The organism is Rhizobium sullae (genome assembly GCF_025200715.1).
Lineage (GTDB): Bacteria > Pseudomonadota > Alphaproteobacteria > Rhizobiales > Rhizobiaceae > Rhizobium > Rhizobium sullae.
Window position 1 is genome coordinate 1 of record NZ_CP104144.1, and the last position, 54,977, is coordinate 54,977.

56 protein-coding genes, 2 pseudogenes and 1 riboswitch (1 of these 59 running past the window's edge) are annotated in these 54,977 nt (G+C 59.0%); of the genes and pseudogenes, 34 read left to right on the plus strand and 24 right to left on the minus strand.

Features of this window, described 5'->3' with window-relative positions:
* The 3 genes from repA (at position 1) to repC (ending at position 3,722) form a co-directional block, all read left to right on the plus strand.
* On the plus strand, positions 1-1,215 hold the full coding sequence (gene repA, locus N2599_RS20555) for a plasmid partitioning protein RepA (RefSeq protein WP_027511562.1): 1,215 nt from the start codon (positions 1-3) through the stop codon (positions 1,213-1,215).
* Positions 1,216-1,266: 51 nt separating this feature from the next.
* Positions 1,267-2,313, plus strand: coding sequence for a plasmid partitioning protein RepB (repB, locus tag N2599_RS20560; RefSeq protein ID WP_027511563.1), 1,047 nt, complete (start codon positions 1,267-1,269; stop codon positions 2,311-2,313).
* 149 nt (positions 2,314-2,462) lie between these two features.
* Positions 2,463-3,722 (plus strand): plasmid replication protein RepC, encoded by a 1,260-nt coding sequence (gene repC, locus N2599_RS20565; RefSeq protein ID WP_027511564.1) that lies wholly within the window; start codon positions 2,463-2,465, stop codon positions 3,720-3,722.
* A 672-nt stretch (positions 3,723-4,394) separates the two neighbouring features.
* Here the strand turns inward: repC and N2599_RS20570 are convergent.
* From N2599_RS20570 to N2599_RS20585, 4 genes are all read right to left on the minus strand, one after another.
* Entirely contained in the window at positions 4,395-5,159 is a 765-nt protein-coding gene (locus tag N2599_RS20570) for an ABC transporter ATP-binding protein (protein ID WP_027511565.1), read from the minus strand.
* On the minus strand, positions 5,156-6,181 hold the full coding sequence (locus tag N2599_RS20575; RefSeq protein WP_027511566.1) for a FecCD family ABC transporter permease: 1,026 nt from the start codon (positions 6,179-6,181) through the stop codon (positions 5,156-5,158). Before N2599_RS20575 ends, N2599_RS20570 begins: the two co-directional genes overlap by 4 nt.
* 11 nt (positions 6,182-6,192) lie before the next feature.
* On the minus strand, positions 6,193-7,233 hold the full coding sequence (locus tag N2599_RS20580; protein ID WP_037142719.1) for an ABC transporter substrate-binding protein: 1,041 nt from the start codon (positions 7,231-7,233) through the stop codon (positions 6,193-6,195).
* A gap of 249 nt (positions 7,234-7,482) precedes the next feature.
* Positions 7,483-7,716, minus strand: a riboswitch (cobalamin riboswitch).
* Positions 7,717-7,757: 41 nt separating this feature from the next.
* Complete coding sequence (locus tag N2599_RS20585; protein ID WP_027511568.1) at positions 7,758-8,975, minus strand: metallochaperone AztD; 1,218 nt, start codon at positions 8,973-8,975, stop codon at positions 7,758-7,760.
* Positions 8,976-9,209: 234 nt separating this feature from the next.
* On the opposite strand from N2599_RS20585, the gene N2599_RS20590 reads away from it, so the two are divergent.
* Entirely contained in the window at positions 9,210-10,154 is a 945-nt protein-coding gene (locus N2599_RS20590) for an MYG1 family protein (protein WP_027511569.1), read from the plus strand.
* A gap of 148 nt (positions 10,155-10,302) precedes the next feature.
* The gene (greA, locus tag N2599_RS20595; RefSeq protein ID WP_027511570.1) at positions 10,303-10,785 is read left to right on the plus strand and encodes a transcription elongation factor GreA; all 483 of its coding nucleotides are present in this window, start codon (positions 10,303-10,305) and stop codon (positions 10,783-10,785) included.
* Positions 10,786-11,512: 727 nt separating this feature from the next.
* On the opposite strand, the gene N2599_RS20600 is transcribed toward greA, so the two are convergent.
* Positions 11,513-11,983 (minus strand): NUDIX hydrolase, encoded by a 471-nt coding sequence (locus N2599_RS20600; RefSeq protein ID WP_027511571.1) that lies wholly within the window; start codon positions 11,981-11,983, stop codon positions 11,513-11,515.
* Positions 11,984-12,303: 320 nt separating this feature from the next.
* On the opposite strand from N2599_RS20600, the gene N2599_RS20605 reads away from it, so the two are divergent.
* The 3 genes from N2599_RS20605 to N2599_RS20615 all read left to right on the plus strand — a co-directional run bounded on the left by N2599_RS20605 (position 12,304) and on the right by N2599_RS20615 (position 14,312).
* Positions 12,304-12,528, plus strand: coding sequence for a hypothetical protein (locus N2599_RS20605; protein WP_027511572.1), 225 nt, complete (start codon positions 12,304-12,306; stop codon positions 12,526-12,528).
* A gap of 223 nt (positions 12,529-12,751) precedes the next feature.
* On the plus strand, positions 12,752-13,192 hold the full coding sequence (locus N2599_RS20610; RefSeq protein ID WP_051336689.1) for a helix-turn-helix domain-containing protein: 441 nt from the start codon (positions 12,752-12,754) through the stop codon (positions 13,190-13,192).
* A 913-nt stretch (positions 13,193-14,105) separates the two neighbouring features.
* On the plus strand, positions 14,106-14,312 hold the full coding sequence (locus tag N2599_RS20615; RefSeq protein WP_027511051.1) for a cold-shock protein: 207 nt from the start codon (positions 14,106-14,108) through the stop codon (positions 14,310-14,312).
* Positions 14,313-14,780: 468 nt separating this feature from the next.
* On the opposite strand, the gene N2599_RS20625 is transcribed toward N2599_RS20615, so the two are convergent.
* Positions 14,781-15,764: an MBL fold metallo-hydrolase gene (locus N2599_RS20625; protein ID WP_037144454.1), complete on the minus strand. Its 984-nt coding sequence runs from the start codon at positions 15,762-15,764 to the stop codon at positions 14,781-14,783.
* 532 nt (positions 15,765-16,296) lie between these two features.
* Between N2599_RS20625 and N2599_RS20630 the strand changes: the two genes are divergently transcribed.
* Both N2599_RS20630 and N2599_RS20635 read left to right on the plus strand, forming a co-directional pair.
* Complete coding sequence (locus tag N2599_RS20630) at positions 16,297-16,767, plus strand: YciE/YciF ferroxidase family protein (protein ID WP_244914705.1); 471 nt, start codon at positions 16,297-16,299, stop codon at positions 16,765-16,767.
* Positions 16,767-17,120, plus strand: a pseudogene (locus tag N2599_RS20635) (SPW repeat protein). Before N2599_RS20630 ends, N2599_RS20635 begins: the two are co-directional and overlap by 1 nt.
* 119 nt (positions 17,121-17,239) lie before the next feature.
* On the opposite strand, the gene N2599_RS20640 reads toward N2599_RS20635, so the two are convergent.
* Both N2599_RS20640 and N2599_RS20645 read right to left on the minus strand, forming a co-directional pair.
* A complete protein-coding gene (locus N2599_RS20640; protein ID WP_027513887.1) occupies positions 17,240-17,449 on the minus strand; it encodes a cold-shock protein in 210 nt (69 codons plus the stop codon).
* Between the two features lie 257 nt (positions 17,450-17,706).
* Positions 17,707-17,946, minus strand: coding sequence for a hypothetical protein (locus tag N2599_RS20645; RefSeq protein ID WP_027513886.1), 240 nt, complete (start codon positions 17,944-17,946; stop codon positions 17,707-17,709).
* Between the two features lie 1,066 nt (positions 17,947-19,012).
* Between N2599_RS20645 and N2599_RS20650 the strand changes: the two genes are divergently transcribed.
* Positions 19,013-19,906, plus strand: coding sequence for a hypothetical protein (locus N2599_RS20650; protein WP_260308535.1), 894 nt, complete (start codon positions 19,013-19,015; stop codon positions 19,904-19,906).
* 51 nt (positions 19,907-19,957) lie between these two features.
* Positions 19,958-20,458: a DUF4334 domain-containing protein gene (locus N2599_RS20655; protein ID WP_037144352.1), complete on the plus strand. Its 501-nt coding sequence runs from the start codon at positions 19,958-19,960 to the stop codon at positions 20,456-20,458.
* A 308-nt stretch (positions 20,459-20,766) separates the two neighbouring features.
* Here N2599_RS20655 and N2599_RS20660 read toward each other — a convergent pair whose 3' ends face one another.
* A complete protein-coding gene (locus N2599_RS20660) occupies positions 20,767-21,420 on the minus strand; it encodes a TetR/AcrR family transcriptional regulator (protein WP_027513833.1) in 654 nt (217 codons plus the stop codon).
* 285 nt (positions 21,421-21,705) lie between these two features.
* Between N2599_RS20660 and N2599_RS20665 the strand changes: the two genes are divergently transcribed.
* The 5 genes from N2599_RS20665 (at position 21,706) to N2599_RS20685 (ending at position 27,503) form a co-directional block, all read left to right on the plus strand.
* Positions 21,706-22,269: a TRAP transporter small permease gene (locus N2599_RS20665; protein ID WP_027513834.1), complete on the plus strand. Its 564-nt coding sequence runs from the start codon at positions 21,706-21,708 to the stop codon at positions 22,267-22,269.
* A 10-nt stretch (positions 22,270-22,279) separates the two neighbouring features.
* A complete protein-coding gene (locus N2599_RS20670) occupies positions 22,280-23,560 on the plus strand; it encodes a TRAP transporter large permease (protein WP_027513835.1) in 1,281 nt (426 codons plus the stop codon).
* Positions 23,561-23,637: 77 nt separating this feature from the next.
* A complete protein-coding gene (locus N2599_RS20675; protein ID WP_027513836.1) occupies positions 23,638-24,654 on the plus strand; it encodes a TRAP transporter substrate-binding protein in 1,017 nt (338 codons plus the stop codon).
* A gap of 67 nt (positions 24,655-24,721) precedes the next feature.
* Positions 24,722-25,582, plus strand: coding sequence for a shikimate dehydrogenase (locus N2599_RS20680; RefSeq protein ID WP_027513837.1), 861 nt, complete (start codon positions 24,722-24,724; stop codon positions 25,580-25,582).
* A 31-nt stretch (positions 25,583-25,613) separates the two neighbouring features.
* Positions 25,614-27,503: a bifunctional sugar phosphate isomerase/epimerase/4-hydroxyphenylpyruvate dioxygenase family protein gene (locus tag N2599_RS20685; RefSeq protein ID WP_027513838.1), complete on the plus strand. Its 1,890-nt coding sequence runs from the start codon at positions 25,614-25,616 to the stop codon at positions 27,501-27,503.
* A gap of 99 nt (positions 27,504-27,602) precedes the next feature.
* Here N2599_RS20685 and N2599_RS20690 read toward each other — a convergent pair whose 3' ends face one another.
* Genes N2599_RS20690 through N2599_RS20700 form a run of 3 tightly spaced genes read right to left on the minus strand, consistent with a single transcriptional unit; the run spans position 27,603 to position 28,413 of the window.
* Complete coding sequence (locus N2599_RS20690; RefSeq protein WP_027513965.1) at positions 27,603-27,785, minus strand: hypothetical protein; 183 nt, start codon at positions 27,783-27,785, stop codon at positions 27,603-27,605.
* Positions 27,782-28,117, minus strand: coding sequence for a type II toxin-antitoxin system PemK/MazF family toxin (locus N2599_RS20695; protein ID WP_027513964.1), 336 nt, complete (start codon positions 28,115-28,117; stop codon positions 27,782-27,784). The genes N2599_RS20690 and N2599_RS20695 overlap by 4 nt, the downstream gene beginning before the upstream one ends.
* Positions 28,114-28,413 carry a CopG family ribbon-helix-helix protein gene (locus N2599_RS20700; RefSeq protein ID WP_027513963.1) on the minus strand — a complete coding sequence of 100 codons (300 nt, stop codon included), beginning with the start codon at positions 28,411-28,413 and terminating at the stop codon, positions 28,114-28,116. Before N2599_RS20700 ends, N2599_RS20695 begins: the two co-directional genes overlap by 4 nt.
* Before the next feature lie 118 nt (positions 28,414-28,531).
* Here N2599_RS20700 and N2599_RS20705 point away from each other — a divergent pair.
* The 4 genes and pseudogenes from N2599_RS20705 to N2599_RS20720 all read left to right on the plus strand — a co-directional run.
* Positions 28,532-28,851 (plus strand): annotated as a pseudogene (locus N2599_RS20705) (3-keto-5-aminohexanoate cleavage protein); the annotation flags it as partial.
* Between the two features lie 118 nt (positions 28,852-28,969).
* Positions 28,970-29,215 (plus strand): type II toxin-antitoxin system VapB family antitoxin, encoded by a 246-nt coding sequence (locus N2599_RS20710; RefSeq protein ID WP_027513785.1) that lies wholly within the window; start codon positions 28,970-28,972, stop codon positions 29,213-29,215.
* Positions 29,212-29,643 (plus strand): type II toxin-antitoxin system VapC family toxin, encoded by a 432-nt coding sequence (locus N2599_RS20715; protein WP_027513784.1) that lies wholly within the window; start codon positions 29,212-29,214, stop codon positions 29,641-29,643. Before N2599_RS20710 ends, N2599_RS20715 begins: the two co-directional genes overlap by 4 nt.
* Positions 29,644-30,179: 536 nt before the next feature.
* Positions 30,180-30,365, plus strand: coding sequence for a hypothetical protein (locus tag N2599_RS20720; RefSeq protein WP_027513783.1), 186 nt, complete (start codon positions 30,180-30,182; stop codon positions 30,363-30,365).
* Between the two features lie 80 nt (positions 30,366-30,445).
* Here the strand turns inward: N2599_RS20720 and queE are convergent, their stop codons facing one another.
* The 3 genes from queE to queC are packed head-to-tail and all read right to left on the minus strand — an operon-like array spanning position 30,446 to position 32,246.
* The gene (queE, locus tag N2599_RS20725; protein WP_027513782.1) at positions 30,446-31,183 is read right to left on the minus strand and encodes a 7-carboxy-7-deazaguanine synthase QueE; all 738 of its coding nucleotides are present in this window, start codon (positions 31,181-31,183) and stop codon (positions 30,446-30,448) included.
* On the minus strand, positions 31,180-31,536 hold the full coding sequence (queD, locus tag N2599_RS20730) for a 6-carboxytetrahydropterin synthase QueD (protein ID WP_027513781.1): 357 nt from the start codon (positions 31,534-31,536) through the stop codon (positions 31,180-31,182). The genes queE and queD overlap by 4 nt, the downstream gene beginning before the upstream one ends.
* Positions 31,536-32,246: a 7-cyano-7-deazaguanine synthase QueC gene (gene queC / locus N2599_RS20735; protein WP_027513780.1), complete on the minus strand. Its 711-nt coding sequence runs from the start codon at positions 32,244-32,246 to the stop codon at positions 31,536-31,538. The genes queD and queC overlap by 1 nt, the downstream gene beginning before the upstream one ends.
* A gap of 184 nt (positions 32,247-32,430) precedes the next feature.
* Here queC and N2599_RS20740 point away from each other — a divergent pair, with 184 nt between their 5' ends.
* Positions 32,431-33,873: an FAD-binding oxidoreductase gene (locus N2599_RS20740; protein ID WP_027513779.1), complete on the plus strand. Its 1,443-nt coding sequence runs from the start codon at positions 32,431-32,433 to the stop codon at positions 33,871-33,873.
* Between the two features lie 350 nt (positions 33,874-34,223).
* On the opposite strand, the gene N2599_RS20745 is transcribed toward N2599_RS20740, so the two are convergent.
* Positions 34,224-35,000, minus strand: coding sequence for a phosphodiester glycosidase family protein (locus tag N2599_RS20745; RefSeq protein WP_027513778.1), 777 nt, complete (start codon positions 34,998-35,000; stop codon positions 34,224-34,226).
* 589 nt (positions 35,001-35,589) lie between these two features.
* On the opposite strand from N2599_RS20745, the gene N2599_RS20750 reads away from it, so the two are divergent.
* Complete coding sequence (locus N2599_RS20750) at positions 35,590-35,820, plus strand: hypothetical protein (RefSeq protein WP_027513777.1); 231 nt, start codon at positions 35,590-35,592, stop codon at positions 35,818-35,820.
* Between the two features lie 83 nt (positions 35,821-35,903).
* Here the strand turns inward: N2599_RS20750 and N2599_RS20755 are convergent, their stop codons facing one another.
* Genes N2599_RS20755 through N2599_RS20765 form a run of 3 tightly spaced genes read right to left on the minus strand, consistent with a single transcriptional unit; the run spans position 35,904 to position 39,900 of the window.
* Entirely contained in the window at positions 35,904-36,974 is a 1,071-nt protein-coding gene (locus N2599_RS20755) for an alcohol dehydrogenase family protein (protein ID WP_037144299.1), read from the minus strand.
* Between the two features lie 16 nt (positions 36,975-36,990).
* Complete coding sequence (locus N2599_RS20760) at positions 36,991-38,370, minus strand: aspartate aminotransferase family protein (RefSeq protein WP_027513775.1); 1,380 nt, start codon at positions 38,368-38,370, stop codon at positions 36,991-36,993.
* Positions 38,371-38,403: 33 nt separating this feature from the next.
* Positions 38,404-39,900 carry an NAD-dependent succinate-semialdehyde dehydrogenase gene (locus N2599_RS20765; RefSeq protein ID WP_027513774.1) on the minus strand — a complete coding sequence of 499 codons (1,497 nt, stop codon included), beginning with the start codon at positions 39,898-39,900 and terminating at the stop codon, positions 38,404-38,406.
* 411 nt (positions 39,901-40,311) lie between these two features.
* On the opposite strand from N2599_RS20765, the gene N2599_RS20770 reads away from it, so the two are divergent.
* Positions 40,312-41,250 (plus strand): nucleotidyltransferase and HEPN domain-containing protein, encoded by a 939-nt coding sequence (locus N2599_RS20770; protein ID WP_100770415.1) that lies wholly within the window; start codon positions 40,312-40,314, stop codon positions 41,248-41,250.
* Between the two features lie 514 nt (positions 41,251-41,764).
* On the opposite strand, the gene N2599_RS20775 is transcribed toward N2599_RS20770, so the two are convergent.
* The 4 genes from N2599_RS20775 to N2599_RS20790 all read right to left on the minus strand — a co-directional run bounded on the left by N2599_RS20775 (position 41,765) and on the right by N2599_RS20790 (position 44,236).
* A complete protein-coding gene (locus tag N2599_RS20775) occupies positions 41,765-41,899 on the minus strand; it encodes a hypothetical protein (protein ID WP_260308537.1) in 135 nt (44 codons plus the stop codon).
* Positions 41,900-42,778: 879 nt separating this feature from the next.
* On the minus strand, positions 42,779-42,988 hold the full coding sequence (locus N2599_RS20780) for a hypothetical protein (protein ID WP_027513663.1): 210 nt from the start codon (positions 42,986-42,988) through the stop codon (positions 42,779-42,781).
* Positions 42,989-43,170: 182 nt separating this feature from the next.
* On the minus strand, positions 43,171-43,398 hold the full coding sequence (locus tag N2599_RS20785; protein ID WP_027513662.1) for a hypothetical protein: 228 nt from the start codon (positions 43,396-43,398) through the stop codon (positions 43,171-43,173).
* 358 nt (positions 43,399-43,756) lie between these two features.
* Complete coding sequence (locus tag N2599_RS20790; RefSeq protein ID WP_027513661.1) at positions 43,757-44,236, minus strand: Lrp/AsnC family transcriptional regulator; 480 nt, start codon at positions 44,234-44,236, stop codon at positions 43,757-43,759.
* 101 nt (positions 44,237-44,337) lie between these two features.
* On the opposite strand from N2599_RS20790, the gene ehuR reads away from it, so the two are divergent.
* The 10 genes from ehuR (at position 44,338) to doeB (ending at position 53,911) form a co-directional block, all read left to right on the plus strand.
* A complete protein-coding gene (gene ehuR / locus N2599_RS20795) occupies positions 44,338-45,723 on the plus strand; it encodes a MocR-like ectoine utilization transcription factor EhuR (protein WP_027513660.1) in 1,386 nt (461 codons plus the stop codon).
* Positions 45,724-45,844: 121 nt separating this feature from the next.
* Entirely contained in the window at positions 45,845-46,630 is a 786-nt protein-coding gene (ehuA, locus tag N2599_RS20800) for an ectoine/hydroxyectoine ABC transporter ATP-binding protein EhuA (protein ID WP_027513659.1), read from the plus strand.
* Positions 46,631-46,680: 50 nt separating this feature from the next.
* Positions 46,681-47,520: an ectoine/hydroxyectoine ABC transporter substrate-binding protein EhuB gene (ehuB, locus tag N2599_RS20805; protein WP_027513658.1), complete on the plus strand. Its 840-nt coding sequence runs from the start codon at positions 46,681-46,683 to the stop codon at positions 47,518-47,520.
* 71 nt (positions 47,521-47,591) lie between these two features.
* Positions 47,592-48,251 carry an ectoine/hydroxyectoine ABC transporter permease subunit EhuC gene (gene ehuC / locus N2599_RS20810; protein WP_027513657.1) on the plus strand — a complete coding sequence of 220 codons (660 nt, stop codon included), beginning with the start codon at positions 47,592-47,594 and terminating at the stop codon, positions 48,249-48,251.
* A 4-nt stretch (positions 48,252-48,255) separates the two neighbouring features.
* Entirely contained in the window at positions 48,256-48,915 is a 660-nt protein-coding gene (gene ehuD, locus N2599_RS20815) for an ectoine/hydroxyectoine ABC transporter permease subunit EhuD (RefSeq protein ID WP_027513656.1), read from the plus strand.
* Between the two features lies 1 nt (position 48,916).
* Positions 48,917-49,696, plus strand: coding sequence for an ectoine utilization protein EutA (gene eutA / locus N2599_RS20820; protein ID WP_027513655.1), 780 nt, complete (start codon positions 48,917-48,919; stop codon positions 49,694-49,696).
* Positions 49,697-49,700: 4 nt separating this feature from the next.
* The gene (gene eutB / locus N2599_RS20825; protein ID WP_027513654.1) at positions 49,701-50,702 is read left to right on the plus strand and encodes a hydroxyectoine utilization dehydratase EutB; all 1,002 of its coding nucleotides are present in this window, start codon (positions 49,701-49,703) and stop codon (positions 50,700-50,702) included.
* Positions 50,699-51,691, plus strand: coding sequence for an ectoine utilization protein EutC (gene eutC / locus N2599_RS20830; RefSeq protein WP_027513653.1), 993 nt, complete (start codon positions 50,699-50,701; stop codon positions 51,689-51,691). Before eutB ends, eutC begins: the two co-directional genes overlap by 4 nt.
* A gap of 32 nt (positions 51,692-51,723) precedes the next feature.
* Entirely contained in the window at positions 51,724-52,905 is a 1,182-nt protein-coding gene (doeA, locus tag N2599_RS20835) for an ectoine hydrolase DoeA (protein ID WP_027513652.1), read from the plus strand.
* A gap of 4 nt (positions 52,906-52,909) precedes the next feature.
* Positions 52,910-53,911 carry a N(2)-acetyl-L-2,4-diaminobutanoate deacetylase DoeB gene (gene doeB, locus N2599_RS20840; protein WP_037144135.1) on the plus strand — a complete coding sequence of 334 codons (1,002 nt, stop codon included), beginning with the start codon at positions 52,910-52,912 and terminating at the stop codon, positions 53,909-53,911.
* Positions 53,912-54,034: 123 nt separating this feature from the next.
* Here doeB and N2599_RS20845 read toward each other — a convergent pair whose 3' ends face one another.
* Positions 54,035-54,977, minus strand: partial view of a class I SAM-dependent methyltransferase gene (locus N2599_RS20845; RefSeq protein WP_027513650.1) — the 3' portion only. It continues 95 nt past the right edge of the window; the window shows 943 of its 1,038 coding nt (coding positions 96-1,038); the start codon falls outside the window, past its right edge; its stop codon occupies positions 54,035-54,037.

The window sequence follows — 54,977 nt, forward strand, 5'->3', positions numbered from 1 at the left end:
ATGAATATGGCACCTACAATTGGTAAAGCAATTTCTGATGTCGATCAGCTGATCATCGGCCAGGCACAGGAACTGTCCGACAAACTAAAGCAGCATCGCCTGGAAATGTTTCCGCCCCGCTCTATGAAGAGTCTGCGCGAATTCCAACTTGCAGAAGTCGGGCGTTTCCTTGGTGTTACAAGTGGCTATCTTCGCAATCTCTCGCTGGAGGGCAAGGGCCCCCTGCCTCAAGTGACGCCATCGGGACGCAGGTCCTACACGGCGAGGCAGATGGATGAAATGCGACTGTTTTTGGATCAGAATGCCAGAGGCAGCACACGCTACGTCCCGCACCGCACGGGCAATGAACACCTGCAGGTCATCGCCGTCGTGAATTTCAAAGGCGGCAGTGGCAAGACCACGAGTGCGGCCCATCTTGCCCAGCATCTGGCGCTGACCGGCCACCGCGTTCTCGCCGTCGACCTCGATCCACAGGCCTCGCTTTCGGCAATCCACGGCTTCCAGCCGGAGTTCGACGTCGACGAGAACGAGACGCTTTACGCGGCGATCCGCTATGACGACGAGCGGCGGCCGCTGAAGGAAATCATCCGCAAGACCAATTTCCCCAATCTCGATCTCGTACCCGGCAACCTGGAACTCATGGAGTTCGAGCACGATACGCCGCGCGTTCTTGCCCAAGGCAAAGCGAGCGACTACGGCCGCATTTTCTTTGCCCGCCTTGACGAGGCGCTGTCTTCCGTCGCCGACGATTATGACGTGGTTGTCATCGACTGCCCTCCTCAGCTCGGCTTCCTGACGATGAGCGCCATCTGTAGCGCAACCGCCGTGCTCATCACTGTTCACCCGCAAATGCTCGACGTGATGTCCATGTGCCAGTTCCTGCAGATGCTGGGAGAGGTACTGAACACGCTGAAAGGCGCAGGCGGTAACATGAATCTCGACTGGCTGCGTTATCTCGTCACCCGTTACGACCCGCAGGACGGCCCGCAGACGCAAATGGTCGCCTTCATGCGCTCCATGTTCCGCAACCACGTGCTCACCAATCCTATGCTTCGAAGCGTGGCGATTTCGGATGCGGCAATGACCAACCAGACCCTCTACGAGGTGGAGCGCAATCAGTTTACCCGCGCGACCTATGACCGCGCCATGGAGGCCATGAGTGCCGTGAACGGTGAAATCACCGAACTGATCCACAGGGCATGGGGGCGCAGATGAAGGCGCACCGATTGATCGCGATGAACCGCTCAGCCGCCAGGAGGAGAAAGAATGGCACGTAAGAATATCCTCTCGGGCCTGATGGATGATTCCAAGAAGTTTACCGCCGTAAACAGCGAGCCTGCGAGCGACGGTGACAGACAGCCGATCAGTTTCAAGGGTATTGGCGCGCTAGGTGCAGTTACCCGCAGCATAGATGCCCTTGCTTCAAGGGCCGATGCTGCGCGCGCGATCGAAGAGAAGCTGGCTCACGGCGAAACCGTGATTGATCTCGACACCGCGCTCATCGAAGATTCCTTCGTCAGCGACCGCCTCGCGCACAACGACGAGCAGTTTCAGGAATTGGTAGAAGCTATCCGCCTGCGAGGGCAGGATTCGCCCATTCTCGTCCGTCCGCATCCGGAAAAGGACGGAAAATATCAGATCGCTTTCGGCCATCGGCGGGCGCGCGCCGCCAAGGAGCTTGGACGGCCGGTGCGCGCCGTCGTCAAGAAGCTTGCCGATCGCGACCATGTGATTGCCCAGGGTCAAGAAAACTCCGCACGCGCGGATCTCTCCTTTATCGAGCGTACGATGTTTGCCGACAAACTCGACAAGCTCGGCTTCGATCGGGAGACGATCATGGCAGCACTCAGCGCCGACAAGACGACGATCTCCAAGATGCTGTCCGTCACCCGGCGTATCCCTGAAGGAGTTCTTTCGGCCATCGGAGCAGCACGCGCAACCGGCCGCGACCGTTGGCACGATCTTTCGGTGAAATTCGAAGAAGAGAACGCCACTGAGCGGGCGACGCTGTTCATCGAGACACCGGCCTTCGAAGCCGCCGAGCCGGATGCCCGCTTCGAGATGCTCGTCGCTTTCTTCAGCAAGAAGCCGGCCTCAACTGCCCAGACCACAATGCCCACCTCGGCAGTGAGCCAGTGGCAGCTGAGAGATGGCTCCGTAAAGGCGAAGATCAAGGACGACGGAAAACAATTCACTATCGCGCTGAGGGCAGGGAAGGCATCGGCCTTCGGCACCTATATCGCGGACAACCTGGATCGTCTCTACGAGGCGTTCGAGAACAGCAGGAATATCGGAAAGAACGGAGATCAATAGCAAAAGAAAAGGCCCCCGAACGTTGCCGTAGCGGAAGCCCTCTCTGATCTAGACACCCAGAGAATCACATTTCCGCGCAACATAGTCAAGAGTCTCCGGCACCTATTTTCGGTGAGCTGATATCTTTTGCCTTGAAGAAGGCGAAGAAAATGGAAAGCGGAAGTGTGACGACGCCTTTTGGGCGGCGGCCGATGACACTTGGCATGCTCGCAAGTCAAGTCAACAGCCAAAAAATCGAGGCAGGCGCCTCAACCGATAAATGGAAAATCTATCGCGCGCTTTGTGAAGCCAAGCCCCTGCTCGATATATCCGACAGGGCCCTTACGGTATTGAACGCGCTTTTGAGCTTCTACCCAAAAAGCGAGCTTGCTGCGGGTGAAAATCTCGTCGTGTTCCCCTCCAACGCGCAGCTTTCGCTCCGCTGCCACGGGATGGCCGAGCAGACGATCCGCCGGCATATGGCGGCACTCGTCGCTGCCGGTCTCGTGATCCGCAAGGACAGTCCCAACGGAAAGCGCTACGCTCGCAAGACCCGCAATGGCGAGATCAACGACGCTTACGGATTCTCGCTCGCGCCCCTGCTTGCCCGCGCCGCAGAAATCGAACGCCTGGCAGCAAAAGTCGCCGCCGACCGTCTCTACGTCCAAACACTCAAGGAACGGCTCACGCTCACCCGCCGCGACATCTCAAAGCTTGTCCACGCAGCGATCAGCGAAGAGCTTCCGGGAGACTGGCAAGCGTTCAACGGCCGCTTTCACGATATCCTGAACCAATTACCCCGTGCCGCGGCCCCCCATGCGATTGCATCCACCTTGCATCTTCTGGAAACGTTGCGGGATGAAATCCTCAAGCGACTGGAATTGCAGATTAAAACTCAAACTTTGAGCGGCAATGACTCACAAAATGAGCGGCACATACAGATAACAGAATCTGAATCTAATCTTGATTCTGAAGCTTCTGTCGAAACAAACGTCCCTGAGTTGACCGCAGTAAACTCGCCGTTGGCCAACTCCGTAAACGTCAGCGGCACTGAACTCACCCGCTACGCAACAGGAACCAACGCGGCATCCACGATATTTCCACTCTCCCTCGTCCTGCAGGCATGCCCGGAGGTGCGCAATTACGGTCCTGCCGGAACTGTCGGATCCTGGCAGGACCTCATTGCCGCGGGAACTGTCGTCAGCTCAATGTTGCAGATCAGTCCTTCAGCCTACAAGAGCGCCTACCGCGTCATGGGCCCGCAAATAGCGTCGGCCGTTCTCGCCTGTATTTTGGAACGGGCTGGGACGATCAATTCAGCCGGGGGCTACTTACGCGACCTTACACGGCGTGCCCAACGTGGCGAGTTTGCGATCGGATCGATGTTATTGGCCCTGGCAAGGGCAAGGGAACATGATGCCCCGCACTGAGTTGACTGCAGTAAACTCGCCACTAGCCAGCCCCCGAAACATTAACGGTACAGCATTCCTAGGCCACCCGCCACGAACCGGCCGATTGTCAAACCCCGGCAAGACATCGTTGTCTGGAGGAACTATGGCCGGTTCAATGGAACAGATCAGCCCCCCGACATACGCGGACGCTTGCTGTGTCATGGGTTTTTTGTGACTCACATCGCGTGCGTACCGCGAGCGCTCAAGATCGGATCGAGGTTAGTGGCTTTGGTAAGCAAGGAACCCTCAGGACGCGCATCACCGGTTCAATGCCGCGATATGCTACCTTACGCGGCCTGTAAACGACCCATCTGCAGTGACTGAAAGGAAGAGGGAGATTATTTCCGTTAGACGTCGAATGGTCTATGATAACAAACTGTTAGAGATCCGATAAATTTGATCTGACCTCCCAGAAATCATGTCATCATGATAGAGAAACAGGGGCTTTTGGTCAAGGAAAGGTCTCGTTGAATTGCGGAGAACCGCAAAACAGCAACGTGTCGACACGCTTCCGGCAAAACCTGAGAGGGGACGCGGCAGCACTAGCCTGGCGAGTGCCCCGAGTCTTCCGGCTCGTTGCCATAAATCGACCCAACGGCTTCTCTTCGCGCGGCCACTACTCGCTGATGTCTGATTTGAAGTCAGACGTTCCTAACCGACAAAATACTGAATGTGATGCCGGCCGTGCACCGCGGACTTTTCAATGCGAGCCCGAACTCCGAATACATCGCGAACAAGCGTCTCAGTGAGAACCGTCTCGGGCGGACCCACGGCGACCACACGACCACCCTGCAGGACGGCCAGGCTGTCGCAGAACATTGCCGCCAGATTGAGATCATGCAATGCGATGACGCTTGTGACCGGCAGTCTCGTGACGAGATCCAGCAGCTCCAACTGATGCTGGATATCGAGATGATTGGTCGGTTCGTCGAGTAGCAGTTCCGTCGGCGTTTGCGCAAGCGCGCGAGCGATGTGCGTGCGCTGGCGCTCGCCACCTGACAGCGTCCGCCATAGCTGTGTGGCCTTGCTGGTCATGCCGACCTGTCCCAGTGCAGCATTGACGGCGGCCTCGTCCCTCGCATCCCACGGGGAGAGGGCCCCCCGATGCGGCGTTCGCCCTAAGCGGACAGCATCCTTCACCGTGATTTCCGCATCGGTTGTCGCTTGCTGTTCGACCAGCGCGAGACGCCGAGCAATCTCGGGACGCGCCATCGTGCTGATATCGCTCTCGCCAAGTTTGATCACGCCGCTTTTGACCTGCCGCAGCCGGCAGATGAGACGCAACAGGCTTGACTTGCCTGAGCCATTGGGCCCGAGCAGACCAAGCGTCTTGCCTGCCGCGACATTAAGGCTCACACCGTCGACGATCATTGTGTCGCCGGCGGACCAGCAGACATTCTGGATCGATATGCTCATACCGGCCTCCTTGCCTTGTAGAGGATGAAGGCGAAGGCAGGAGCACCGAAAAGCGCAGTGACTACGCCGATCGGAAGCACCTGCTGCGGGATGATCGTGCGCGAGACGATATCGGCAAGCACCATGAAGATCGCGCCGATCAACGCTGTTGCCGGCAGTATCCGCCGGTGCGCGGGGCCGACCAGAAACCGGGCCGCGTGCGGAATGACGAGGCCGACGAAGCCGATTGAGCCGACGATGCTGACAACGGCAGCGGTCATCACGGCCGTCAGCCCAACGAGGATGAGGCGCACGCGATTGACCGGAATGCCGAGCGCTGCGGCAGAATCCGTTCCGAAAGTGAAAGCGTCGAGCGCACGCGCATGAAACATGCAGATGAGAAAGCCGCCGCCGGCGACGGGGGCCACGAGAAAAACGTCCGGCCAGCGCACGCCGCCGAGACTGCCGAGCAGCCAGAACATCACACCCCTTGCCTGCTCGGCGTTGGCCGAGGTCGTGACAATGTAGGATGTCAGCGCATTGAAGAGCTGCGAACCGGCTACACCTGCCAGGATGATCCGATCGGTGCCGCCTCCTGCGCCTGCGGCCAAAAGGGAGACGAGACTGAAGGCTGCCACTGCACCTAGAAAGGCACCGGCCGAAAGCGTCAGTACGCCTGAGCCGAGGTTGAGGATCATAACGGCGACCGCGCCGGTCGAGGCACCCGCCGAAATGCCAAGCACATAAGGTTCGGCAAGCGGATTGCGGAGCAGGGCCTGCAGAATGGCGCCCGTTACGGCAAGAGCCGCGCCGGAACTTGCAGCGACCAGGGCACGGCTCAGTCGATAGTCCCAGATGACACCTTCATGAACCGGCTTGATCGCGAAGGAGGCACCGAAGATGCGATTGGCAATCGCTTCCGCAATCGTCTGCAACGGAATGACGATTTCGCCGATCGACACGGCGAGGCTTATCGCCAGCATCAGAGCAGCTAGCGATAGCAGGAACAAGGCGGCAAAGCCGCCCCGCCCGTTGCGTTGCATGGCGCCGGTGGTCACTGAACCAGTCCAAACTGCCGAATGGCTTCCGCGAGCGTCTCGATCCCGTCGACAAGGCGGATCGACGGGCTCATTGCTTGCGAGTCCATCACGACGAGGTGCTTTCTTTCAACGGCGTCGATCTTGCTTGCGACAGGATCGGTTTTAAGAAACTCCAGCTTGACGGCCGGATCGTCGGCGGCATAGCGGCGCCGATCCATGCCGGCGATCACGATGATCGCAGGATCGAGGCCTGCGACTGTTTCCCAGCCGACCAACGGCCATTCCTCGTTGGTGGTGATCACATTCTTCGCCCCAAGGGCTTGCATAATATAGGCCGGCGCTCCGTTGCGGCCGGCCATGAAGGCTTCGCCGTTGATTTCTTTGCTGGAGAACCAGAAGATGACGGGAATGTCCTTAACCTTGACACGGGCAACGGAGGCGATCGCTTTTGCCTCGCGTTCCTTCAGCCTTGCGATCAGCGCCTCGCCGCGGTCCTGAACGTTAAAGATCGCGGCCAGCTCGGCGATCTCCCGATAGATCACCTCCGTCTTCAGCATCTCCTTGCGGACGCCATCGCCGCCGGTGGCATTGTCCTTGGCCGCGCAATCGGCCGGCGCGACATAGCTGTTGATTCCAACCTTCGAGAACTGGTCGTAGGTTCCGACGGAACCGTTCGGGCCGACATGCCACTCGAACTCGGCAGTAACAAGTTCAGGATCGGTTTCGACCACCGACTCAAAGCTCGGATCATTGTCGGCAAGACGCTTGATCTTGTTGTTTTCGGCTTCGAACGGCTTCAGCACGGGGCTGAACCAGACCGCCGTGCCGGTGATGCGATCCGCAAGGCCGAGCGATAACAGGATTTCGGTCATCGCTTGCCCGACCGATACCACTCTCTCCGGTGCTTTCTCAAAAGTGACGGATCGTCCGCAATTTGTAATCGTCAAAGGGTAGGCGGTGGGCGCGGCGAAAGCGGACGCAGAAATACCGCAGACCGCCAGTGCCGCGAAAGCGAAGTGCAGTAGATATCGCCGAAAGTCTAAATTGTTTGACATGGAAATGCTCACGAAGAATTGGGGAGGCGTCGGCGCGGTGCCGCGATCGCTCCGATGCTGATGGGAAACGCGTAGGTGTTCACCGGCCATGTCGGCGGGCGTGCCGCCGGAATGACTGGTGTCCGTCTTAGCGATTGCGTTGTATTGAAAAGAGCGATCCGTTCCGTCTTGTGCGGAAGGGCCTGCGCCTGATGGCGGCGTCAAAAGAAATCATCTCGTCTCCTGTTCCGGGCAACCCCGCCCGTTCAATTGGATCTCTCTTTGACGGCAGGTCTCCTGGCTCGCGGATATGCGCCGGACCATCTGCCTTCCCGTGGGAACGAGCCCACAGTGGCATGGCGCTTGGCGCCACGAGGATGATCGGCAATCCGCTTACAGTTGCGGGGGCAGCCACGGTCTTGGTCCCTTCTGGGTCGTCCGCACCGTGTTCCCTATTAATCCCCTTGGAGTCTTCCTCGGGGAACCGTCCCGCTCAGTTATGCCGAGCGCGACGGCCGCGTCAAGCTGCGCCAAGGCAAAAGCGATTAATGGACGGCGCCCGATCCGCCGACGGCGACGACGCTGAATGGCTGACCCTCAACCGGAATGGCTCGAACCTTTTTCATGGTCGCAATATCGATGATCCGGACGAGGCTATGGCGAGGATCAGTGATAGCGATCTGATCGCCAGCTACCGCAAGCCTGGGGCGCGGATCGCGCCAGTGCCCATCCTTGCTGTATGGCTCGGTAACGCTTGTCGATGTCGTGATTTCGCCGCTCAGGATGTCGACGAGATGCAGTTGCCCGTCTTCGGTCAACACATAGGCGTTCTTAACCCGCGCAGGATCGAGCGCGAAATCGATGCGCCGGGTCGGCAGGTCTACTAGGCGGTAGGGTTCGGTGCTGTCTGGATCGATCAGCACAATCTTGTCCTCGCCATAGTTGCCCAGGAAGAATTGCATCGCCTTGCTGCCAAGCAAGGTCGTCACTTTTCCCTTCGGCAGCTTGTCGCCATATTCCAGCATCTTAAGTTGCACGGTCTGCTCTTTGCCGGGACGCGCAATCAGGACACCTTCCTCGCAGCCGAAGGCAACGAGCTTTGCGGAGAAGGCTTCTCCGTGCAGCGCCGTGCAGGGTGCGACGTCGCCGACCTGTGCACCGCTTTCACCCAGAACACGCAATCCCAGCCGTGGCGGCAGTTCATCCGCTTTGGTTTCCTGGGTGGTATCCGGAACCGAGACGAGCATATTCCGCCCCATGGGCACGGCGACACCATGGTGAGGTGCCGTCGCGTCTATGAGCTTTTCGGACGGCTTGCCTTCGAGGATGCCTTCTTCGGAAACGAGCTTGGCTTTGCCTTCGCGGTCGTAGAACAATACCACGTCGTCGCCACGCATGACGGCGTGAACCGGCCGTTTTCCGTCGAGTGCGGTTGGCAGCAGCGCAGCTTCGGACGTTTCCAGATCGCGATGCTCGCCATGATCAGAAAGCGCCACACCGGATTTGATCATTTCGACGGTATCGGCCTCCGATTGGATGGCGAAGATGGTCTGGCCAGAACTGCTGGCTGCAAGTGCCGCATAGCCCTTCAACCGAAACTCGCCGATCTGTTCTCCTGTCATGAGGTCGAATGACCGCGCTATGGGAGCCGTATGATCGGCGACGAACAGGCGCCACGTCTGCTTTTCCTCTTCAGCAAAAGCCGGGTTCATCAGGATACTTGCTACTGCAAACCCTCCGGCCATCGTCAATCTGGGCATCATGGAAAATCTCCGTTGATATGTAATAACATTACGTCAATAGGGATATTTTGAAAACGTGTCCAGCCTCCGAAGCTGAAATCAGGAAGCTCCTGAAGCCAGACGGTCCGATGCGGTTCTCAAATGAACTCATCAACGCATTCAAATGAGCGAATGCGGTTGAGATGGCATCCAACAATGACTATCTGGTGCCAGCTTCAAGCGGACTCTCCAAGCAACAAAAAGGTATATTCCGGCATGATCCCAGGTTTCCTCGTCACCCATTCCGGTGGCTTCCATGCCGACGAACTAATGTCCAGCGTCATCCTGACCCGGCTCTTTCCGCAGGCCCGTCTCATCCGCAGCAGGGCGCCGGAATGGGTCACGCCCGGCGTGGACCGCATCATCTACGATGTGGGCGGCGCGTATGACGCAGCAGCGCAGATCTTCGACCACCATCAGCGTGGCGCGCCGGTGCGCGAGGACGGCCGACCGTATAGTTCGTTCGGATTGATCTGGAAGCATTATGGCCGTGACTATCTTAATGCCTCGGGCCTTCCCGAAGCGCATATCGAGACCATACATGCCTCTTTCGATGCCAGCTTCGTGCTGCCGGTCGATCTGGTGGACAATGGCGCGGTTAGTCCATCCGTTGCGGGACCACTGGCAGGGTTGACGCTGCCCGCGTTGCTGGAAACCTTGAAACCCGTTTTCGATGAGACAGACCCGGAGGCGGAAGACCGCGGATTCCACTCCGCGCTGGCCATCGCCCGGAGTTTCGTGGAGGCAAGGATAGCCCAAAGTGCTGCAAAATTGCGGGCAGAGGCGCTTGTCCATCAGGCAATCGAGAATACGGGCCAAGGACGCATTCTGGAACTTCCAATGGGAATGCCCTTCCGTCCCGCGATCATGAAGGCAGGCGCCGATCACCTGCTGTTTGTCGTTCACCCGCGCGAAAAGGATTGGTGCCTGACGGGCATCCGACGCGAGGACGAAGGCTTTGAGCTGCGCGCAAATCTGCCTGCAGCCTGGGCTGGGCTGACGAACGGTGATCTGGAGGCGGCTTGCGGCGTCGATGGTGCGAGTTTTTGCCATAACGGCCGCTTCATCGCCGCCGCCAAGACCCGTGAGGCCGCACTCGCCATGGCGGAGTTGGCGGTAAAGGACGCTACCTCCATCGGGCAGAAATCGATAGTCGTCTAAAGCGGAGCCGTTTTAGTCGCTTGGACGCCCGGAAAGCGATGGGTAAGATTGGCGGTCCGATCATTGTCGGTGTATGCTATGTTTCGACCACCGTGGGCAATCGCCCCATGCGCTGCAAGAGCCCATCGCACTTAGACGGAGTTCAAGATTGGCCGTTGCTTTCACCAAGGAAGAGAGTTTCGAAACGGCTTCGGAAACCCTCTTGCCAGACCGTCCGATTTCACCGCATCCGAACCTTGTTACGGAAGCGGGGTTGAGGGCTCTTGAGTTGCAGCTTCAACAAGCTCGCGAGGCCTACGATGGCGCAAGCACGATCGAAGACGTGAATGAACGGCGACGGCAATCAGCCAACCCATTGCGTGATCTGCGCTACTTTTCGGAAAGAGTTCGCACGGCTCAACTTGTCCCCGACCCGGCTTCAACAGATACGGTTGCCTTTGGGAGCACGGTGACCTTCAGCCGTGACGACGGGCGCGTCCAGACCTATCGCATCGTGGGAGAGGACGAAGCGGATCCCAAGGCCGGATCGATGTCTTTCGTATCGCCGGTCGCAGGGACACTCAGGGGCAAAGCGGTTGGGGATATCGTCAGCGTGGGCGATCAAGAACTCGAGATCATTGCGATTTCTTAGAGCGCACATCTCGCCGCTGCGAACGCGACGGCTCTGCAAGCGTTTCTCGAACAGCTTCTGGCCATATGAGATGTCGGGCATCGATCATTCTCTCGTCGCGGAGGCATGCTCGCGTACCTTCTCCAGTCGGCCCAAGGTCGACATTCGATTGGTTGGTGTGCCATGCAATCAGCCAAGGTTGACATGCCACCGGCATTGGAACGCTGGCCGCAGAGAAGTCGTGCTGCCTTGCAATATGCTGCCAGCGAAGCCGTGCTTCTTGGAAGTTTGACGTTCCCGTACTGAGCGGGGCTTCAACGAGAAATTCGAGGAACACGACCTGATGGGGATGTCGCTTATCGCCGCGACGACACCTGGCTATCTGCGTCGCTGGTCGGCCCGGCTTGAAACCGGTTCTGTGCCGGATGATCTGCCAAGCCGGAATTTCGAATTGGGAAGGCCAGCGGCATCGCTTTCCGGATCGGCCGCGGTTGGATCTTGTTCGCGCAGGCACGTGAGGCGATCGCAGCAGATGAAAGGGGGCAATGGGATGAGCTTTCCCTGCTGCACGATCCGTGTCTAGCATTCCAAGAAACGCGATGGTTGCGTCCGAAACCATACAATCCTGAAAAACCAACGGCCTCAGCATACATCATGGCCGCTCATTCGGCTCGTCCGGTCGTGCGGCCTTGGGTCAAGGTAAATTCCACCGCTTCGCCGGGCGCCGTTTGACGGCCGCCGGTGAAAATCATCTTGGATCTGGCCTCAGTGAGAAATCAGTGAGGATAGCCCGCTGGTTTTTGAGTATCTTCTGCTCGGCCTGCGGCAGCGAAAACCAGTTCGCCCTGTCCACTTCCGGAAACGACCTCATGGTTCCCGATCTTGGTGGCCATTCGATGTGGAATGCGTTGCTGGTGATTGTTTTCACATCGATGCAGACGTCGGCCTCGACCGCCCAGGCGATCACGATTTTGCCGCCAGGCTGTTTGTACTCTCCGAGACGAGCGAAGCATCCATCGATGTCCACACCGAGCTCTTCCTTGACCTCGCGCCGAGCTGCCATCAACTCATCTTCTCCCTCATTAATCAGACCCTTCGGTATCGACCAGGCGCCGTCGTCCTTCTTGATCCAGAACGGTCCTCCCGGATGAACCAGCAAGACTTCATGATGGCCATCGACCTGGCGGTATATTAACAAACCGGCACTGCGCTTTGCCATCCTGGCCTCCTAGCTGTGCTGCCGCCTCATCTCCATGGCAACCTCAATCCGATGTTGCCCAACAGGTTCCAATGTGTGCTCCTCCTTTGCGAAAACGGCGGCGATGTTCCCGCTCCGCTTCGTAAGGTCGTCCAACTGGTCTCCTCAGGCAGCCACGATAATGCGCGTGGTCATCTCGTTCCATGGCATCATGAACTTGCCGAAACGCACCGATGATAACATCGGATGCATCGCGCCGCCCGCCTGCGCTTTAACCTTACCGGCTAAGCTTAACGCCACCTTGGGCTTGCAAGATTGATTGGCTGTGACAAGGTGATGCCATGACGAACATCAGGCCTCCTCAATACAGTGTCGAACAGCTCGAACGCTCGCGCGATTGTGATGCGATCTGCTATGAAGCCCTTACCGATGTCGTGCGCTGCGCCGTGGCGGCAGGATGGCGCGAGGAGGAGGTGGCTCTCCATCTCGCTGATGCAGCAGAAAGCTATATTGTTTATCTGGCAACCAAGCCGACACGTCGCTGGATCGCAGCCAATAGCAACTGATGGGAAAGTGGGCCTAGTGGACTAGGATCCGCGTTTGGTGCCAATATGCTGGCTTGGACGACGGTCGTGCTTTATCAGTGCCTCGCGATGCGGTTAACGAATTGGGTACTCTGCGGGGTGTTGGTGTCGCGTTTGCCTTCAGGATTAATCCGGTGTTGCGTGGTTGAGACCGATGTAACGCCGTCCTTTGCAAGCACAGCCCCGAAAGGAACGACGAAGCGATATGGAAAACGTGAATACTGTACATCTGGCCCACAATCCGCGCAGAACAACGGACGTGGATGCGGTGATCGGAGCTCGTCTCAGGCTCGCACGTGCTAATGCGGGCTTGTCTCAGACGATAGTGGCGGAACAGCTCGGGGTGACTTTCCAACAAATCCAAAAATACGAAAAAGGGTCGAACCGGATCAGTGCTGCGACACTGCATAACATCTCGTTGATCTTTGGCCTGCCCATTACTTTTTTCTTCGACGACGTAGGAAAAGCGGACGTCGCGCCAAATCAGGCGCTTGAACGGCAGGTCGATCTCGCGATGACAAAGCGGGGACAGAAGCTTCTTGGCGTTTTCCAGCGCGCGTCGCCAAAGCTTCAAGCCAGCATCGTTGCCTTGTTGCAGGCGGCGGCCGGAAGCGGTGACGATGAGGATCTCGAGCTCGACGAATGACGAGCCGCCCATACCGCCTCGATCGCTCGTGAGGTGATGCTAATTGCCGGCTGCATAGGCACCCGCCAGGCCGCCGTCGCAGCGACAGAGACCCGGCGGCAGCTTCCTGCGGCCGCACCGGGTCTCTTTTGCCGCAGTAGGGGTCCCACGGCCTGACAACGTTGATTGCTGTCGGTGAGTCGCGCCACCTCAATGAAATCGTAAGGATAACGGCCGGTAAATATCCACTGGTGATGTTTCCGCCCGGAACGTTGTCCGTGAGCGTGCTGGTTGCGACATCCGCTTCGAACTGAGGAGGATTGACCAGTGAGAACCTTGCACGTGGAGATCTCGTCGAAACGGGGACCGGCGCGCTAAGCGAGACGTTCGAGCTGTGTCCGGACTGCCAGCATCGGCAATGTGGCTGACCCCGGTAAGTGGCCTCGACGTCGATCTGCCTCGTTGAATTTCATTAGCAAATTTCCGCTGTTACGCGGCTGATGCTGACGGACTCGAGCCGAAGGAATTCTGTTCCCTCCATCCCTGGATATGTTTCGCGCCTGCCTTACCGGCATTTGCGGCAAGACGCCGTCTTCGGTCTATTCAATAACGGCCATGCTCATTTTGGTTGCACGCGCTTTTTCGCTTAGGTTGCACATTCGTGAGACAATTCGGCTATAAACTGCCGGCGGCCATTTGGGGGATCGGACAGCCAAGGCGCGGCGTGGCGCGTTTTCACTTGGACGAATGCTGATGGCGCTGATGCGCCTGAAATGGGAGGAGGCTGGATAAAAAGGGTGTCGTTGGCATTGTCGCTACGCCGCCAGCCGGATTTTGCCTTTGCCTCATATTCAGAAACGTCTATTTATGTCGGCGCAAAATGCGATTTGCCGGACGAAAGTGCGGCAGGGTTAAATGATCAAAGGAAGACGCTATGGCGACCGGTACGGTAAAATGGTTCAATGCAACGAAGGGCTTTGGTTTCATCCAGCCGGACGACGGAAGCGCTGACGTCTTCGTCCACATTTCCGCGGTCGAGCGGGCTGGCATGCGTGGCCTCAACGACGGCCAGAAGATCACCTACGAGCTGGTCAAGGACCGCAAGTCGGGCAAGATGTCGGCGGACAACCTGCAGGCTTGAGCCTGATTTCGATGCGACAGTCGGAAGGCCGGGTTCTCCCGGCCTTTTCCGTTGCCAATGTCTCGGGCGCCGATGCCTTGTTGGTTTCGCTCTGGCAGAGTAACACCTTGCGAACATCGGACATTGCCGAGGAACGCAATACGACGACAGTGGCAACAAGGGACAAGTTCCGAAACCTGTCCGCGATCTGCTGCGACGGACGTAAGGTTGATTTCCGCTCTGCCGCCGACGGCAGCATTGTCGTGGTGCGAGCGGACAAGAAGCAGCCTGTAGGCCGGTTTGCGCAGTTGCGCGGTCATGGGGTAAGGTGCCCGGCACCAACGCCATCATGGCCTTGACACGTGGCGACGCTTGACCCTCATCGATACCAATATCCTCTGAGACGTTGCCACCGATGGCCCGGAGTGGGTGGATTGGTCGATTGCGCGACTTGAAGCGGTGAGAGAGACGGGGAGCGTCCGGGCTCGTTCACTCGCCTCTGGCTGCTGTCTCGAACTCTGCTTGTAGCTCCGCTTCGCGCCCGAGATAACGCGGAGAAAAATGCATCGGGATCCGGCGTGCCGCTTTTGCGGCAGCAGCGATCTGCCCAGCCTGGCGGGCTGTCAAATGCCGTTTGGACTCCGCGAGGCGCATGTCCTGTTCAAGAAAGACGCTTTCGATGAAGAGATAGTCCGCGTTTCTTGCAAGCCTTGCGATTTTATTCACATTCGCCGGTGTGAAGGCAAAGTCGGTGGCATAGACGACCCGCATTCCGGGCGCCGTGACAAGCGCTCCAGAGGCTAGCAAATCTGACAGGATAACTTGCCGTTCGCCGTCAATGGCGATTGCCGTTTGAGGATCAGCGCGCCCACGCACCAGCCGCTTGGCCTCCGTCAGCCATGGCCCGACGGGCAGCCCGCACCTTTCCAGGTCTACCTTATGAACATTGACACGGAGCCGTTCCTGAAACGCGAAGGCAAGAGATGGAATTCCGTGATCTAGACGCGCCGCTTCGACGTGAAAGTTAGGCTCGTCGTAAAGAATGTGCGAGGAGATTGGCAGATCGGAGGGAATGCCGGGCGCGAAACGCCAACGGGACTTGAAGCTTTGCTGTTTGACGGCATTGCCTGCGTTCCACTCGACGGCGCGGATCATGAAATCGGGCGACGTTTCGTCGAGGAGGTTCCAAGTATAGGCCCGAAGCTTGGCTTCGACGGCATCAATGATGCCTAGTGGTCCGAAGATCGTCAAAGCGGCGTCGCGATGCAGAAACAGGCGTAGAAGATGGTCGAAGCCAATAAAATGATCCATGTGCATATGTGAGACGAAGACGTGCTGCACGCGCAAGATTTCTCGAGTTGACAGGCTGGTGAGATCACCGAGATCAAAAAGAAGGGCACGCTTCCCGAAGCTGAAGTCGAGCAGCAGCCCGGGATCGCCGAACACGTCATTCACCAAACGCGGCTGCACCATCAGGACCAACTTCGTAACTTCATCTTGACCTCGTTACTCGCGTGCGTGTCTCCCGCACGCACCTTGCTTGGGCGTTTGCGAACTCGGTAGCCTCGGCGTCGTCTGATTTATGACTTTCGTCTCGACGCTGCCCATGGCTTTGAAACCGGCAACATCGACCCGAAAGGCTCCGACCCCGGCGGACGGACCCAGCAATTCGGAGACGGTACCTGACTTGGTCCGTCACCTCGCGGAGTCCGCTGTCGGTTAGCGGGGCGACAAGGCGGCATTCTCTCGGTGATATCCGTAACCGCATCCATTAAGAAAAGTTCCCTGATGAGATTGCAGGCATGCAGCGGAGCGTTCTCTGAAACGGTTCGCCTCGATCTCAATTTGGGGCCGGGCGAGCTTCCGACTCGACGATGTTGGAGTGCGCGCGTCTGCCTCGGAATTGTATCGGAACCTTCAGCCTCTGATGCGGTTTAAAGGGCTAAGACAATCCAGTCGGGCCGGCGAAAGGATCATTGCGATGCAGATCAGCAATTTCAAGGACATGTATCTTGCCGAACTTCAGGAACTTGTAAGCACCGAAGCGCAGCTCGCCGAATCGCTGCTGCAGATGGCCGAGGTGGCGTCGCATCCGGCCTTGAAGGAGGCGCTCGTCCGCCACCGTGAACAAACAGAGGTCCAGAAAGAACGTCTCGTGTCGCTCCTGCAAAAACATGGAGCTGACCCGACGGCGCATACCGACCAGGCCATGCAGGCGCTGATCGGCGAAACCGGAAAAATGGTCACCATGCTCAAGGGCAACGACCTTCGTGACGCGGGTCTCATCGCCTCGGCCCAGAGACTCGAACATTACGAGATCGCGGCATACGGTACGGCTGCGGCTCTCGCCGGGCAGTTGAACCTGCGCGACGATCAGCAAACGCTGCACACGAGCCTTGAAGAAGAGAAGCAGACGGACCTTCTCCTGACGCAACTGGCCAAACGCGAAATAAACCCGCACGCGGTGGCCGCCTGATCGAAGCGCGCAGCAACCAGTGGACAAACGCCAAGCTCTGCGACGTAGCCAACCTGATCCTTGGAGCGATCCTGTTCGTCTCTCCGTGTATTTCGCCTTTGCGGCAGGCCCGCAATCGCTGAACGCATTTGCCGGCGGCATCGTCATTGTCGTGTTTTCGATCGCCGCGCTTGCGGCATATGCCGTCTGGGAGGAGTGGGTCAATCTCATCGTGGGACTGTGGCTCTCGTCTCTCCCTGGCTGCTCGGCTTTCAAGCGACCACAGCCATGACCGTGCATTGATTATCGGTGTTCTCGTCGCCGTCCTTGCGGCGATGGAACTCTGGTTGATACATCAGAACCAGCCGACATAGTCCGCGTAGCGCGGCTCCGCCCTAGCCGACAACCAAAGACGCTGGCATTCGGCGTCCTGAAATGAAAAGGCCCACTGCGACAGCAGCGGGCCTTTGCGCATCCGGCGGATACCAACTTCTTACTCGGCGAGAAGGTTCTCGGCGGCATTTTTGCCGCTTTTGCTATCGCGCACGATGTCAAAGGTGACCTTCTGGCCTTCCCTTAGATCAGACATGCCGGAGCGCTCTACGGCAGAGATGTGGACGAAAACGTCCGTTGATCCATCGCTTGGCTGAATGAAGCCGAAGCCCTTGGCCGAATTAAAAAATTTAACGATTCCGCTTGTCATAACGATTTCCTTTCAATCGCATAGAACTAGTCGCTCGGCCACATTGCCGACGACGGATGATCGATTTTGAGAGGAAAGATCGCCTTGAACGCAAAGGGCGCCAAAAACAAAGCTCAACAGGCAAGTTCGATATCGTCCACCTATGCGAGAACTGTGTTTGCATAAAGGCCATCATGGAAGCGCTATAGCGGCCCCACCACGGCTGGGCGTGTCCATCTGAAACGAAGAGGTCCGCAGCTCGGGAAGCAACATCACCTCTAAGCAGCGTTTAGCTCGGCTATTTCGCCATACCTTGCAAGCAAGCGGGGCGACGTCATGTCGCCAGTCTCGTCATCGACCATCACGGCATAGGCAGCGACCCCGACGAAGCGAACAGCCATCGAGGCAGCAATCTTCTCAGCCGATTGACCGTTTGAAGCCTGACGCATCTCCCCCGGCACGAGGTTCCCGCGGTTCTTCTTATAAGGCAGGATGATGAACTTCTCTGCAATTGACATGGTTGTGCCTCTCATTTTGTTCTTTAAATGTTCCCATTGGTGAATCGAGTCAAGCGATTCATTTACCGTTTGATCGGAGCGACCTAAATATCTCTGATGCTCTCTGCCTGCGGAGATGATATCCGGCCTCGCTTTCCTTGAGCACGCGAGTCGCCGGCATAGAGCAGTTTTGCCCGCTCGGCGAGATCGTCGATGCGTCCGGACAAATCGATTACCATAAATCTGCTTACTGCTGCTTTTGTGGAAGCGCGTCCGGCGGGATTACGGGTGTGTCGCCGACCGGCGGCGCCGGCTTGACCAGATCGCTATCGCCGGTCAAAGGCGGCTTTAACACGCCGTTGCAATCAGACAATTTTCCCGCATCCGACCTGTTTGCTGATCGCGAATTACCGTCGGTTGGCGCGCGCTCCTGGTTCTGCTGCGGATCCGGCGCTTGACACCGATCCGACTGATCAGGGGACGTTTGGGCAAAAGCCGGTCCACACAGAAGCCCAGCGGCACAAGCTATTGCGCCGATGCGTTTCGCACAATCGGCGACATTTGCTTGAATGGAGAGCATGTACCCTCCCTCGGTTGCTTCTCATGAAACACGTTGGAGTGGGGAATGTTCCAAATGCTTCGGGTACCTGTCGGGCGTGATAGAAGTCCGGAATCGGCCCGAGCACGCCGCGTCAGACAGCGCGGCAGTAGCTAGATTTCTTCCTTGGCGCCGTCAGGCAAAGAAACGGTCCTCGGATGAGACCGTATTTTCAACGAGGAGGTGACCAATAGAGCCTTTCTGGTCACGCTGGCCGACGACCTCGTCACTTGGTCGTGTAGCGGCTCATTGACGGGGATGATATCGATGCCGCTGACTTGGACACAGGTAAAATCAGACCTTGGCCCCAAGCGGTTCACGGTTTGCACACGGCTCCTTGCGAAATACCCGGCGTGGCACGATTTCTGCGATGGCCACCGCCCGCTTGAACTGGCCATCAAAGCATCTCTGAGAATCAAGGCAGGGAGCGTGAATTCTCGGGGACGTGCGGCGAACGAACATGAGCTTGTATTCTTGCGTTATGAGACCATGGAAAAGGAACCGAGCGACACCCCCCGCAAACCGCGTGTCGGCGCCACGGCCGACCTGCCTCACGATCGCATCACGGTGCAGCGTTTTCGCGAGTCTTTCCCACGCGCGCGCTGGAGCGACAGTCTGAAGGCTTGGTTCGTGCCCGGCCGCACCGCCGAAAGGCGCATCGGTCGTTGGCTGGCTGAGATGGAAGCAGAGGCCGACGCTTTTGCCGATGAAAAGGGCAGGGATGCTTTCGCATTCGATCCGATCGAAAGCCGCTATCTCGAAGCAGCGCCTTCGGCCTTTCAGGTCAGGACGCCATACTCGCGCACTGTCGTCAACGAAATTCGAGAGATCCCCTTTGCGCGCTGGGACGCGGATCGCCGACTTTGGACAGTGCCTTATCGAGCGTTCGACGAACTGCGCCGACGGTGGCCAGCGATTGAAGCGGCGGCTGAGCGTAACGAACCCGAGGTGAAGAAAGCGCGCCGTGAGGCAATGAAGGGCACGGATGAAGCGGAGGCATGGAAGGCGAAACTGAGGGAGCGCCGGCGAAAACGGTATCCTGTGCCTGCTGAAGATCTCCCGCCGTTCGAGCGCGCGATAGGCACGCATGCTGGTGTGGTCATCTTCACCGGCACGGACGGCGAGTTGGCAGATCCGGTGACCGTCAGCACGTTCTATTTTCCTGCAGCAGAGCGCGTACAGTATGTCTGGGTATCATCGCGACCGGGTTCGCTGGAAGAGCTGGTGACAACGTGGCCCGCACGAACGCCACCCGGAGATGAGGAGATCGCACGCGGCTGGTGGCTCCCGGACCTGGAGGAATTGCGGACGGCTCGGCGAAAGGCCAGATCAAAACGACGCACCAAGCAGCGCCAGGAAGAGGAGCGCAACGATACAGCGTAGATCGTGCCAAACGTCGCCGGGAGAGGAGCGTCCGGATTGAGTGAGCAGCAAATGCGGAACGCGCTTGATGAATTTCAACGCTTGCCGCCGATCGAGCCGCGCGAGATGATCGGGCTATGGACCGGTCGGGGCATTCCGTCCGACCACCCTTTCGACGGCGTGCTAGAAAATCTCGGCTGGTTCGGCAAGCGGTTCACGCCGGATTTGCGCGCGGATGCGCTTTTGTTTCGCTTCGGGGAGCGGGAGCTGATTCCTATTGATCCGGCAAGGATACCGCTCCGGCTGGCTCTGCGTATCCGCAAAGTGGGGAAAACGCGAGCAGCGCGCAAACTGTTTTCGTGTCTTCAGCGCAAACTTCGTGCCAAAGGCTCGGTGGCTTCCCTGAAAACAATGTCGTTCCAAGGCGTCGCGAGTGCCGCGATGATCTATGACGATCAGCCCATTATCGACCACTTCCGCAAGATGGATGATCGAAAAATCATAGGAGCGATGACAATCCAGGGAGACGATCGGATTTATTTCTTCAAACTCGAGCGGGTTGATGAGCCGTGAGCGCTGACTGGATGGGTAGGGCTTGAATTTCCGACAGGCAATTATCATCTGTTGCCTACTACCCGTTTCGATGACCGCTTTGTCGCAGCAGCTTTTCTGTCGTGCGCGGTTGTCCGGGTGTGATAGGGCGCTCCCCGCAAGGGTCGAGCGCCCTATTTTTGTCTAATGGGAAGCTCGCTCGAGCATATCAAAGACCGCGGCGTTACGGAAAGACACTGTCGCCGCGGCCTGATGGCGAGCAGGTTAACTGTGCCGCTGCCAGCCAGCGCTGCCCATGGACACCCGCGGTATGGCTGCTCTTTCAGAGCCTATGCAGGAGACGGGCAGGACTTGAGGTAGCTGACGACGGCATCCGCGATCATTCCGCGGTGTCGGTCGACCGTTTCGCTTTCGGAGAGATCACGCCTGAAAATCGTGCCGAAGGTATAGCGGTTCGAGACGCGGAAGAAGCAGAAGGCGCTGATCATCATGTGGACGTCGATCGGATCGGCCTTCCGGCGAAAAACGCCCTGTTCGAAACCGCGGTCTAGGATGCCGGCGATCGTCTCTATGACCGAGACGTTGAGGTCGCGGATGGCCTCCGAGCGCAGCATATGCGCCGCGTGGTGAATATTCTCAATACTCACCAGCCGGACGAAATCCGGGTTGGCCTCATCATGATCGAAGGTCGTTGCGATCAGCGTGCGTAGTGCTGCTTCCGGCTCAAGGTTCGAAAGCTGAAGATCGGCTTCCAGCGACCGGATCTTGCGGTAGGACTGCTCCAGCACGGCGAGATAGAGACCCTCCTTGCTGCCGAAATAATAATAGATCATCCGCTTTGAAGTGCGGGTCTTCTCCGCGATCGCGTCGACGCGCGCGCCGGCAAGGCCATGGGTCGCGAACTCCTTCGTCGCGACGACGAGGATATCCGCCTGTGTCCGCTCTGGATCGTTCTTTCGTCCGTTTTCGGCCCGCTCCGCCATCTCTTGCGACTATGCTCCCTAAACCGCTGTTTCAAATAGTCAAAGCGGCAGCTGTGAGCGCGGTTGTGCTATCGCATCCGTGCCCGAGAACCCAAGTCATATTCACCTTGCACGCCGGTTTCAATAGACTGCGGCTTGACATTCGAACTAGTTAGTACATTTTTGTAGCAAGACTACGGACCTGGAGGAGGGACGTCGGCGAGATCTCGTCAGAACATGTTCCGCATGCCTGACGGACGACCAAAAGGGCCACTCGATCGGTGGCTTACGCTTTGGGAGGAGCGAATGACCCGCATCATCGACTTCTATTTTCTCGTGTTGAAGGTGACGATCGCGCTGCTGTTGGCAGGCATGGTCGTGCTCGTCTTCGGCAATGTCGTCCTTCGCTATGCCTTCAATCAGGGCATCACGTCCTCCGAAGAATTGTCGCGGATGTTCTTTGTCTGGCTGACCTTCCTCGGCGCTGTTGTCGCGATGCGCGAGCATGGCCATCTCGGCGTTGACTCAGTGCTTCGGCGTCTGCCTCCCGTCGGCGCCAAGATGGCGGCCCTTGCCGGCCACGCGCTGATGCTGCTGGCAACCTGGCTCTTGATCAGCGGCAGCTGGACGCAAACGCTGATCAATGTGCATGTGGCAGCGCCTGCGACCGGCATTTCCATGGCGTTCTTCTACGGTGCCGGGCTGGCGTTCGGCATTCCGGCATTTCTCATCCTCCTGTGGGATGCTTTCGCGATCGCCACCGGCCGTATCGATATCACGACGGTCGAGCTTGTCCGCGACAGCGAGGAGCAAGTCGCGCTCGAGGATCATGCCGATCCGGCACTTGCCAATCTCGTAACAAAGCATTGAGGGGCGGAGAATGACTGTATCCATCTTCCTCGGCGCGCTTCTTGGACCCATGGCGCTTGGTGTGCCGATCGCCTTTGCCCTCATCATCAGCGGCGTTGCGCTGATGATGTATCTTGGCATGTTCGATCCGCAGATCGTGGCGCAGAATGTGCTCAACGGCGCCGACAGCTTTCCGCTGATGGCGGTACCGTTCTTCATGCTGGCAGGCGAGGTGATGAATGCCGGCGGTCTCTCCCGGCGTATCATCAACCTGGCGATGGTGATGGTCGGCCATATTCGCGGCGGCCTCGGTTTCGTCGCGATCTTCGCCGCCTGCGTCATGGCAAGCCTCTCCGGCTCGGCGGTTGCCGATGCCGCGGCGCTCGGTGCACTGCTTCTGCCGATGATGTTGAAATCCGGCCATGACCCGGCGCGCGCCGGCGGCCTGCTCGCGTCGGCCTCAATCATCGGCCCGATCATTCCGCCGTCGATCGGCTTCATTCTTTACGGTGTCGTGGGCGGCGTCTCGATCACCAAACTCTTCCTCGCAGGCATCTTTCCAGGCCTCATGATCGGCGCAGCGCTCTGCATCACTTGGCTCATCGTTGCGCGCAAGGAGCAGTTCCAGCTTCCGCCGAAAGCAAGCGGCGCAATGCGGATGAAGGCATTCGTCGAGAGCATCTGGGCGCTTATGCTGCCGCTCATCATCATCGTCGGCTTGAAATTCGGCGTCTTCACACCGACTGAAGCGGGCGTTGTCGCTGCCGTCTATTCGCTCTTCGTGTCGATGGTCGTCTACCGCGAGCTGCCGCCTGCAAAGGTCTTCCACGTCTTCGTGTCGGCGGCGAAGATCACCGCGATCGTCATGTTCCTGGTTGCTTGCGCTGCCGTTTCAGCCTGGCTGATCACGGTTGCGGACGTTCCCGGCGACCTTGCCGCCATGGTCGAGCCCTTGATGGATAATCAGACGCTGCTTTTGCTCGCGATCATGGTCCTCGTCGTTGCCGTCGGCACGGCGATGGACATGACACCGACCATCCTCATCATGACGCCGGTGCTCATGCCGATCATCAAACAGGCGGGAATCGATCCTGTTTATTTCGGCGTGCTCTTCATCATCAACAATTCGATCGGCCTGATCACGCCGCCGGTCGGCACCGTGCTCAACGTCATCTGTGGCGTTTCTAAGCTTTCGATGGAGCAGCTGATGAAGGGTGTCATGCCCTTCCTCATCGCGGAACTGATCGTCCTGCTTCTGCTCGTCCTGTTTCCGCAACTGGTGACCGTTCCGGTTTCCTGGTTCGGGCACTGATCTTAGCTTCGCCGGCAACGGCGATGGAATTTCAACGCGGCCGGAGGGAGATGCCGGCCACAACCTGGGAGGAAAACATGCTGAACAAATTGACGAAGCTGGCGTTGGGATTGGCATTGCCGATCGCCCTGCTGGCAACCGGCCCCGCGATCGCCGAAATCCGCGGACACCAGCTGAAATTCGCCTCGGCGAACAACAAGGGCCATCCCCAGGTCATGGGCATGGAGAAGTTTGCCGAGCTCTTGAAGGAGAAGAGCGGCGGCAAGATCGAGGTCAAGCTCTTTCCGGGCGGCGTGCTTGGCGGCGATGTACAGACCGTTTCAGCGCTGCAAGGCGGCGTGATCGAAATGACCGTGCTCAATGCCGGCATTCTCGCAAGCAATGTCAAGCCGTTCGGCGCCGTCGACCTGCCCTTCCTCTTCAATAGCGGCGAGGAAGCAGACAAGGTGATGGACGGACCGTTCGGCTCCGGCCTGATGAAGCTTCTGCCGGATACCGGCCTCGTCGGACTTGCCTATTGGGAGCTCGGTTTCCGCAACCTTACGAACAACCGCCACGCAGTCACCAAGCTCGAGGATATCAAGGGCCTGAAGATCCGCACGATCCAGTCGCCGATCCCGATCGAGCTGTTCAACAGCCTCGGCGCCAATGCCGTGCCCTTGCCTTACACCGAACTCTATACGGCGCTTGAGACGGGCACTGTCGACGGCCAGGAAAATCCAGCCGCGAACATCATCAATGCCAAGTTCTTCGAAGTGCAGAAGTACATGACGGTGACCCGTCACCAGTACAATCCGCAGATCGTCCTCATCAGCAAGAAATTCTGGGACGGATTGAATGACGAGGAGAAGGCCCTCTTCCAATCCGCGGCAACGGAAGCCCGCGACTATCAGCGCAAGGTCTCGCGCGAGATGGACGCCAAGGCGATCGACGAGATCAAGAAGACCGGAATGGAAGTCAGCGAACTGAGCCCTGAGGAAACGCAGAAGCTGCGCGAGGCCGTCAAGCCGTTGATCGACAAATTCAGCGCCCAGATCGGCACAGACACCGTCGCACAGCTCATGAAGGAGCTCCACACCGCGCGCGGACAATAAGCAAGGACCGGGCCCGCCCGAAACAGCGGGTCCGTTCTCCTGTCACTGGAAATCACGGAAAAGACGGATGCCCGAGACACTCATAAAACCACTGAGGGCCGGATTGATCGGTGCCGGGATCCAGGCTTCGCTGACGCCTGCCATGCATATGGAGGAGGGTGCTGCGCAGGGTCTGAACTATGAATACGAACTGATCGACCTCAATCAGATCGGCGCCGCACCAGCCGACCTGCCGAGGCTTCTAGCCGAAGCCGAAGCACAGGGTTTTGCAGGCCTCAACATCACCCATCCCTGCAAGCAGGTCATCATCCCCTATCTCGACGAGCTATCGGCCGAGGCGCGAGCGCTCGGGGCCGTCAATACGGTCGTCTTCAAAGACGGACGGCGATATGGCCACAACACCGATTGGTGGGGCTTTGCCGAAAGCTTTCGCCGCGGCTTGCCGGACGCCGATCTCTCTTCGGCCGTTCAGCTTGGTGCTGGCGGCGCAGGCGTTGCGACCGCCTATGCGATGCTCTCGCTCGGCATACAGAGATTGACAGTCTTCGATCGAGAACCGGAACGTGCCGTCACCCTGACCGAAGCGATGTCGCAGCGCTTTCCCGCTGCTGCCATCACGGCCGGAATGGACCTGGCATCGGCGATGCGGCAGGCATCCGGCCTCACACACGCAACGCCAACTGGGATGGCGAAATATCCGGGCATGCCTTTGCCGCCGGAACTGCTTGAGGAACGGCATTGGGTCGCCGAGATCGTCTACTTCCCATTGGAGACCGAACTGCTGCAGCAAGCCAGGAAACGCGGCTGCCGGACGCTCGATGGCGGCGGCATGGCGGTCTTCCAAGCGGTTGGCGCCTTCCGTCTCTTAACCGAGCGAACGCCGGATGCAGCCCGGATGCTTTCGCATTTCAAAGCCATGACCGAATGACCTTCCATTCGACACCGCAAGGAGCAGGCCGATGAAGACGTCTATAGCGACGGTATCGTTGAGCGGCGATCTCCGAGACAAGCTGGAAGCGATCGCGAAAGCCGGTTTCGATGGCGTCGAAATATTCGAAAACGACTTCCTCATCTTCGATGAGAGCCCGCGCCAGGTGGGCAAGATGGTGCGCGATCTCGGTATGGAGATCACGCTCTTCCAGCCCTTCCGGGATTTCGAAGGCATGCCGGAGCCGCTTCGTAGCCGCACATTCGACCGCGCCGAGCGCAAGTTCGACGTCATGCAGGAAATGGGGACGGATCTGGTGCTCGTCTGCTCCAACGTGTCGCCGGCATCGCTCGGCGGCCTCGACCGGGCAGCAGTCGACTTTCATGAGCTTGGCGAGCGCGCGGCAAAGCGCGGCCTGAAGGTGGGCTACGAGGCGCTGGCCTGGGGGAGGCACATTCACGATCACCGCGATGCCTGGGAGATCGTGCGCCGTGCGGACCACCCCAATATCGGCCTGATCCTCGACAGCTTCCATACGCTGTCGCGCAAGATCGATGTCAATTCGATCCGCTCGATTCCGAAGGAAAAGATCTTCATCATCCAGCTTGCCGATGCGCCTCTGATCGACATGGATCTGCTTTTCTGGAGTAGGCATTTCCGCAACATGCCGGGCGAGGGCGACCTGCCGGTCCTCGATTTCATGAAGGCGGTCGCGGCGACCGGATATGACGGATATCTGTCGCTGGAAATTTTCAACGACCAGTTCCGCGGCGGCTCGCCCGCTGCCATCGCAGTTGATGGCAGGCGCTCGTTGATCTATCTCGGTGATCAGGTGAAACGGCAGGAGCCGGAGAGTTCCTTGCCCGTCCCTGCGATGCCGCCGCGTGCCTCCGTCGAAGGCGTCGCCTTCGTCGAGTTCACGGTCGACGAAGACGAAGCGCCGCAGCTCGAATCGCTGATTGCGAGCCTCGGTTTCCGGAAGGTTTCGAGGCACAAGACCAAGAGTGTTACCGTCTTTCGCCAAGGGGGCATCAATCTCGTCGTCAATACCGAGCAGAAGGGCTTTGCCGGCGCATCCTATGCCGTCCATGGCACCTCGGCCTATGCCGCCGGCTTGATGGTCGCCGATGCGAAGGCGGCGGTCGAACGCGCCGTGGCCTTAGGCGCTGAGCGTTTCCGGCAGCCGATCGATCCCGGCGAGATCGAGATGCCGGCGGTGCGCGGTGTCGGCGGCGGTGTCCTCTACTTCCTCGACCGCAAGACGAAGCTTGGCCGCATATGGGAGATCGAGTTCGATCCGGTCGAAGACACGGCAGCCCCGCAGCCTGCCGGGCTGCAATCGATCGATCACATCGCCCAGACCGTGAAATATGAGGAATTGCTCACTTGGCTCCTGTTCTACACATCGATCCTCGATGCTCATAAGACGCCGATGGTCGACATCATCGATCCGTCCGGCATAGTGAGAAGCCAGGCGATAGAAAATGCCGACGGGTCGCTGCGCATCACCATGAACGGTGCCGAAAACCGCAACACGCTTGCCGGCCACTTCATCGCCGAAACCTTCGGCTCCGGCATCCAGCACCTTGCCTTCGAGACTGAGGATATCTTCGCCACCGCTGCGGCCCTTGCCGCAAACGGCTTCGTATCCCTTGCGATCTCGCCGAACTATTATGACGATCTGGAAGCCCGCTTCGGTCTGGACGCGGAATTTGCGGAGCGATTGAAGGCGAACAACATTCTTTATGACCGGGACGAGCATGGCGAATATTTCCAGCTCTACAGTCCCACCTACGGCGAGGGCCTGTTCTTCGAAATCGTCGAAAGGCGCGGCTATCGTGGCTATGGCGCGGCAAATGCCATTTTCCGTATTGCCGCGCTTAGAAAACATCTGCGACCGGCCGGTGTTCCACGTGCCTGAATGCGGGATCATTATCGAACGTATTGGTCAGTGCAGCACCATGTGGCGCGTAGTTGCTTGGCGACGTGGCAAGGTCCTGAATGATCCGTCTAATTCTAATCAGAGCGATTCCAGGGGCTGCCGGATTCCCTCATTGTCGAATTTCGCCTCTAAGCTCTGCGGACGATGGTCTTTTCCGCATCGAGCTGCGCGCCTTGCTTTTCGATCGTTGACCGCGTCCGCTGCCGCGGCGACCGTGCCGTCGTCTTGAGACACGACCCTTCCCTTGCCGTTGTTCATCATAGGCCGCGGCCTCCTAAGCCGAAGAACCGGGCCATCGCCGCGTCGACTACTGCCATCGTATTCGAATCCAGCCTGCCGAATACCGCGCCTGTCTTTGACCGTGGTACGGTCATGGTGCGGTCGACCATCACCTGTGACGGTTTGCGCAAGCCATTGTTGTCATCCGGCTGCACCGTGATGCGGATTAAGTGCTCGTCATGGACGTCGCTGGCTATTTGCAGCAAGGTCACGGAAGGGAGTTCGGCAAATGCGTCATCTTGCACAATGAGCGCAGGGCGCGGTTTGCCATAGTCACCACTGACGGCGATCGTCACTAGGTCGCCGCGCGTCATGCCTTCCATTCGTCCTTGAGCTGTTCTTCATCAAAGAGTATGTCCAGCTCCTTCAAAGACTTTGCCTCGTCGCTCTCGGGGTTGCGGGCGCGTTTCGCCACGGCAAGCGATTGCCGCCGCGCCTCGACCTCAAATGCCTTGCGCTTCTGGCGTTCGACATAGGCTCGCATAAAATCCCGCAATAGCTGGGCGGCAGGCCGATCTTCAGATTCCGCCGCTTGCGTGAATGCGGCCTTCAAGGCGGGGTCGATCCGGAAATTGAACGTATCACCCTTGGGATGACCGGCGCGGGGCATGACAACCTCATCATGTGTTACATATTGCACCTATAATGTAGTTACAATTTTGCCCTTGGTAAGTTATCATTCCAGTTCAAGATTGCGGCCGCGCGACGGCTGCCATTATCTTACGGGCGAGGATATCTTCGCCACTGCTGCGGCCCTTGCCGCAAACGGCTTCGTGCCCCTTGCGATCTCGCCGAACTATTATGACGATCTGGAAGCCGCTTCGGTCTGGACGCGGAATTTGCGGAGCGATTGAAGGCGAACAACATTCTTTATGACCGGGACGAGCATGGCGAATATTTCCAGCTCTACAGTCCCACCTACGGCGAGGGCCTGTTCTTCGAAATCGTCGAAAGGCGCGGCTATCGTGGCTATGGCGCGGCAAATGCCATTTTCCGTATTGCCGCGCTTAGAAAACATCTGCGACCGGCCGGTGTTCCACGTGCCTGAATGCGGGCCTACTGATCATTATCGAAAGTATTGGTCAGTCTCCACTCGGCAAGCGGGCTTTTTGCTGGCAGAATATCCATCTCTGTGATATTTGGATATTCACAAAGGAGATATCCAAATGCCGCTCTACGTCCGCGATAATGATGTGCTCGCGCTCGCCGTCGAGCTTCAAATGCTCATGAAAGCACCCAGCAAGACCGAGGCCGTGAGGATCGCTCTCCGTCATGAGATCGAGCGCACACGCAAAAATATGCCTATACGCGAGCGCCTGGCAAGGGCGCGCGCTAAAGCGCGGGAAATCGGCACCGGCGATCCGGATTTCGACATGAAGAAGTATACCGATGAAATGTGGGGCGACATGTGATGTTCATCGATGCTTCCGCGATCGTCGCAATTCTCAAGCCGGAACCGGACGCCGACGAACTGATGGACCGGCTCGAAAAGGCCGGAGGGCCTTTCTTCGTCTCCCCGCTTGTGCGCTACGAAGCGACAATCTCGCTTGCCCGGGCCCAAGCACAGCAGATAAAGAAGAATACCGCCCCTACGCCCGAAATGGTGGCGATCGCCCGTGAGGCGGTTGACTATTTCGTGCAGGACCTAGAGGCACGTGAGCTCTCGATTTCGAGCGACATCGGCAGGCTTGCGCTCGATGCGGCGATGACCTACGGAAAAGCCATCAGTCATCCAGCTGACCTGAATTTCGGCGACTGCTATGCCTATGCCTGCGCCAAGGCGTATCGCCTTAAGCTCCTCTATAAGGGCGACGACTTCGCGCGAACCGATTTGGCATAGGCCGGAGAGGACCAGAAGACGTTGCGGTGATCGCCGTCGTCAAGTCAATCCTTATCGTCTCGATGCAGTTGAACATGCGCTGCGCCGGCACGTTCTGGCATTTGTTCCTGTCGATGGGCTTGGACTTGTAACCAGACCGTCACCTTTGCAACGGTCGACGCGTTCTTCTGTGTCCTCATCATGTTCTGCGGTAGGATCGCTGCCTTGATCATCAATCGTCAGGTGCCCAGACAAGCCGTCTTGGTTCGCAACCAGCTCGACGAGGACCATACCTCCTGGCCGTGAACCGCTCCCCCCCCCGGAAGAGAGGGCTGGCAAAGAGCCCTGCGCGCCAGACCTACCCTTAATAGGGGAAGCTGATGTGCCGAAAGGTTAGCTAACGGAACGTGCTAACTTCTGCAAAAATAGTGGTCATTCAGGCGAATGACTGGCTCTCGGGAGTTGGCGGCAGTCGGCAATACAACGATCAAGCTTTAGAAATGTCTTGTGAACGATCTGCGATCGTCAGGCGTTATCCTCGCAAGGAGGAAATGATCATGAAGAATATGAACAACCGGCAGGTCCATGTTCCCGGCCCTCACGAGCGCGACGTTGCCGATCACTGCAAGAAACTTGGGGTTGATCCGGCAGAGGAGCGTAAGCTCCTGCGGCTGCTTGGCAAGCATGCACCGCTTCATGAAATCCGGGCGAATGCGCCGCCGAAACAACCGCGTTTCCGTTGAACGATCTCGTATTTGCCGGGTAGCCAACGAAGCGCTGACCTTCACATTGCCTTCGTCCCAAATAGCGCCGAAGAAAATCGTCAGACGCCGCGTTTGTTGCCCCAAAGCAGCACGTGCAGTTGCGGCAGCACGCGCGCCTCGAACCACCGATCTTCGGTTACCTTGTCGATCAGCCAGCGCATCCGGTCCATGATGCCGTCGATATCGACCTTTGCATCGTCATCCGCAGGTGGGGGCGGCGTGTGGTTGCCGGGTTGGAGATAAACCGGAAGCCTGGGATAGCGCGCCGCCGCCGCTCGAGCATAGAGGTAGTCGCGGTCGTCGAAGATAACGATCTTCAGCGCAAGCTGCGGCTTTTTCCCGGCCATTCTCAGGCAGGCGCCGAATGCGCTCCAGTCCGTCTCCATGCCGCTCGACGGCGGCTTCGGGCTGAGCACGAGGACGTCGAGATCGGCAAACCAATCCTTGGCGACGCTGCCTTGGGTCTCCAGCGCGAAACGATAGCCGTCCTCATGCCCGCGCTCAAGCAACGGGCGAAGCGGCTGGATCGCCGGGTTGCCGCCCGACAGCGACACGGTCAGCGGTTTGTTGCCCGAGAGCCGCACGACCTCCTGCCAGATATCGTCGACCGACATCGGATGCCATTGATCGCGATAATCGCTATCGACCGCATGCAGCGTATCGCACCACGAACAGCGATAGTCGCAGCCCCCCGTCCTGACGAAGACCGTCGGAAGTCCGATCAGGATGCCTTCTCCCTGGATAGTCGGCCCGAAGATTTCGCTGACACGGATGTGCGTTTCTCGCGCGGCGCTCATGGCCGGTATTCCGCCCAGGTCTTCGGCGTTTCACTGACGCGCACGGCCGAAGTTTCCGGCAGGCGCTCCTTGCACCAATCGTAAAAATGCTTCGCCAGACATTCCGCCGTCACCTGATCATGACCGAGGACCTCGTTCAGATGACGATGGTCGAAGCACTCATCGATGTAGCGCTTCAGCGGCGCGAGTTCGTGGTAATCGCGGACAAATCCGTGGCTGTTGAGTGCTACTGCCCCAAGTTCAACCTCGACGACGTAATTGTGTCCGTGGAGGCGGGCGCATTGATGATCGGTGGGCAGGCTTGTGAGCTGATGGGAGGCGGAGAAATGGAATTCCTTGGTGATGCGAAACATCATTTCACCTCTTTGGCCAAAAAGCCCGCGGTTGCAGCCGCCCAGAAGTCCGAGTCTTCGTAATCTGTCGGATCCTCTATACCGGCCAGATGAAACGCCTCGCGCCGTTCGACGCAGGTACCGCAGCGGCCACAGTGGCGCACGCCGCCCTTGTAGCACGACCAGGTCTCAGCGAACGGAGTGCCGTTCCTGGCACCATCGGTCACGATGTCTGCCTTTGAGACGGTGACGTAAGGTGCAAAGAGGGAAACACTGGCATAGCCGTCGAGCGCCTGCTTCTGCATGTCCTGGAACGCCTGGATGAAGCCCGGCCGGCAGTCCGGATAGATGAAGTGGTCCCCGCCATGCACGGCGACTGCGACCGCGTCTGCCTTTTGTGCCGCGGCAAGCCCGAAGGCGATAGAAAGCATGATGGCGTTGCGATTCGGGACGACCGTCGCCTTCATCGTCTCTTCAGCATAATGTCCGTCCGGAACATCGATGTCGTCGGTCAGGGCCGATCCGGTGAGATGACGGCCTATATTCCTTATGTCGATGATCTGGTGGGGCACGCCTAGTCTTTTGGCGCAGGCGGCGGCGAAGTCCAGTTCCTTGCGATGCCGCTGTCCGTAGTCGAAGGAAAGAAGGCCGGTGAGTTCGCGTTCCGCGGCAACCTTGTGCGCGAGCGAAACGGAGTCCAATCCGCCGGAGCAGATGACGATGGTTTTCATGATGGATCCCTTGTTTTGACCGGGTGGGCTGCGACCGGATTACGGGAGCGCTTCTAAAGCATTCGAACCGGCTTGTGAAGGGTGCTGGCTGGAATATCCATTAGCATTTCCTTGCATAAGAAGTGCACGAAGCGCAAAATGCCGCCACGGCGGAACGGGGCTCTGCCGCCTTGGGGAGGAAATCATGGACAACTTGAACCTTACGACCCTGCACAAGGGCCAAACCGCCGTGACGAACGTCGCGATCGATGCCTTCGCCGCAGGTTTGCGCGGCAGATTGCTCACTGAGAAGGATGCCGAATACGACGAGGCACGGGCCATATGGAACGGCATGGTCGACCGGCGCCCGGGTCTCATCGTGCGCTGCGCTGGTGCCGCCGACGTCATGAGAGCAGTCCGGTTCGCGCGTGAAAACAATCTTCTGCTGGCAGTGCGCGGCGGCGGGCATAACATCGCCGGCAACGCAATCTGTGAAGGCGGCCTGGTCATTGATCTATCGCCGATGAAATCGGTAAGGGTCGACCCTGGGACAAGGCGCTTGCGGGTCGAGCCGGGTGCAACGCTTGCAGACGTCGATAACGAAACACAGGCTTTCGGGCTGGCCTTGCCGACAGGGATCAATTCCACGACCGGCATTGCCGGGCTCACGCTCGGTGGCGGCTTCGGCTGGCTCACGCGCAAATTCGGTCTGACTATTGATAATCTCATTTCGATGGAGGTGGTGACTGCTGACGGCAAGCTGGTACGCGCAAGCGAGAAGGAAGAGCCGGATCTGTTTTGGGCGCTGCGCGGCGGCGGTGGTAACTTCGGGGTGGTGACCTCCTTTGAATTCCGGCTCCACGACCTACCGGGCGAGGTTCTGGCGGGTCTGGTCGTCCATCCTTTTGCCGACGCCGAAATGGTGCTCAGAGAATATAGACAGGTGCTCGAAACGGCGCCGGACGAACTCACATGCTGGGTGGTCATGCGTCAGGCACCGCCGCTGCCTTTCCTGCCTGCCGAGTGGCATGGCAAGGAAATCCTTGTGCTCGCCATGTGCCATTGCGGTGACATCGAAGCGGGCAAGGCGGCTGCCGCGGGGCTTCGTGCCATCGGCAATCCGATTGCCGACGTCGTCGGTCCGGCGCCCTTTGCCGCCTGGCAACAGGCATTCGATCCGCTGCTGACGCCGGGCGCCCGCAACTATTGGAAGAGCCAGGATTTCGCGGAACTTTCAAATGCGGCGATCGCGGTTCTCCTCGATGCCGTTCGCAAGCTTCCGGGGCCAGAATGCGAGATATTCATCGGCCATGTGGGCGGTGCGGCGGGCCGCATCGCAGTGGAGGCGACGGCTTTTCCCCAGCGCAACTCGCATTTCGTCATGAACGTACATGCGCGTTGGCGCGAGAAATCGATGGATGGCGCCTCCATGGCTTGGGCACGCGAGCTTTTCGAAGCAACGAAGGAGCACGCCATCGGCACGGCTTACATCAACTTCATGCCTGAGGACGAAACCGATCGTGTCGAGGCGGCCTATGGCGGCAATTATCAGCGCCTGACCGAGATCAAACTGCGTTACGATCCGCAGAATCTTTTCCGCATGAACCAGAATGTGACGCCACAGGCGGAAATGCGGGCCGCCAGCTGACCGGTCAGCAACACAACGGATGACACGTCAGGTGCCGCCGCAACGCTTATCATCGGCGGCACGCGTGAATGAAACCAGACGCCGCGTTTCGAGTGCGGCGCGGATCGCGTTCTTTGGCGCTGCGATGGCTCCGGGCGGCTATCAGACGTGCGAGGCAGCGTAGGTTCACAATCAGGGGCAAGGATTTTGGTCTTTGGACCATCGGTATCGTCTTCACGAGTAGAGCGGCAGGACCACCCGGTTTTGTATGTGCCGGATCTCTTGTCGAAGGTGATCCTACGCAGGTCGCAGTGACCAACCTCCAGCCGACTTTTAGGGTCACCAAAGGTGTTGCGTCGCCGTTCGTGGCGTTATTCTACAACTCCAAAGATCGGGCCAAACCCGCCATGCCAGGATCTGTCATTGCGGCCCATGGCAGGGTTGTAAATTCCCACACCTCGCCCACCGTCGAGAAACAGTGCATTGGGGCATTTGAAATGGTCGCGGAACAGGCGCGCGAATTCATGGAAATTCACCGTGTCGTCGCTTGCGGCAAAGCGAACCGTGCCACCGCCGCAGACTCCCACACCGCTCCGACGGGTTCGGTCTGTCGAGCCTAAAATAAAGGCCGGATGCAGCTTGTTCTGCATGACAAGCAATGGACCAGACTGGGTGGCGAACCGCACCTTGGGCCGAAGTTTCAAAAATTGATCCGTCGGGAGTATTCCAGCGCCTGCATCGTCAAGAAAGAACACGCCGTTCGGCTTCTTATAGAAATTTGGAAGCAGACCGGCTGAGCCTTCACCTCCGGCCGTATTGGCGGGTCGTAATTCTCGGCCGTTCTCGACATAAAGTCCTATCGGCGAAAAATCGGCACGGTACATCCCTGCGTTCATCGCGAATGTCAGAGCTCGTCCCTCTTTTCCCACGGCTTCGGCCACGCGCGAGAAATAGCGGTAAGGCTCGCCATTAACGTCGTTCCAGAACAATCGCAGGTCAGCTTTCCCCGGTTCCACCGTGCAAACGATGTATCTCGCATCCTGAAACGTTTCTTGCCCACAATCCTGGGCAAGAGCCGGTGGCAAGGGAGTTATCAATGCAACCAGCATCATGACTGCGAATAGCACCCCATTTTTCAGATACGTCATCGCTACCGACACCTTTATTTCAAGTCTTATTGGACCGCTCTCGTCTGCAATCACATGACACGGTTTGCTTGCCTTTCGAATGTGACGGCTTGCGAAAGTGGTGGCCACTATGGATAATTCCAGCAGTTCGAGGAAGACAGGTTGGGGCCAAGCCAGGGACCTTCATATCCCATGTTCGTTCGTCGCCGAAGACGTGTACGATCCCGCGCGACGTCCTGCTGTCGACGGAGCGCTACCGAGCGAGACAGATGCGAAGCGCATGCCTTGAGGCGATTTTCGCTGAAGAGCTGAAGGGATCGAGGGGTTCATCGAGCTTCAATATGTCCGTGTTGCAGGGATGTAACGATGGCATCCTTCGACCACGACATCCTCATCATTGGCGGTGGTGGAGCGGTACGTCCCTGCTTCGTAGGGGCGCATCCGCAGCGGTTTATGCTATCTTGAACAAATGTCGCTTGCCGACGCCCCAAGGGTGTCCGCCAAATCCCGTCCGGGCGGTGGAAGGCTTCGTTCTGCGGGACGTATCGCAAAAGGCAGAACGGAACCAGGTTCATCCGGCCGCGGTTAAACGGAAAAGGAGGGTTCCATCATGGTGCCAAACGAAATGGATGTTGTACTTGCCACTCTTCCGCTGCGGGTCGGCACTTATGTGCCGGACGATCTGCTTGAGGACTGGTTTGCTCCTGATACAGGCATGAATCCGGTCAGCGACCAATGTCTGAAGGCTGCGAAAGCTTACGGACGGAAATTTGAGTGCGAGTTCAAGTATTATACGGATCGCCAGGAAGGAGTCTTTTGGAAATTCGTCCCAGCTATGTGACACGCTGCGGGCAAACAATAATTGGATGCAGCCGGCGCCGGAAGATAGAGTTGCGGCGCCGAAGTCCATCCGCCGAATCTCACTTAGTCGGGAACCACGACGAGTTTTCCGACGAAGTTCTTGGCCATGAAATCCGTCTGAGCCCGATGAAAATCCGATAGCGGATAGACGCCGCCGACGAGTGCCTTGATCTTTTTTTCCTCGATATAGCGGACGAGCCGGCGGAAGTCGGCCCGCGTACCTTGGCTCGATCCATGCAGCTCCAATTGCTTCAGATACATCGTTCGAAGATCGAGTTGGACGACCGGCCCGCCGATTGCGCCCGCTGTCGTATATCGCCCTTCGGGGCGAAGGATTTTCAGGAGATCGTTGAACATCGGCCCGGCAACAAGATCGGCCACGACGTCGACCGGTTCCCCGCCCGCCGCCTGATGGACGGCTTCGACGAGGTCGCCCGCACCGCGCGTGATGACTGCTTCCGCGCCGATATCGAGCACCGCGTGCTCCTTGCCGGGACCGGCGATTGCGATCGGGATCGCGCCGCGCGCTCTTGCGAGCTGAATGATGGCCGAACCGACGCCGCCCGATGCGCCCGTCACCAGCACGCGCTCGCCTGCGGCGAGCCGCGCCCGCTCAAGCATACGTTCTCCGGTCAGATAGGCACAGCAGAAGGTTGCAAGTTCGATGTCTGTGAGGTCGGTGTCGACGACATGGGCGTTTTCGGCGGGCAGTGCCATATATTGGGCATAGCCGCCGTCCCGGCCGTGGCCCATGTAGTCGATGTCGGCGAGGCTGTCGTCTTCGCGATTGTAGATCGAGAAATCGACCATCACGCGTTCGCCGGTCCGGTTGGCGTCGATGCCGGCGCCGACCGCGACGATGTGACCGACGGCATCCGTCCCCTGGATGCGGGGGAACGTCAGCGTATTGCCCTTTCTGCGCCACGTAGAAACCGCCGACGGGTCGTCTTCGGTGCCATAGGCGCCCTGACGAACCCAGACATCGGTGTTGTTCATGCCGCAGGCCGTGACCTTGATGAGCACTTCACCCGCTGCCGGCGCCGGGACAGGGGTAGACTCGTTATACACCAGCTTGTCGAGCCCGCCATGACCGACGAGTTGGACAGCAGCCATCGTCTTCGGAACAACGGTCATGTCACACACTCCCCCTTCAGATGGACTTGAAGACGCTGTCGATCGCCTCGGCCGCAGCCTTGACGACGATGTCGGCCTCGCCGCGCGTCAGGCAAAGCGGCGGCGCAAAGCCGAGGATGTCACCCTGCGGCATGGCGCGGCCGATGACGCCGCGTTCGAGCAATGCTGCTGAAACCTGCGGGCCGATCTTTTGCGAGGCATCGAAGAATTTGCGATCGTCCCGATCTGCAACGAACTCGACTGCCGCCATCATCCCGTCGCCACGTACTTCGCCAACGTTCTTGTGCCCGCCGACGGCCTTTGTCAGTTCCGAGCGGAAATAGGCGCCCGTGTCGCCGGCGTTCTTTACGAGATCAAGCTCATCGATCAGTTCCAGGTTGGCAATTCCAGCAGCGGCGCAGATCGGGTGCGCAGAGTAGGTCCAGCCATGACCGATCGCCCCCATCTGGTCGGAGCCCTGGACGAGAAGCTGCCAGACTTTATCGGAAACGATAGTCCCGGAAAGCGGCGCATAGGCCGAGGTGAGACCTTTGGCGATGGTGATCAGGTCCGGCTTCATGCCGTAATAGTCCGAGCCGAACGTCGTGCCCAGACGCCCAAATCCGGTCACCACTTCGTCCGCAATGAGCAGGATATCATATTTCTGCAGCACGGCCTGGATCTTCTGCCAGTATCCCTTTGGCGGTGGAACGATGCCGCCTGTTCCAAGGATCGGCTCGCCGATGAAGGCGGCGACGGTTTCTGGACCTTCGGCAAGTATCATCTCCTCAAGCTTGTCGGCGCAATGTTGCGAGAACTGCTCTTCGTCCATCGAGCGGTCGGGGCGGCGGAAATAATAGGGAGCTTCCGTGTGGAGGATGGGCGCGCGCGGCAGGTCGAAAGCCTTATGGAAAAGTTCAAGCCCCGTCAGCGAACCCGTCATGACGCCCGAGCCGTGATAACCCCGCCAGCGCGAGATGATCTTCTTCTTGTCCGGACGGCCGAGGATGTTGTTGTAATACCAGATGAGCTTGATGTTCGTCTCGTTCGCATCCGAACCTGAAAGACCGAAGTATACGCGGCTCATGCCTTCCGGCGCACGGTCGATGATCATCTTCGACAGCGTTATCGATGCTTCCGTGCCATGGCCAACATAGGCGTGATAATAGGCTAGATTCTTAGCCTGTTCGGCGATCGCATCGGCGATCTTTTGCCGGCCATAGCCGACATTGACGCAGTAAAGTCCAGCAAAGGCATCGAGGCTGGTGCGGCCGCCCGTATCGGTGATGTAGACACCCTCGCCGCTGCCGATCACCCGCGTCGGCGTCTCGCCGCGTGCATGCGAGCCCATATGGGTGGAGGGGTGGAAGAAATGATCCCGGTCCCAGGCGTTGAGTTCGTTGCTTCTTTCCAGCATGGCGTTGTCCTTGATGTTAAAGAGTAAGAGGCCTCAGGCGGCCGTGTCGATGCAGAGGTATTTGAGCTCGGTGAAGGCTTCGATGCCATGCCTTGAGCCCTCGCGCCCAAGTCCGGACTGTTTCCAGCCGCCGAAAGGAATGGGGCCGCCGGTGATCTTCACCCGGTTGATCGCCACCATGCCGTATTCGAGCGCCCGTCCAAGACGCAGTTGCCGGGCGCCATTTTCCGTGACGACATAGGCGACGAGACCGTATTCGGTGGCGTTCGCCCTTGCGACCACTTCGTCTTCCGTGTCGAAGATGCTAACGCCCGCGACAGGGCCGAAAGTCTCCTCGCGCATGATGAGGGCATCGTCAGGAACGTCTGTGAGCAGCGTCGGTTCGAAGAACAGTCTGCCGGCGGTATGACGTTTGCCGCCGGTTACCAGTTTTGCTCCGCTCTTCAACGCATCGGCAACCTGTTCCTCGACTTTGACGATGGCACGTTCGTGGATCAGCGGGCCGATATCGGCGTCCGCCGAAAGACCGTCTGCAACCTTGAGCGCTTCGATGCGTCGTGCAATTGCCTCAGCGAAACGATCGGCAATGGAGCGGTGCACGAAGATGCGATTGGCTGCCAGGCAATCCTGGCCCGATGTGGCGAACTTGGCGTCGATGGCAATTTTGGCAGCACGCTCGATGTCGGCATCGTCGAATATGATAAGCGGCGCGTGTCCGCCAAGCTCCATCACCAGTCTTTTCATGGTCGGCGCGCATTGAGCGGCAATGAGCTTGCCGATGCCGGTCGAGCCGGTGAAGCTCATTGCCCGGACGCGCTCGTCCTCGCACATGCGGCCGACGATGGCTGCCGCATAACCGGTGACGACATTGAATACGCCCGCCGGAATGCCGGCGCGCTCGCCGAGCTCTGCAAGTGCGAGTGCAGAAAGCGGGGTCTCGGATGAAGGATGAGAAACGACGGTGCAGCCCGCAGCAAGTGCTGCCGCCGCTTTGCGTGTTATCATGGCGGATGGAAAATTCCACGGCGTGACGATGCCGACGACACCAAGCGCCTCGCGGCGGACGATCATCTCTGCATCCGGCAGATGGCTGGTGACGTTTTCGGCGTTCAGCCGCTTGCCTTCCTCAGCGTACCACTCGACGAACGAGGCGGCATAATCGATCTCGCCCAGGGATTCCGAAAGCGGCTTGCCCTGCTCGAGCGTCATGATCAAGGCGAGATCGTGCTTTGATGCGAGCATGAGGTCATGCCAGTTGCGCAGGATTTTTGCCCGGTGCTGCGGCAGCATGGCCCGCCAGGCAGGCATCGCCAGCGCCGCCGCGTCGATCGCCGCTGCGGTCTCGTCCGCGCCGAGGCTCGCTACCCAGGCAACGGTTGTGCCTGAAGCAGGATCGGTGACCTCGAAGCTCTTGCCGGCGTTACCCGCCGACCAGCGTCCGCCGACATAGGCGAGATTGCGCAGGAGATGCCTGTCCTTCAGGCGCGAAAGCGCATTATGAAATTCGGGGCGGGCAAAAACCGCGGTCATGATTTGTCTCCTCATTGCCGACAGCGAAGTCTCTCACAGGAGGAGACGAGAAATTGTCTGTTGCCGGGGGTCTCACGAGAGAGATTGACTAAGGCCACGGCCAATCGCGGCTGATCTGTCTACGAGCCGGATTGCGTTTCGAGCATCGCGATCAAACGTTCTTCAAAACTATGCCTTCTATACGCCACACGCCACACGCCCAGCGGCTCGGCGACGTGTCGTCGTCATCGATATATCCTGGGATCAACGCAGTCAGGACAGGAAGCCTCAGGCTAAATCCGCTTCTGTGTCGAGCTTTACAGGTGACCGACTCATAGGCACCGGAAAATCAAATCCGCTCTTTTTTCATGCCGCGGTTCCTGCAGTTTCCAGTAGTAGACGGCGAATCGTCTTTGGCCTATCGATGAACCCATGCGATCGTCCCTGGAACATCTGCCGGAAGAAAAGCAGCGCGAGCTTGCCCGCGTCGTTGCGATCATCCATGAGGAGTTCGCCGATGCGCTGTCAGGCACGTCGGCCGCCTTCAAGAAGCGCGGCCGGATCTTAAAGATTTTGCTTTTCGGTTCCTTCGCGCGCGGCACCTGGGTCGACGAGCCGCACACGATGAAGGGCTACCGCTCCGACTACGACATCCTCGTCATCGTCAATTCCAAACAACTGGCCGAACCACAATACTGGGACAAAACAACCGACCGGCTCCTTTGGGACAAAGGCGTGAAGACGCCGGTCGGGCTGATCGTCCATGGCGCCAGGGAGGTGAACAACTTTCTGGCCGATGGCCAGTATTTCTTCGCCGACATCCTGCGCGAGGGCATCGTGCTCTACGAGCTCGACGACCGGCCGCTGGCGGAGCCTAGGACGCTCTCGGCGGTCGATGCGTATAGGGTGGCGAAGGAGCATTTCGAGAGGCGCTACCCCGAAGCCCAGTTAACGCTTCGGACCGCGCAATGGCAGGCCAGCCAAATTGGTGAATCGACTGAATGGGCGCGTCTGGCAGCGTTTAGCTTGCACCAAGCAAACGAACATGCTTTTGCGACCGCGCTCTTGACGCTGACCAACTACAGCCCACCATCGCACAACCTGAAATTCCTGCGGGGGCTGGCGGAAGACCAGGACCGCCGGTTGATCGACGCCTGGCCGCGTGACCAGCACCGCTATACCGCCTGGTACAACATTCTCAACGAAGCCTATGTAAAGGCGCGATACTCGAAACACTTCGAGATCACCGAAGAAGCGCTAGCCTGGCTGCTTGAGCGAACAGAGCATCTACATCAGATTGTTGCAGCCATCTGCAGGGAGCGCTTGGCCGAACTGGAGCGGCAAGCGGCGACGACTGAAGACCGCGCCTAAAATGCGGCATGCCCGCAACGGCATGGGGGCCAAATCCCTCCTCCGTTACATCAGAACGGTTGTTCGGCCCGGAGGCCTAGATTATTCGACACGGGTAGCTAATAGCCGTTAATACCGCTGCCGCGAACTGGGCCTATCCCTTGCGGCTGTGCGTAGGTTGTGTTGTCCGAGCCGGTGGTTGTACACCCTGAAAGGGTCAAAAGCGCTATTGCTGCGGCGGCCAAAAGGTATTTCAGAGGCATGGGATTATCCTATCATGGAAGACTGCCCAGGCCCCAGGGGCCAGAGGCCGGATACTCCCTTAAATCATCTGCAATGGCAAGCGGACGGAGGTAACCGAGGCAAGTGCCTCCACGGTATCGGGCGGCGGTGATCGTCAGTCGAGGCGGACAACCTTATTGCGGGAAGCATACATCAAGCATCGCATGTCGCAGGTGTTCGGTATTGCCCATTCCTAGAATCACACCTCGCCAAGCATCGATGGGCTGCACGCACGGCGGAACAGGGCGGTTCCTCAAAGCAGATACAAAAGCTCGACGATCGCCGCAACTGTGTCGAGGATTGGCAATGCCAAACCAGCCAGGGCCAATGAGATGATAGGCCAATTTGATTGGGCTTGGGCGGGTTTGTTGTTCCTGTCAACATCCATAGTCGCGCCTCCATGTGAATTGATATAGGAAACCCGCATTAAGATGGAAGCCACGCCACCGCCCTTTCATCTTGTGGTCCCTACCGAGGCGCCTTCTCCTTAGCCGGGAAGGCAAGGGGCACACTCCTGCGGCACTGGGATCATGCAATTTTCATCGACTGAAGGACGATGAAATCGCGTGCCAATAAGCGCGCATGCGAAGGAAAAGTTCTCGGTGAAAAAAGGAAAACAGCCCCGCCCCATAGGGTGGAGGGCGAGGCTGAACTGGGAGGAGTAAATCACCGCCGCGGCGGCTCACCAGAAACTAGGGCAAGCTCTCAGTTTCCCAGGCGGTCAAATCGTCGCAGGCCGCGATAGTTCAATGGCTGATACTCCCGTCAATACCAGCGAGTGATCGTTAGATGCGGGACTGGAAGAATTATTTCACGGCGCCATTTACTGAATTCTAAGGAACATGGCTCGGTGAGGTCCGCGTTTTATCAGCCCGATGGACGTCGACATCGAAGGCAACGGCGATATCCACGCGCTGACACAGTCAAGGACCTCGCCGGTCATGCGCCCAAGCAGCAAGTTATTCGAGTGCCGAAGCTAGTTTGCGTGTCCAGCCAGACCAAGCCTGGTGATGACGCGCTGGGAAAAGAAGCCCCGCAAGGGGACGGGGCTCAAGAAATGATGAGCAGCGCCCTAGAGCGGGCGACGTCGGAAAGTACGCTTCATAGCTCGCATCTTCAAGATGCACGAACTAAGGTTCCAGGCCGCGCCCATGGCCAAGTCTCATCGTTCGAAGCCACTCTAGGCGACTGACGGACGATTGATCATCGTGTGAGAGAGGCTGGTGAGGCGAGCCGTCTGCTTGATGCTGAGAAGGTGCCAAGGCTGTCAGCCGTAGGGCGAGCGCCCCGCTGAAAGGGCTGCCTCGATATCTTTTCGCCGCCAGCCCACTTCGGGATCGGGCGGCTGAGCGAAGCGGACGTAGGCGAGGGCGGCTTGTCGACAATCGATTTGTTCATAGCCCACCACGGGCTTGTCACCGATGTTGCCGGCGGCACAAATGCCGAGAGCCTTTTGTTCGTGGTAATGGGCAGTCAAACGGTGGTGAGCCGCAAACTCAGTTGTTTTAGAATGGCAACGGTGGTCAAGAGCAGAACGGCCACGTGATCTCGTGGCAGCGGCGTGACGTCAATCTGCCGCCCGACCCCATTCTCAAGTTAATGGCGGTCGCGTCCTAGCGCAGCGTCTACATCATCTGGTCGTTTACGCAAGGCGATCGATCAATCGCCCTTTTCTCTCGTCGCCCCCGCCAACAGCTTTAGCTGTTCTGGTTCACGCACGCCTTGCCGATACAATTCGATGATGATCGATGCCAGGTGATCGACTACTGATCCGCCGTTGGCCAGTTGAAATTCAGCGCACAGTTCGTCCAGAACCATGTCGCAGATCGCGAGGTCTTCAGACGTAAGTGGGACGTCGCGGAGGCGGGGCTGGTGCGTGTCGGTCATGGTTGTGGCTCCCCCATTTGCTCTTAGCGTTTTGCGACGATCTTTCCAGATTTCCTTCCAATCAGGCGCCGCAACCGAGAAGGCCGCGGCAATCCCGAAGTAGCTATCATAGACGCGTTTAGCCGGCGGCGCTGGACGACCACTCAACTAGATACTCAGTTCCGAATTCAGCAGTCGGTATCCGCCGCGTTGCCGGATCGAAGCTATCCGGCCAAGGAATATTGAGTTTTTCCGCCAATGCCCAGCAGCGATGCAACGCCTTTGGCAAGCAGAAGCGAAAAGTCCGGCCTGCCAAGCAGCGGCATAATCCAACGGCTCGACCAGACTTGCACGACTCCGGTAGTGGGATCGAGATTGCTCACGGTGAACCAATCAAAGATGCGATGGGAAGGACCGTTTCGTCCTTGACCGTCTTCGTAACGATATAAGTGAAGTAGCGTTCGATGCCGAGTTCGCGGTCGAGCAGGTCGTCGATCAGCCGCTGATAGGCATCGATGTCGGGTGCTGCGATTTTCAGAAAATAGTCGATCCCACCGCCGACCGACCAGCAGCCGACGATTTCGGGAATGGTCGCGATCACCCGTTCGAAGCGCTCGAAGTCGCTCTGGCGATGATTGGCAAGCGTCAGCTCCACCATAACGCTGGCGACCGGTGCGATCCGGCGGAGCGCGATGCGGGCATGGTAGCCGGTGACGATACCCGCTTTTTCCAGTTTTCTCAGCCGCATCCAGCAAGGGGTCGGCGAAAGCCCGGCCTTTTCGGCAAGCGCCAGCTTGGTGATGCGCCCGTCACGCTGAATGGCGTCGAGGATACGCAGGTCGATGGCGTCGAGTTTCATGGCATTTCCGGGTGGGCGAAATCATTCCAAAGATGAGGAAAAGACAATGGGAGCACATTTTGCCATTGTCAATTGAACTGATTTTCACCAGTGTCTAAATCATGACAAATTGGCGCCCTGATCCCTCTCAGCTTCGCCGGCCGGCCTATCTTTCGCTTGCCGAACAGATTGCCCGTGCAATTACCGACGGGAAGCTTTCCGACGGTGTCCGGCTGCCGCCGCATCGTAAAATGGCCGATGACCTACAGCTTTCCGTGCAGACAGTGAGCCGGGCCTATGACGAACTGATCCGGCGCGGCCTGATATCCGGCGAGATCGGCCGTGGCAGTTTCGTGCAGACCCAGCCGCGCGAGCCGGAACCCCCTTACCTGCCGGAGCGGCTTGGTGAGGTGATCGACCTTTCGATCTTAAAGCCCGTTTGCGAGCAGTTGCATCTTGAAAAAATGCGCCAGGCGTTTGGCTGGCTTTCGGAGAATCTTCCATCAAGTTCGGCCCTGTCTTTCAGGCCGAACATGGTCTTCCCGCGTCACCGCGCCATTGCGGCGGACTGGCTGTCCCGCTGTGGCCTGGACGTCTCTCCGTTGAATATCTGCCTTACGAATGGCGCAACGTCCGGCATGACCGTCGCGCTGATGAGCGTTGCGCCGTCTGGCTCCACCGTTGCGACCGAAGCGATCAGCCATCATACGCTCGTGCCGCTTTCCACCTATCTCGGCCTTCATCTCGAAGGTCTGGCGATCGACGAGGAGGGCATGATCCCCGAAGCGCTCGACGAGGCTTGCCGTAAGGGTCCGATCCGCGCGGTCTTTCTGCAGCCGTCCGTCATCAATCCGATGGCGGCGCTGATGAGCGCCAAGCGCCGGCAGCAGCTCGCCGATGTCGCGGCGCGCCACGACATCGCCATCATCGAAAACGACATCCTCGGGCCGCTGGTGGAAGATCGCGCGCCGCCGATTGCCGCTTTTGCGCCGGAGCGCACGCTCTACGTCACGAGCTTCACGAAGATCACTGTGCCGGGCCTACGCATCGGCTATCTCGCAGCCCCCGACCGCTATGTCGCCGCTGTTGCCAACCGCCATCTCGTTTCGAGCTGGATGGCGACACCGGCGATTGCCGAAATCGCCACCCGATGGGTAAGCGACGGCACGGCTCTTGAACTTGTCAAATGGCAGCGCGAGGCGCTGAAGGGCCGGCATGCCATCGCTGCGGAGGCCCTGGCGGGGCTTGCCTATCGCGCCCATCCGCAGAGCCTTCACGTCTGGCTGCCGCTTTCGGGCGCCCACCTGGAAGATTCCTTCGTATCGCAGGCCCGCCTGCGCGGCGTTGCGATTGCGCCCGGCACCTCTTTCAGAACTGCGGACCAAGGGTGGACGCCCGCTGTGCGCATTTCACTCGGCTCGACCACGGAAAACGAATTGCGCACCGGCCTTGGGGTTGTCGCATCTCTGGCGCAAGGAAATCCCGAGGCGCTGCTGCTTGCGATTTGACGCTGCTGCCCACGGAATGTGCAGTGCCAGAATAATTGTCATGATATTATTTTGCGAATTGACATGATTTCGATCGGCCGTCATCGTTAGCGCATTGCCTGTCTCAACAGGGGAGACATGAATGACGGCGCCCATCATCCGCATCGACAACATCGTCAAGAAATACGGTCCGCTGACCGTGCTCGATGGTCTGTCGATGAATGTCATGCCGGGCGAGAAGCTGGCGCTGATCGGGCCGTCCGGATCGGGAAAAACGACGATCCTGCGCATCCTGATGACGCTTGAATCGATCAACGGTGGCCATATCGAGGTCGACGGCGAGCAGCTCTATCACATGCCCCGAGGCAAGGAGCTGGTCCCGGCAGACGAGCGCCATCTGCATCGCATGCGCGAGAAGATCGGCATGGTCTTCCAGCACTTCAATCTGTTTCCACACAAATGTGTTCTCGACAACGTGACGCTTGCGCCGATGCTGACGAAAGGCCTCAAGAGGGCCGATGCGGAAAGGCGCGCGATGGCGCTCCTGGATATGGTCGGCATGGCCGACAAGGCCAAGAGCGTTCCCGCCCAACTGTCTGGCGGTCAGAAGCAGCGCGTCGCAATCGCAAGAGCCCTCGCGCTGTCGCCGAAGATCATGCTCTTCGACGAGGTGACATCGGCGCTTGATCCGGAACTCGTCGAGGAGGTCTTGAGCGTCATGAAGCACCTCGCGTCGGAAACAGACATGACGATGCTTCTCGTCACGCACGAAATGGGCTTCGCTCACGATTTTGCCGATCGCGTGCTGTTTTTCGACCGCGGCAAGATCGTCGAGGAAGGCAAACCCAACGACATTTTCCGCAATCCGACGCAGGAGCGGACGCAAACCTTCCTGCGCAAGATCATCGCGGCGGGACATCGCATCTGACCGCTGTGTATCCTCAAGTAACAATCCAAGGAAAACCAGGAGCAGGGAACATGAAAAAGACGATTCTTCTAAGTGCAGCCGCATTTTCCGCACTTCTTTCGGTGGCGATTGCGCCAGCGCAGGCGGTCGATCTCGATCAGCTGAAAGAGCAGGGCTTTGCCCGCATCGCCATCGCAAACGAGCCGCCGTTCACGTCGGTCGGCGCGGACGGAAAGGTATCGGGCGCCGCTCCCGACGTTGCACGGGTGATTTTCGAGCGCCTCGGCGTCAAGGAAGTGGTTGCCTCGATCTCCGAATACGGTGCGATGATCCCGGGCCTGCAGGCGGGCCGCCACGATGCGATCACCGCCGGTCTCTTCATGAAGCCCGAGCGTTGCGCTGCCGTCGCCTACTCGGAGCCGATGCTCTGCGACGCGGAGGCCTTCGCCGTCAAGAAGGGCAATCCGTTGAAGCTCAAGAGCTTTAAGGACATCGCCGACAATTCGGATGCGAAGATCGGTGCTCCCGGCGGCGGCACGGAAGAAAAGCTGGCGCTTGAGGCCGGCGTGCCGCGTGACCGGGTCATCGTCGTTCCGGACGGCCAGAGCGGCATCAAGATGCTGCAGGATGGCCGCATCGATGCCTATTCCCTGCCGGTTCTGTCGATCCACGACCTGATGGCCAAGGCGAATGATGCAAACCTCGAGACAGTCGCACCGGTCGTTGGCGCTCCCGTCTATTGCGATGGCGCCGCCTTCCGCAAGCAGGATGTTGCACTTCGTGACGCCTATGACGTTGAGCTCAAGAAGTTGAAGGAATCCGGCGAGTTCGCGAAGATCATCGAGCCTTACGGTTTCTCGGCGGCGGCCGCGATGTCGACCAGCCGCGACAAGCTCTGCGCGGCAAAATAAGCCAGCGGACTTCCGGCTCCGCCTTGAAATGCGGAGCCGGCTCCTCAATCCTCTGAAAGGGACCCGTCCAGATGTCGGTATGGTCCGGCTACCTCACATTGATCCTTGAAGGCGCGCTTGTAACCATCAAGCTCACGCTCATGGGATCGGCACTGGCGCTCGTCATGGCATTCGCCGCGGGGCTCGCGCGGCTTTCGCGCTTGTTCGCCGTCCGGGCGCTTGCGACGGCCTATATCGAATTCTTTCGCGGCACCTCGATTTTCGTCCAGCTGTTTTGGGTCTATTTCGTGCTGCCCTTTGCCGGGCTCACTCTGACGCCGCTCCAGGCGGGCGTTCTTGCGCTCGGGCTGAATGTCGGCGCCTACGCGGCCGAAGTCGTTCGCGGCGCTGTCAAGGCGATCGGGCGCGAGCAGAGCGAAGCCTGCGTCGCGCTCAATCTGTCGCGCTACCAGCGCATGCGCTACATCATCCTGCCGCAGGCACTCCCTTTGATGCTGCCGACCTTCTGCAACAATGCGATCGAGCTGCTGAAGGGCACCGCCGTCGTCTCGCTGATTTCGCTGACGGATCTGACCTTCCAGGCACAGGTCGTGCGGGCGCAGACGGGCAATACGCTGATACCGTTTGCGACCATTCTCGTTCTCTACTTCCTGATGGCCTGGGCAATTTCGACTGCGATGCGCTGGCTTGAGCGGCGCATGACCCGCGGTCTCGACGGAATGAGGGTCTAGCGCGATGGAGTGGGATTGGGATTTCGTCTGGCAGATTATGCCGACGCTCATCGAAGGCTTCAAGATCACCATCCTTGCGACGGTGCTCGGCGCGGCAGTGGCGGCGGCCTTGGGCCTTGCTATCGCGCTGGTGCGCCGTTCGCCAATCAACGCTGTATCGCGCGGCGTGGGCTTCATTTCCGAGTTCATCCGTGGCACGCCGCTGCTCGTGCAGCTCTATTTCATATTCTACGTGCTGCCGGATATCGGCATCAGGCTTTCGCCGCTCGTCGCCGGCGTCATCGGCCTCGGCCTGCATTATGCAACCTACACCGCCGAGGTCTATCGCGCCGGCATCGAGAACGTGCCGCGTGGCCAGTGGGAAGCGGCAAAGGCGACGAATCTGACGACGCGCCAAGCATGGATCCATATCATCCTGCCGCAGGCGATCCCGCCGATGATCCCGGCGCTCGCCAACTACTTCATCGCGATGTTCAAGGAGACGCCGCTGCTCTCCGCCATCACGGTGCTCGAACTGATGAACCAGGCAAAGAGCATCGCCAACAGCAACTACCGCTATATCGAGCCGATGACGCTGGTCGGTATCTTCTTCCTGGCGATCAGCCTGATCTCGGTGATCGGACTGCGCTGGCTGGAAGAGCGTTATGCTCGGACGGAAGATTAAGATGACGGCAACGATCGATATCATGACGGCAAGCCGCCGTCCCCGGCTGGACGAGCGGCCCTTGGAAAAGCGCGTGGGTCTGGTGATCCTTGCAACCGATCATACGACAGAAGTCGACTTCCATCGGATGGTAGCCAGCGATCGCATCGGCGTTTACGTGAGCCGCATCCACTACGCTAATCCGACGACGCCGGAAAATCTTCTGAAGATGCAGCCGTCGTTGACGACGGGGGCAGGGCTCATCCTGCCGGGCGAACCGCTCGATGCGATCATGTATTCATGCACGTCGGCGTCGGTCGTCATCGGCGACGACAAGGTCGAGGCAGCGATCGCCGCGGCAAAGCCCGGCATGCCGGTCGTTACGCCGACGGCTGCTGCGGTGAAGGCGCTGCGCGCCTTCACCGCGAAAAGAATATCGATCCTGACGCCCTACACCGTCGAAACGAGCCGGCCGATGGCGAATTATTTCGCCGCGCTCGGTTTCGAAATAGATCGCTTCACCTGCCTCGGTTTCACGGACGACCGGGAGATGGCACGGATCGCGCCGGAGGAGATTGAGGCGCTTGCGCTCGATGCCACTGCGCCGGGCTCAGATGCGCTCTTCATCTCCTGCACGGCGCTGCGTGCCGCCCAGGTCGCGGGCAGGATCGAACGGAAGATCGGAAAGCCGGTGGTCACCAGCAATCTCGCGACAGCCTGGGCCTGCCTGAGGCATTGCGGCGACGACAGGCCGCGGCCGGAGATCGCCCGGCTCATGACGATACCCTATCCGGGAGATTGATGTCATGACCAGATCCTTGCCAGTCAGTCTTCGGGACATCATCCTCGCGTCCGAGCGCATTTCGGGCCGGGTTCGGCAAACGCCAATCGTGAGATCGGATGCGCTCAGCGAACGTGTTGGCGCAGCCGTCTACCTGAAGCTCGAGCACCAGCAGATTACCGGCAGTTTCAAGTTGCGTGGCGCAACCAATGCCGTGCTTTCGCTGTCGGCTGCGCAGAAGGCGCGCGGCGTCGTGGCGGCCTCGACCGGTAATCACGGGCGCGCGCTTGCTTATGCGGCGAAGGCTGAGGGCTCCAGCGCGACGATCTGCATGTCCCGGCTGGTTCCTGAAAACAAGGTAGCGGAGATCCGCCGGCTCGGCGCAAATGTCCGGATCATCGGACGCTCGCAGGATGACGCCCAGGTGGAGGTCGACCGTCTTGTGCAAGACGATGGGATGATCGCGGTGCCGCCCTTCGACGATGCCAGGGTAATCGCGGGTCAAGGCTCGCTCGGGCTGGAGATCTTTAAGGATTGCCCCGAGGCCGCGACAGTTCTCGTGCCGCTCTCCGGCGGTGGCCTTGCGGCAGGTGTCGCTGCGGCGCTGAAGGCGATCAATCCGGGAATTCGCCTGATCGGCCTGACTATGGAGCGGGGTGCCGCCATGAAGGCAAGTCTCGACGCAGGTCATCCGGTTGCGGTCGAGGAAGAGGAAAGCCTCGCCGATTCCCTGGGTGGCGGGATCGGTCTCGATAACCGGCTTACTTTTTCGATGTGCCGCGACCTACTTGATGACGTCGTCCTTCTGAGCGAGCCGGAGATCGCCGCGGGCATGCATCACGCCTATTGCATGGAACGCGAGGTGGTTGAGGGAGCGGGTGCTGTCGGCATCGCGGCGCTGCTTGCGGGCAAGATCGACGTCACCGGACCGGTGGTTGCGATCCTGTCCGGCCGGAATGTCGACATGGAACAGCATCGAAGTGTGATCAACGGCGCAACGGCATCTACCGGAAAGGACACGGCATGAGCTCCATGATCATTCTGACGGAAGCAGACCTCCGGAAGATCGTCAGCCTTGATCTCGATGCGGTCAGCTGCGTCGAGGACGCCTTCAAAGCGCTGGCGACGAAATCAGTCGCCATGCCGCCGATCCTCAGGCTCGACGTTCCGGAACATCGTGGTGAAGTCGATGTGAAGACGGCCTATGTCCCAGGTATCGAAAGCTTCGCCATCAAGATCAGTCCTGGCTTTTTCGACAATCCCAAGATCGGACTTCCGAGCACCAACGGAATGATGGTGCTGCTCTCCAGCAGGACCGGCCTTGTTCAAGCGCTGCTCCTCGATAACGGCTATCTGACCGACGTCAGAACGGCAGCTGCGGGGGCCGTCGCAGCAAAGCATCTGTCCCGCGAGGACTCAAAGGTTGCCGCGGTCTTCGGGGCCGGCATGCAGGCGAAATTGCAGCTTGAGGCGCTGATGCTCGTCCGTCCGATCACGTCCGCCCGGATCTGGGCGCGGGATGGTTCCAAGGCAGAGGCTACGGCTGCCGAATTATCTGCAAAGCTTGGAATAGATGTCCTTGCGAAAGCCGACCCTCGAGAGGCGATGAGGGGAGCGGATGTCATCGTGACGACGACGCCTGCCGAGACGCCGATCGTGAGCGCTGGCTGGCTGGAGCCTGGCCAGCATCTGACGGCCATGGGTTCCGATGCCGAGCACAAGAACGAAATCGATCCTGTCGCGATCACGCAGGCCGATCTCTATGTCGCCGACAGCCTAAAGCAGACACGCCGGCTGGGCGAACTCCACCATGCGATCGCCGCCGGCACGATCGCCGCCACCACTGAATTTCCAGAGCTCGGACAGATTGCCGCCGGTCAACGTCAAGGCCGTTCGGACGCTAAACAGATCACCATCGCGGACCTGACGGGCACTGGCATTCAGGACACCGCCATCGCCACGCTTGCCTTTGGGCGGGCCAAGGCCGCCAACGCTGGAACGACATTTGAAAGCTGACCGGTGCGGCACCGGTCAAGGAGGGAAGGAATATGACAAAGCCCAATCTCAAATTTTCGCGTGAGGAATACAGCGCGCGCCTCGACAAGACCCGAAAGGCAATGGAAGCCAAGGGCATCGAGCTTTTGATCGTCAGCGATCCGTCCAACATGGCCTGGCTGACCGGCTATGACGGCTGGTCCTTCTATGTGCATCAGGCCGTGATCGTACCGCCGTCCGGCGAACCGATCTGGTTCGGCCGCGGGCAGGACGCCAACGGTGCGAAGCTGACCGCCTATCTGAAGCACGAAAACATCATCGGCTATCCGGACCATTACGTGCAGTCCACCGAGCGGCATCCGATGGACTACCTCTCCGGTATCCTGACCGACCGCCGCCTCGGCAAGCTTTCGATCGGCGTCGAGATGGACAATTACTGGTTCTCGGCCGCCGCCTTTGCTTCACTGCAAAAGCACCTGCCGAACGCCCGTTTCGTCGATGCGACGGCGCTGGTCAACTGGCAGCGCGCCGTCAAGAGCGAGACGGAGATCAAATATATGCGCAATGCCGCCCGCATCGTCGAAGCCATGCATCAGCGCATCTTCGACAAGATCGAAGTCGGCATGCGCAAATGCGATCTCGTTGCGGAAATTTATGATGCCGGGACAAGAGGTGTCGACGGGATCGGCGGGGATTATCCGGCGATCGTGCCTCTGCTGCCGTCGGGCGTGGAAGCCTCCGCGCCGCATCTCACCTGGGACGACCGGCCGATGAAGCGGGACGAGGGCACCTTCTTCGAGATCGCCGGCTGCTACAATCGCTACCATCTTCCGCTGTCGCGAACCGTTTTCCTCGGCAACCCGACGCAGGCTTTTCTCGATGCGGAAAAAGCAACGCTCGAAGGCATGGAAGCCGGCCTTGCCGTCGCAAAGCCTGGCAATACCTGCGAGGACATCGCCAACGCCTTCTTTGCGGTGCTGAGGAAGTACGGGATCGTGAAGGACAACCGCACCGGTTATCCGATCGGGCTCTCCTATCCGCCGGATTGGGGCGAGCGGACCATGAGCTTGCGTCCTGGCGACAAGACGGAACTGAAGCCCGGAATGACATTCCATTTCATGACCGGGCTCTGGCTTGAAGACATGGGCTTCGAGACGACCGAAAGTATCCTGATCACGGAGACTGGCGTCGAGTGCCTCGCTAATGTGCCGCGCAAGCTGATGGTCAAGGACTGACAGGATGACGAGCAACACAATCCTGCGCCCATCGCCGATCAGCGCCACGGTCGATTTCGCTGCCGACGGCGTCCAGCACGGCTTTCTGCGGCTGCCATACAGCCGCGACGATTCCGCATGGGGGTCGGTCATGATCCCGATCAGCGTCATACGGAACGGCTTCGGCCCGACTGCATTGTTGACCGGTGGCAATCACGGCGACGAATATGAAGGGCCGATCGCGCTCTTCGATCTTGCCCGGGCGCTTCAGGCAGAAGACGTCAAAGGCCGCGTCATCATCGTGCCCGCCATGAACTACCCGGCGTTCCTGTCGGGGGCCAGAACCTCGCCCATCGACAAGGGTAATATGAACCGCAGCTTTCCGGGCAGACCGGACGGCACGGTTACGCAGAAGATCGCGGATTATTTCCAGCGGACACTCCTGCCGCTTGCCGATATCGTGCTCGACTTCCATTCTGGCGGCAGGACGCTCGATTTTCTGCCGTTTTGCGCCGCCCATATCCTGCCCGACAAGGATCAGGAGGCAAAGGGCTTTGAGTTCGTCGAGGCGTTCGGCGCGCCCTACTCGATGAAGATGCTGGAGATCGACACTGTCGGAATGTACGACACGGCCGCCGAGGAGATGGGCAAGATATTCATCACCACGGAACTCGGCGGCGGCGGAACGGCGACAGCGAAAAGCGCGACGATTGCCAAACGCGGCGTGATGAACGTCCTCAAGCATGCCGGCATCGTCGATGGTATCGTTGAGCCACAAGCGACCCGATGGCTCGATATGCCGGACGGCGACTGCTTCCTGTTCAGCGAAGATGCCGGGCTCGCAGAATTTGTAGCCGACCTGGGCGAGACCGTAAATAAAGGGGAGGTTGTCGCGCGGATCCATCCGGTCGGGAGAACCGGCGGCGTTCCGGTCGAGCTTCGGTCAAAGATGACGGGCATCCTCACCGCGCGGCACTTTCCGGGGCTAATAAAGCCCGGCGATTGCGCCGCCGTCCTGGCGATTTGACCTATGGAGGCAATTATCGCGCCGCGCCCAGGCGCGGCGTCGCTGCCACGTCCGGCTTCCGACCAGTCATTGCCCTTCCGGCAGAGGCCGGAAAGGCGGTTTATACGGTTCAGCCGGCCTGCATCAGGTCTGCAGGATCGCGTAGACGACGTTCCTGTTCTCGCCGAACTCCACCTTTGCCTCAAACCGATCCTGATTTGGCAAGTCTCTGATGATCGACCACATTTCCGATTCAGAGCGCCACAGAAGCTCCCAGTTCATGAACGTTTCCATATATCCCTCGACGCTGATGTCGCGCGCGAAGTTGGCGAAGAGAAATTGGCCGCCGGGCTTCAGCATCTGCAGGCAACGTTCAGTAAGTTTCACGGCCACATTGTGCGCAAGATAGTCGTAAAGACCGGCGGCGTAGATAAAGTCAAATCGACCCAGTTGCTGGGCACGGGACAAAAGCGTGCGCACGGAGCCGTTGACGGCCTCGACGGCGCTTCCGGCAAAGTCACGCGCCACCAATCCGACACTGAGCGGGTCCTGGTCGAGCGCCACCCAGCGGCTGATCGCGCCGTCTTGCAATGCACGCGAGCGGTCCGCTTCCCTCAGATGTCCGGCGGCTATCGTCAGAATTTCGCTGTCGCCTGGCCGCTCGGATGCGATGGCGTCCACTTTTGTGGTCAGCAGATCCCGTCTTTCGCGGACAGCGACAGATGATGACGCTTGCTTCGTATATGCATAGAGATCCCGCCCCAGGACGGATGACTGCTCGATCGCGGGGCGCATGCTCGGGTGCTCGTAAATGAAGTCCAAGAGCTGAGCGTCACCCGAGTAGCCGCGGGGTTTTTCGAATGACCAGCGGGTCAGGGGGTCTTCAAGGAGATAGGCGGCGACGGCATGTTCGCGCGCAATCGGAGCGAGGCGCTGCCAGACGGAGGAAGGCAGCTTCTGTCTCAGGACGCTCAGCCGCGCTGTAAGACCGTGGACGATATCTGCCGCCGGCAGGCGGTTCTGGAATTGCTGCTCGCTCAGGGCAAGCAAAATGGCCAGTTCCGCCCGCCCTTCGATGAATTGCTGT

What these genes read in the sequence shown, in the direction of transcription:
- N2599_RS20775 (WP_260308537.1), bottom strand. Translation starts at nt 41,899, where the DNA reads ATGGATGTTGACAGGAACAACAAACCCGCCCAAGCCCAATCAAATTGG.
- N2599_RS20750 (WP_027513777.1), top strand. Translation starts at nt 35,590, where the DNA reads ATGGTGCCAAACGAAATGGATGTTGTACTTGCCACTCTTCCGCTGCGG.
- N2599_RS20660 (WP_027513833.1), bottom strand. Translation starts at nt 21,420, where the DNA reads ATGGCGGAGCGGGCCGAAAACGGACGAAAGAACGATCCAGAGCGGACA.
- ehuB (WP_027513658.1), top strand. Translation starts at nt 46,681, where the DNA reads ATGAAAAAGACGATTCTTCTAAGTGCAGCCGCATTTTCCGCACTTCTT.
- N2599_RS20650 (WP_260308535.1), top strand. Translation starts at nt 19,013, where the DNA reads ATGGAAAAGGAACCGAGCGACACCCCCCGCAAACCGCGTGTCGGCGCC.
- N2599_RS20640 (WP_027513887.1), bottom strand. Translation starts at nt 17,449, where the DNA reads ATGACAAGCGGAATCGTTAAATTTTTTAATTCGGCCAAGGGCTTCGGC.
- N2599_RS20670 (WP_027513835.1), top strand. Translation starts at nt 22,280, where the DNA reads ATGACTGTATCCATCTTCCTCGGCGCGCTTCTTGGACCCATGGCGCTT.
- N2599_RS20625 (WP_037144454.1), bottom strand. Translation starts at nt 15,764, where the DNA reads ATGGTGCAGCCGCGTTTGGTGAATGACGTGTTCGGCGATCCCGGGCTG.
- N2599_RS20720 (WP_027513783.1), top strand. Translation starts at nt 30,180, where the DNA reads ATGAAGAATATGAACAACCGGCAGGTCCATGTTCCCGGCCCTCACGAG.
- ehuA (WP_027513659.1), top strand. Translation starts at nt 45,845, where the DNA reads ATGACGGCGCCCATCATCCGCATCGACAACATCGTCAAGAAATACGGT.
- N2599_RS20770 (WP_100770415.1), top strand. Translation starts at nt 40,312, where the DNA reads ATGCGATCGTCCCTGGAACATCTGCCGGAAGAAAAGCAGCGCGAGCTT.
- repC (WP_027511564.1), top strand. Translation starts at nt 2,463, where the DNA reads ATGGAAAGCGGAAGTGTGACGACGCCTTTTGGGCGGCGGCCGATGACA.
- queC (WP_027513780.1), bottom strand. Translation starts at nt 32,246, where the DNA reads ATGAAAACCATCGTCATCTGCTCCGGCGGATTGGACTCCGTTTCGCTC.
- eutA (WP_027513655.1), top strand. Translation starts at nt 48,917, where the DNA reads ATGACGGCAACGATCGATATCATGACGGCAAGCCGCCGTCCCCGGCTG.
- ehuC (WP_027513657.1), top strand. Translation starts at nt 47,592, where the DNA reads ATGTCGGTATGGTCCGGCTACCTCACATTGATCCTTGAAGGCGCGCTT.
- ehuD (WP_027513656.1), top strand. Translation starts at nt 48,256, where the DNA reads ATGGAGTGGGATTGGGATTTCGTCTGGCAGATTATGCCGACGCTCATC.
- N2599_RS20585 (WP_027511568.1), bottom strand. Translation starts at nt 8,975, where the DNA reads ATGATGCCCAGATTGACGATGGCCGGAGGGTTTGCAGTAGCAAGTATC.
- N2599_RS20605 (WP_027511572.1), top strand. Translation starts at nt 12,304, where the DNA reads ATGACGAACATCAGGCCTCCTCAATACAGTGTCGAACAGCTCGAACGC.
- N2599_RS20690 (WP_027513965.1), bottom strand. Translation starts at nt 27,785, where the DNA reads ATGATGAACAACGGCAAGGGAAGGGTCGTGTCTCAAGACGACGGCACG.
- N2599_RS20630 (WP_244914705.1), top strand. Translation starts at nt 16,297, where the DNA reads ATGTATCTTGCCGAACTTCAGGAACTTGTAAGCACCGAAGCGCAGCTC.
- eutC (WP_027513653.1), top strand. Translation starts at nt 50,699, where the DNA reads ATGAGCTCCATGATCATTCTGACGGAAGCAGACCTCCGGAAGATCGTC.
- N2599_RS20675 (WP_027513836.1), top strand. Translation starts at nt 23,638, where the DNA reads ATGCTGAACAAATTGACGAAGCTGGCGTTGGGATTGGCATTGCCGATC.
- N2599_RS20580 (WP_037142719.1), bottom strand. Translation starts at nt 7,233, where the DNA reads ATGTCAAACAATTTAGACTTTCGGCGATATCTACTGCACTTCGCTTTC.
- N2599_RS20700 (WP_027513963.1), bottom strand. Translation starts at nt 28,413, where the DNA reads ATGCCCCGCGCCGGTCATCCCAAGGGTGATACGTTCAATTTCCGGATC.
- N2599_RS20740 (WP_027513779.1), top strand. Translation starts at nt 32,431, where the DNA reads ATGGACAACTTGAACCTTACGACCCTGCACAAGGGCCAAACCGCCGTG.
- N2599_RS20710 (WP_027513785.1), top strand. Translation starts at nt 28,970, where the DNA reads ATGCCGCTCTACGTCCGCGATAATGATGTGCTCGCGCTCGCCGTCGAG.
- repB (WP_027511563.1), top strand. Translation starts at nt 1,267, where the DNA reads ATGGCACGTAAGAATATCCTCTCGGGCCTGATGGATGATTCCAAGAAG.
- N2599_RS20600 (WP_027511571.1), bottom strand. Translation starts at nt 11,983, where the DNA reads ATGGCAAAGCGCAGTGCCGGTTTGTTAATATACCGCCAGGTCGATGGC.
- N2599_RS20680 (WP_027513837.1), top strand. Translation starts at nt 24,722, where the DNA reads ATGCCCGAGACACTCATAAAACCACTGAGGGCCGGATTGATCGGTGCC.
- queE (WP_027513782.1), bottom strand. Translation starts at nt 31,183, where the DNA reads ATGAGCGCCGCGCGAGAAACGCACATCCGTGTCAGCGAAATCTTCGGG.
- N2599_RS20645 (WP_027513886.1), bottom strand. Translation starts at nt 17,946, where the DNA reads ATGTCAATTGCAGAGAAGTTCATCATCCTGCCTTATAAGAAGAACCGC.
- queD (WP_027513781.1), bottom strand. Translation starts at nt 31,536, where the DNA reads ATGTTTCGCATCACCAAGGAATTCCATTTCTCCGCCTCCCATCAGCTC.
- eutB (WP_027513654.1), top strand. Translation starts at nt 49,701, where the DNA reads ATGACCAGATCCTTGCCAGTCAGTCTTCGGGACATCATCCTCGCGTCC.
- N2599_RS20695 (WP_027513964.1), bottom strand. Translation starts at nt 28,117, where the DNA reads ATGACGCGCGGCGACCTAGTGACGATCGCCGTCAGTGGTGACTATGGC.
- N2599_RS20755 (WP_037144299.1), bottom strand. Translation starts at nt 36,974, where the DNA reads ATGACCGTTGTTCCGAAGACGATGGCTGCTGTCCAACTCGTCGGTCAT.
- doeB (WP_037144135.1), top strand. Translation starts at nt 52,910, where the DNA reads ATGACGAGCAACACAATCCTGCGCCCATCGCCGATCAGCGCCACGGTC.
- N2599_RS20665 (WP_027513834.1), top strand. Translation starts at nt 21,706, where the DNA reads ATGACCCGCATCATCGACTTCTATTTTCTCGTGTTGAAGGTGACGATC.
- N2599_RS20610 (WP_051336689.1), top strand. Translation starts at nt 12,752, where the DNA reads ATGGAAAACGTGAATACTGTACATCTGGCCCACAATCCGCGCAGAACA.
- doeA (WP_027513652.1), top strand. Translation starts at nt 51,724, where the DNA reads ATGACAAAGCCCAATCTCAAATTTTCGCGTGAGGAATACAGCGCGCGC.
- ehuR (WP_027513660.1), top strand. Translation starts at nt 44,338, where the DNA reads ATGACAAATTGGCGCCCTGATCCCTCTCAGCTTCGCCGGCCGGCCTAT.
- N2599_RS20765 (WP_027513774.1), bottom strand. Translation starts at nt 39,900, where the DNA reads ATGACCGCGGTTTTTGCCCGCCCCGAATTTCATAATGCGCTTTCGCGC.
- N2599_RS20745 (WP_027513778.1), bottom strand. Translation starts at nt 35,000, where the DNA reads ATGACGTATCTGAAAAATGGGGTGCTATTCGCAGTCATGATGCTGGTT.
- N2599_RS20685 (WP_027513838.1), top strand. Translation starts at nt 25,614, where the DNA reads ATGAAGACGTCTATAGCGACGGTATCGTTGAGCGGCGATCTCCGAGAC.
- N2599_RS20615 (WP_027511051.1), top strand. Translation starts at nt 14,106, where the DNA reads ATGGCGACCGGTACGGTAAAATGGTTCAATGCAACGAAGGGCTTTGGT.
- N2599_RS20655 (WP_037144352.1), top strand. Translation starts at nt 19,958, where the DNA reads ATGCGGAACGCGCTTGATGAATTTCAACGCTTGCCGCCGATCGAGCCG.
- N2599_RS20760 (WP_027513775.1), bottom strand. Translation starts at nt 38,370, where the DNA reads ATGCTGGAAAGAAGCAACGAACTCAACGCCTGGGACCGGGATCATTTC.
- N2599_RS20790 (WP_027513661.1), bottom strand. Translation starts at nt 44,236, where the DNA reads ATGAAACTCGACGCCATCGACCTGCGTATCCTCGACGCCATTCAGCGT.
- repA (WP_027511562.1), top strand. Translation starts at nt 1, where the DNA reads ATGAATATGGCACCTACAATTGGTAAAGCAATTTCTGATGTCGATCAG.
- N2599_RS20590 (WP_027511569.1), top strand. Translation starts at nt 9,210, where the DNA reads ATGATCCCAGGTTTCCTCGTCACCCATTCCGGTGGCTTCCATGCCGAC.
- N2599_RS20785 (WP_027513662.1), bottom strand. Translation starts at nt 43,398, where the DNA reads ATGACCGACACGCACCAGCCCCGCCTCCGCGACGTCCCACTTACGTCT.
- N2599_RS20570 (WP_027511565.1), bottom strand. Translation starts at nt 5,159, where the DNA reads ATGAGCATATCGATCCAGAATGTCTGCTGGTCCGCCGGCGACACAATG.
- N2599_RS20575 (WP_027511566.1), bottom strand. Translation starts at nt 6,181, where the DNA reads ATGCAACGCAACGGGCGGGGCGGCTTTGCCGCCTTGTTCCTGCTATCG.